Origin of the sequence: Leclercia sp. W17, assembly GCF_003336325.1 — a bacterium.
In the GTDB taxonomy this organism is placed as follows: Bacteria; Pseudomonadota; Gammaproteobacteria; order Enterobacterales; family Enterobacteriaceae; genus Enterobacter.
In genome coordinates, this window is record NZ_CP031101.1 from 3,147,553 (window position 1) to 3,205,223 (window position 57,671).

Here is a 57,671-nt window from a genome sequence, read left to right on the forward strand (position 1 = left end):
ATCTCTTTATCCAGCGCCAGGTTCAGCGCCTTGCGTACGCGCGGATCGTTAAACGGCGGACGGGAGGTATTGAACTGGTAGTAGTAGGTTGCCAGCTGCGGCGAGACATCCACCTCTTTGCCCAGCGTTTTTTGCAGCTGCGCGAACTGGTTGATAGGCAGCGTATAAGCGATATCGATTTCACCCGCCCTGTAGCGGTTCACGTCGGCGGCTTCGGAGGTGATGGGCAGATAAGTCACCTTGTTAATCACCGTATGGGCATTGTCCCAGTAGCGCGGGTTGCGCTCAGCGACAATCCGCTCGTTGACCACCCACTGCTTGAGGATATAGGCCCCGCTGCCAACAAAGTGTTCCGGCCTGGACCATTTATCGCCGTAGCGACCAATCAGGACCTTATCCACCGGCACCAGCGACGGGTGCGCCAGCATGGCAAGAAATGCCGCGTTGGGCTGATCCAGCGTCACTTCCAGGGTGGTGTCGTTCAGCGCCTTCACCCCCAGGGTATCAGGGGCTTTTTTCCCCTCGGCGATATCGGCGGCGTTGACCATATGCATGTTGCCGGGGAAGCTGGCATACGGCGAGACGGTTTTGGGGTCCACCAGCCGCTGCCAGCTCCAGACTACGTCCTGGGCTGTAATCGCTGTACCGTCGCTCCAGGTAATCCCCGGGCGGAGATGGAAGGTCCAGACGGTGTTGTCTTTGTTCTCCCATTTCTCGGCCAGCCGCGGCTGGATCTCACCCTGCGGCGAGACGCTCACCAGCCCGTCGAATATATCGCTGATAATATTGAATTCGACATCGCTTTCAACTTTATGCGGATCGAGCGATGCCGGCTCATTGCCATTATTCCTGACCAGTTCCTGCTTCTCTGCCAGCTCTGTTCCTGCCGGTACACTGGCGGCGAACGCCGTTGTGCTTGCGCACAGGATGCCTGCCGTCAGTAAAGAGAGCGTAAATGTTGCTTGTGATGAGGGTTTCATGTCCTTCGCCTTATTGTTTCGTTTTGTCGACGCAAAATAACTCTTAGCGTTGAGTCAGGAATAAGGCAATATATTTCAGTGACCTATAAGAGCTTGATCTGATTAATCCTGACAAACCGGGGTTCGTGCTACATTGCGGAGGTTATGGAACATTTCATGCTACCTCAATACCTAAGATGCTGAGTAAAGATGGGTAAAACCATTTTATAACCGGCGCGTCGTTTTCTATTCTTGCCGTCAATTACATCTGTCATAAGAGAGTGACTCATGGATCGTATTATTAGTTCTTCACGCGACCGCACATCGCTACTCAGCACCCACAAGGTGCTGCGCAACACCTATTTTATGCTCAGCCTGACGCTGGCCTTCTCCGCGCTGACGGCCACCGCCAGCACCGTGCTGATGCTGCCATCGCCGGGGCTGATCCTGACTCTGGTCGGTATGTATGGTCTGATGTTCCTGACCTACAAAACGGCTAACAAGCCGGTAGGTATTTTGTCGGCGTTCGCCTTCACCGGTTTCCTGGGCTACATCCTGGGGCCAATGCTTAACACCTACCTGTCTGCCGGTATGGGCGATCTGATCGGCCTGGCGCTGGGCGGTACCGCGCTGGTCTTCTTCTGCTGCTCTGCCTACGTGCTGACCACCCGCAAAGACATGTCCTTCCTCGGCGGTATGCTGATGGCGGGCATCGTGGTGGTGCTGATCGGTATGGTGGCGAATATCTTCCTGCAGTTACCGGCCCTGCATCTGGCTATCAGCGCGGTGTTCATCCTGATCTCCTCCGGGGCGATCCTGATGGAAACCAGCAACATCATTCATGGCGGTGAGACGAACTACATCCGCGCTACCGTGAGCCTGTATGTGTCGCTGTACAACATTTTTGTCAGCCTGTTGAGCATCCTGGGCTTCGCCAGCCGCGATTAACCGACAGTGCTCTATAACAAGCCCCGCTTATGCGGGGCTTTCTTTTTTGGTAAACTGTCGCGGTTTTCGATAATTCCGTGATGATTATGCTGAACTTTGAAGGTAAAGAGATTGATACCGATAGCGAAGGCTATCTGAAAGAGACCAGCCAGTGGAGCGAAGGGCTGGCGGTGATTATCGCCGAAAAAGAGTCTATCGCCCTGACGCCAGAGCACTGGGAAGTGGTGCGCTTTGTGCGCGACTTCTATCTGGAATTTAACACCTCCCCCGCCATCCGCATGCTGGTGAAAGCGATGGCCAATAAATATGGCGAGGAGAAAGGCAACAGCCGCTATCTGTATCGTCTGTTCCCGAAAGGCCCGGCAAAACAGGCGACCAAAATCGCCGGGCTGCCTAAGCCCGTGAAGTGCATTTAATAGCGAATACCGAAGTTCACGTATTCCCGGCCGGGTTGATGCGGTTCTGACAGAACCTTTTCAACCCGAGCAATGCGCGGCCCGCCCGCCTTAAGCCAGGCGAGCAGTTTATCGACCTGTTCCGCCTCGCCGCAGGCCACCACCTCGACGCTGCCGTCATCCATATTACGCGCGTAACCGGTCAGCCCCAGCTCCGTGGCTTCTCGCTGCGTGCTGTAACGAAAGCCCACACCCTGAACCGTGCCGTGAACCCACGCGATGATGCAGACATTTGCCATACTCCCTCCCCTTATCCATGCCTGACCTGAATCCAAAGAATAGCAAATTATGGCTCCAGGTTTAGCGCAGCGTTTTGGGTAAACAGCCGTAATGCTGGCGGAAACGAGCCGTAAAACGCGAGCTGGACAGGTACCCGCACTGCATGGCGATCTCGCCGATGGGCAGGCGGGTCGACTGTAGCTGCGAGAGCGCTACCGCCATGCGTACCTCCTCCACAATCTGGCGAAAACTTTGCGACTCTTCCCGCAAGCGTCGGCGCAAAGTGGGTACGCTTACGGCAAGACGGCTGGCGATCTCCTGCGCGGTCCATGCCTTACCGGGCGACACCATGATGAAATGCCGTACCTGCTCGGTAAGATTGATATTTCTCTCTATAAGCAGCGGCCCGGCCACCCCATCATGCAGCAGCGCCAGCAAGAGCCCGAAGGCCTGATGCTTTTGCAGCTCTTCCGGAAAACCGTGCCGCACCGCATGCAGCAGATTGCCCCACATAAAGGCCAGCCCTTCGCTGAGCGGAGCACACAGCGAGTCCGTTCTGGCGCGCGGCCAGGATTGCAGGTAGCGTGTTTTAAACTCGGCGATAATGTCGGGGGATAACAGCAGCAGATCGGAATGAAACAGCTCCTGCGCGGGCTGATTAATGATCTCCATTGGGGTGTTCGCCGGAATAATGATTAGCTCATCCGGCGTGGCCACCAAGCGCCGCTCCTCCTGAATAATCACCTTGCTGCCATGTGTAATGTGGCAAATGGCCGGGTAAAAAAGCTTTACGTGGTGCAGGCGATGCATCTTGCTGGCATTGACCTCAGCCGCTGTCAGATGATTATGTTGAAAATGAAAATCCTGCACCGGACCACCTTTTATCGTGCGTATGTTGCGATTAATTGCGCTTTCGCCAGTACGTGGCTGTTGAGCATGAAGCCGACCAGGGCGCCGCTGGCATTACTGTCGATGGGCAGTTTATCCACGTTCAGCGCCCAGACGGTGAACTGATAGGGGTGCGGTTTATCCCCTTCCGGCGGACACGCCCCACCGAAGCCAGCATACCCGAAATCATTCCGCCCCTGCACCGCCCCTGCGGGTAATTTATCGCTGTTCGTTTTTCCGGCGCCAGCGGGCAGGCTCAGCGTTTGCGCAGGAAGATTGACCAGGGTCCAGTGCCACCAGCCGCTGCCGGTGGGGGCGGCAGGATCGTAGGCCGTGATGGCAAAACTTTTTGTGCCCGCAGGGGGATGCTGCCAGGCCAGCTGTGGCGAGGCATTTCCTCCCTTGCAGCCAAACCCGGTAAAAACCTGCTGTTGCGTTAAGGGGTGGCCGTCGGCGATATCCTGACTGCTGAGACTAAACGGCAATGCCGCAGACGCAGTAAAACTGACTGTCGCCAGCGTCATGGCGGCGATGGCAATGTGCTTTTTCATTGTGGTTTCCTTTTGCTGAACCGGAAACCTCACTCTAAAGCTCACGACGAATTCATAATGTGCCTGAGCGATTTTAAAATGTGCCGAAACGCTCAATAGTGTCCGCAGATGATTGCCACTGGCCATCTGTGCTACTCTACGCGCCATTTCCCTGGAATCGACAGAACAGAAAATTATGAGTGTACGTTTAGTGTTAGCCAAAGGGCGCGAGAAATCATTGCTGCGCCGCCATCCTTGGGTCTTCTCCGGCGCGGTTGCCCGTATGGAAGGCAAAGCCAGCCTCGGTGAAACCATCGATATCGTTGACCACCAGGGGAAATGGTTAGCGCGCGGCGCATACTCGCCTGCGTCCCAGATCCGGGCGCGCGTCTGGACGTTTGATAAAGATGAATCCATTGATATCGACTTCTTTGTCCGTCGTCTGCAGCAGGCGCAGCAGTGGCGCGACTGGCTGGCAAAACGCGACGGGCTGGACAGCTACCGCCTGATCGCCGGTGAATCCGACGGTCTGCCAGGCGTGACCATCGACCGTTTTGGCAATTTCCTGGTGCTGCAGCTGCTAAGCGCGGGGGCAGAGTATCAGCGTGCGGCGTTAATCAGCGCGCTGCAGACGCTGTTCCCAGAGTGTGCCATTTACGATCGCAGCGACGTTGCGGTGCGTAAAAAAGAGGGCATGGAACTGACTCAGGGTCCGGTAACGGGCGAACTGCCCCCTGCCCTGCTGCCTATCGAAGAGCACGGCATGAAACTGCTGGTGGATATTCAGGGCGGCCACAAAACCGGTTACTACCTCGATCAGCGCGACAGCCGTCTGGCAACACGCCAGTACGTTGCCGACAAGCGCGTGCTGAACTGCTTCTCCTACACCGGCGGTTTTGCGGTGTCGGCGCTGATGGGCGGATGTCGTCAGGTGGTGAGCGTCGATACGTCCCAGGAAGCGTTGGACGTGGCGAAGCAGAACGTTGAGCTGAACAAGCTGGATCTCAGTAAAGCCGAATTTGTTCGCGACGATGTCTTTAAGCTGCTGCGCAAATACCGCGACCAGGGCGAGAAGTTTGACGTGATCGTGATGGATCCGCCGAAGTTCGTCGAAAATAAAAACCAGCTGATGGGCGCCTGCCGTGGGTACAAAGACATTAACATGCTCGCCATCCAGCTGCTTAACCCGGGCGGCGTGCTGCTGACCTTCTCCTGTTCCGGCCTGATGACCACCGAATTATTCCAGAAAATTATCGCGGATGCCGCTGTAGATGCTGGTCGTGATGTACAATTTATAGAGCAGTTCCGTCAGGCGGCCGATCATCCGGTGATCGCTACCTATCCGGAAGGGCTGTATCTGAAAGGATTTGCCTGTCGCATCATGTAACTTGAAAAGTGAAATGTTGCCCACACCTATAGTGTAAGTAACGTTTCCCGGGAGGTGACTATGAATGCCAGCAAATTCGGTATCGGCCAGCAGGTCCGCCATTCCCTGTTAGGTTATCTGGGCGTGGTCGTGGATATCGACCCGGAATATTCCCTCGACGAACCGTCAGCGGATGAGCTGGCGGTGAATGCAGAACTCCGCGCTGCGCCCTGGTACCACGTGGTGATGGAAGATGACGATGGCCAGGCCGTGCATACCTATCTTGCCGAAGCCCAGTTAAGTAGCGAACAGCAGGATGAACATCCTGAACAGCCATCGATGGATGAACTGGCGCAAACGATCCGTAAACAGTTGCAGGCGCCGCGCCTGCGTAACTAATAAAAACCCGGTAGCCTACGGCTGACCGGGTTTTTTATTACTTCGCCATCCCGAGGCGTGGGATCTCAATCGCCGGACAGCGATCCATCACCACATTCAGGCCTGCGTCCCGTGCGAGTACTGCTGCCTGTTCGTTAATCACCCCGAGCTGTAACCACAACGTTTTCGCCCCGACTGCAATGGCTTCCTGCGCCACCCCCCAGGCTGCCTCAGAGTTGCGGAACACATCCACCATGTCGATTTTTTCCGGTACTTCCGCCAGGGTGCCGTACCCCTGCTGGCCCAGCAATGTTTTACCTGCCACTTTTGGTGATACCGGGATCACGTGGTAGCCCTGGTCGAGCAGGTATTTCATCACCCGATAACTCGGGCGATCGGGCTTATCACTCGCCCCCACCAACGCAATGGTTCGGGTGGTGGTAAGGATGTCAGCTATGTTGTTCTCTTTCATTTATCTCCTCCTGGCTCGTTCAAACCGGGTATCAACGCCGTTAAGCAACTTCTCATCCCATACGTCTGTATGAGGGCAAATTGCCGGGCCCTGTCTATATGTTAGTAAATATGATTAACGAAAAATTTTGATACATTATTCAAGACGCATGTCTTTTAAGAGGGCTCTCTATGAAAACCGGCATTGCCTGGAGTCTGTTTGCGCTGCTCATGCCGGTTTGCGTTTTCGCCACAACGCTGCGGCTCTCTACAGACATCGACCTGCTGGTACTTGATGGCAAAAAAGTCTCCAGTTCCCTGCTGCGCGGCGCTGATAGCATAGAGCTCGACAACGGTCCGCATCAGATTGTCTTCCGGGTAGAGAAAACCATTCGCCTTGGCAATCACGAGGAGCGCATCTATATCTCCCCTCCTCTGGTCGCCAGCTTTAACACCCAGCGGATCAGTCAGGTTAATTTTAGCCTTCCGCGGCTGGAAACAGAAAAAGAGTCACAACTTTTTGATAAATCACCGCAAATTGAGTTGCTGGATGGCGACGCGACCCCGATTCCGGTCAAGCTGGATATTCTGGCGATCACCAATACGCCGAACGGCGTCAATTACGAGTACGACACCGAGCGCTATAACAAAGCCGGGCAGAGCGCCTCGATACCGCAGTTTTCTACCACCATGGCCGATGACAGCACGCTCTTATCCGGCGTGTCTGAACTGGATATGCCGCCACCGCAATCCCAGAGCATGACGGAGCAGCGCCTGAAATACTGGTTTGCCCAGGCCGATCCCGAGACCCGAAGCCGTTTCCTGCAATGGGCGAAGCAACAACCCTCGTCCTGAGCCGCATTTTTTATCCCTTTCTCTTGCAGCGTCAGGTGCTTCCAGTAATCTGTAGCCAGTTAACTAACGGATAGAGACTATGGAACTCACAACCCGCACACTGCCGGAACGCAAACATATTGCCCTTGTCGCGCACGATCACTGCAAACAGATGCTGCTCAACTGGGTCCAGCGTCATAAATCCCTGCTGGGACAACATCAGCTTTCGGCCACCGGAACAACCGGCAACCTGATCCATCGGGAGACCGGGCTGCAGGTAAATGCCATGCTGAGCGGCCCTATGGGGGGCGATCAGCAGGTGGGCGCCCAGATTTCGGAAGGAAAGATTGATGTGCTGATCTTCTTCTGGGACCCGCTCAATGCGGTACCGCACGATCCGGATGTAAAAGCCCTGCTGCGTCTGGCTACGGTATGGAATATTCCGGTCGCCACTAACCTGTCGACGGCGGACTTTATTATCGAATCCCCGCAGTTCAACTCGCCGGTGGAGATCCTGATCCCGGATTATCAGCGCTATCTGGCTGAACGTCTGAAGTAAATGTGTCCTGCCGGGTGGCGGCTTCGCCTTACCCGGCCTACGGTTTACGCGCTACCGGCACATCGATGTTTTTCAGCATCTCCACAAAACGTGACGGCTGCTCTTTATTAAACAGCAGCCAGACGCGATGACGGGCGCGGGTCATCGCCACATATAACAATCGCCGCTCTTCGGCATCAGGAAAGTCTTCCGTCGCAGGCAGCAGAGCCTGCTCCATGACCGATTCACGCGCAGGCGCCGGGAAACCGTCGCTCCCCTCCTGTAACCCCACGACGATGACATAGTCCGCCTGCTGCCCCTTGCTGGCGTGGATGGTCATAAAATCCAGCTGCAATTTTGGCCAGCGGGTCGCGGCTTTCTCCAGGCTGGCAGGCTTGAGATGGTGATAGCGCGCCAGCACCAGAATGCGCTCCTCCGGTCTGGCGTAACCGCTGAGCTTATCCAGCAGGGCATCGAGCTGATCGTCTCCCAGCAGCGTGACCGCTTTTTTGTCCCCAGCCGAGAGGCTGTTCAGCGGTTTTGCCAGCTGATGCGGGTTCTGCTGGATAAAGCGGTTGGCGATCTCACCGATCCGGTTATTGAAGCGGTAGGTGGTATCCAGATCGCAGCGATCGCCTTCGCCAAAGTAATGGTGAAACGCGGTTGTCAGCGACAGCTGGGCGCCGCTAAAGCGGTAGATCGCCTGCCAGTCATCCCCGACGGCAAACAGGGTGGTGTGCTTGTTCTGTGCCCGCAGCGCCGCCAGCAGCGCCGCACGCTGAGGGGAGATGTCCTGAAACTCATCCACCAGAATGTGTTTCCAGGGGCTGATAAAACGGCCTTTCTCCAGAATAATGATCGCCTGATGAATCAGGCCGGAAAAATCGACGGCGTTTTCTGCCTTCAGGGCAGCTTTCCACGCTTTTAGCAGCGGTGCCATTAACTTCACCCGCTTTGAAAACAGCGCCCGCACCTCTTCAGGGGCCCCGGCAATCATCTCTGCCTGAGCGCCGCCGTGCATGCGCATCAGGCTCACCCAGCGATCGAGCCGGGGTGCCAGTCGGCGCGCCAGCTTCTCGTTTTGCCAGAAACTGCCCTCCGGCACATCCCAGTTCAGCTCCTCTTCCAGCCACTGGCGCCAGCCTTTGGCCTGCGCTTTTTTCTCGCTGCACTGCTGCTGCCAGGCATCGATAAATAGCTTCTGCCGCGCCGCGGTGTCGTTTTCAAGCTCGCTGACCACGGGCACTTTTTTACTCCCCTGCTGAATGATGTGCAGGGCCAGGGAGTGGAAGGTCCGGGCGGTAATGTCGCGGGTGTGCAGCCGCGCCTCGATCCGCTCATCCATCTCCTGAGCCGCCTTACGGCCAAAGGCCAGGAGTAAAATCTGATCGGCAGAGGCTTCATTGCGGGTCAGCAGCCAGCCTGCCCGGGCCACCAGCACCGAGGTTTTACCGCTACCGGCACCGGCCAGCACCAGCAGCGGCGACTCGCCGTTGACCACCGCCCGGGCCTGGGCCGAATTGAGGGGGGAAGACTCAATACCGGCAAAAAAGTCGGCATACTGGCTGAGCATGGCGTCGGTCCACGCCTGATTGTGCGCCAGCCTGCTCTGGTCAATGTCCTTCAGCCAGGCCTGACACTGACGCCAGGCTTCCCGGCAGTTATCAAACTCGTCGAGCCGTGAGACGGACAATGGCAAGGCCTGTAACGCCTGGCGAATTTTTTGCTGTAGACCGAGCGTTTTTTCCCGCGTCAGCCAGCTGTTTTGCTCATTTGTTGCGGCAATGTCTTTCAGCGCGTTTTGCAGGACCTGCGCCGCCACCTCACTCATTTCAGCACTCCACTGCTGCCAGAGCGTGTTCAGATGACGGTGAAAACGCTGGGTTTCCGCCCATTCGGTGCCATGCAGGCGGACCACTTTTTCATCGGGCAGAACAAACTCCAGCTCCCCCCAGACCAGGCCGCGTTTGCAGTGAATGGCCAATAGCTGATTGAAAGGGATGAGATATTCATGACGTTCGCCTGAGACCTTGACCCCGGCGTTGAGCAGAACGACTTTGTCGTACGGATGTTGTGCCAGGCGCTTGCCTAACGAGGTTGCTTTCAGTTCCATGTCCAGCCTGATCCACGACGTGAATAATTGCATAACAGTTTAACTGCCAGTTTTCAGGTGCTCCAGCGCAAAAAAACGTTACAATCATCAGGGCTTCACCATTCCGGTAAGAATTGAGGTTTTATGCGTACCGTTCTGAATATTTTGAATTTTGTGCTGGGTGGTTTTGTCACTACCCTCTCCTGGCTGCTGGCGACGCTGGTCAGCGTGGTGCTGATCTTCACCCTGCCGCTGACGCGCTCCTGCTGGGAAATCACCAAACTCTCGCTGGTGCCTTACGGTAACGAAGCGGTTCATGTGGATGAACTGGAGCCTGACAGTAAAAGCACGCTGATGAACACCGGCGGAACGCTGCTCAATATTCTGTGGCTGATCTTTTTCGGCTGGTGGCTGTGTGTGATGCATATTGCGGCGGGGATCGCCCAGTGCCTGACCCTGATTGGCATCCCCGTCGGGATCGCCAATTTCAAAATTGCCGCCATCGCTTTATGGCCGGTCGGACGCCGGGTTGTGCCGGTGGAAGTGGCCCGCGCCGCGCGGGAAGCCAACGCCCGCCGCCGTTTTCCGTAACAAGGACCTCGCGCGCACATGCTAAGCCCCCTGCTTCGCCGCTACACCCTGAACAGCGCCTGGCTCTACAATGCCCGGATCTTTATTGCCCTGTGTGGCAGTACCGCCCTGCCCTGGTGGCTGGGAGAAGTAAAGCTGACCATCCCGCTGACGCTGGGGGTGGTTGCCGGCGCGCTGGCCGACCTGGACGATCGCCTTACCGGTCGGCTGCGCAATCTGGTTATCACCCTGATCTGCTTTTTTATCGCCTCTGCATCGGTTGAGCTGCTCTTCCCGTGGCCGTGGTTTTTCGCGATTGGGCTGACGCTCTCCACCAGCGTTTTTATCCTGTTGGGTGGGCTGGGCCAGCGCTACGCCACCATCGCCTTTGGCGCGCTGCTTATTGCCATCTATACCATGCTGGGGGTGTCGCTGTATGACCAGTGGTATCAACAGCCGGTGCTGCTGTTGCTGGGCGCGGTCTGGTATAACCTGCTGACGCTCGCCGGGCATCTTATTTTCCCCATTCGCCCGTTACAGGATAATCTGGCCCGCAGCTACGAGCATCTGGCCCACTATCTGGAATTAAAGTCCCGGCTCTTCGATCCGGATATCGAAGATGACGGCCAGGCACCGCTGTACGATCTCGCCCTGGCGAACGGGCAACTGGTGACCACGCTAAACCAGACCAAAGCATCGTTACTGACCCGTTTACGCGGCGATCGTGGTCAGCGCGGAACCCGCCGAACCCTACACTATTACTTTGTGGCGCAGGATATCCACGAGCGCGCCAGCTCATCGCATATTCAGTACGCCGAACTGCGCGAAAAGTTTCGCTACAGCGACGTGATGTTCCGCTTCCAGCGCCTGTTGTCCATGCAGTCGCAAGCCTGCCAGCAGCTGTCGCGCTCCATTCTGCTGCGCACCCCTTATCAACACGATCCGCGATTTGAACGCGCATTTACCCACCTGGATGCGGCGCTCGACCGTGTTCAGGCCAGCGGCACCTCTGCTGAGCAGATGAAAGCGCTGGGGTTTCTGTTAAATAACTTACGCGCCATTGATGCCCAGCTCGCCACCATCGAATCTGAACAGGCGCTGGCAACACCCGGTAATGATGTGAATAACCAGCTTGCGGATGACAGCCTGCATGGGTTTAGCGATATCTGGCTGCGTTTAAGTCGTCATTTTTCCCCGGAATCGGCGCTGTTTCGCCATGCGGTGAGGATGTCGCTGGTGCTCTGTATTGGTTATGCTTTTATACAGATAACCGGGCTTAATCACGGCTACTGGATTTTGCTCACCAGCCTCTTTGTCTGTCAGCCCAACTACAACGCCACCCGCCATCGACTGGCGCTGCGTATTCTCGGCACCCTGGTTGGGGTCGCTGTCGGGTTACCTATCCTTTACTTTGTTCCTTCGCTGGAAGGCCAGCTGATCTTAATTGTGATCACCGGCGTGCTGTTTTTTGCGTTTCGTAATGTGCAATATGCCCACGCCACCATGTTTATCACTCTGCTGGTGCTGCTCTGCTTCAACCTGCTCGGGGAAGGTTTTGAGGTGGCCCTGCCGCGCGTCGTTGATACGTTAATTGGCTGCGCCATTGCCTGGGCTGCGGTGAGTTTCATCTGGCCGGACTGGCGGTTCCGTAATCTGCCTCGGGTGCTGGATCAGGCGATGAACGCCAACTGCCGTTATCTTGATGCCATTCTTGAGCAGTATCATCAGGGGCGCGATAACCGCCTGGCGTACCGTATCGCCCGGCGTGACGCCTATAACCGCGACGCGGAGCTGGCGTCTGTGGTGTCGAATATGTCCACGGAGCCGCGGGCAACCGCAGAAACCCGTGAAGTCGCATTCCGTTTGCTGTGCCTGAACCATACTTTTACCAGCTATATCGCCGCGTTGGGCGCGCACCGTGAGCGGCTCACCAGCCCCGCAATCCTGGGATTGCTCGACGATGCGGTCTGCTACGTTGATGATGCACTTCATCAACGTCCGGCGGATGAGCCTCGTGTTCAGCAGGCATTAAGCGAACTGGCGCAACGCATTTCACATATTGAGCCGGGAGCCGAGAGCAAAGCGCCTCTGGTTCTGCAGCAAATTGGTCTGCTCATCGCGTTGCTGCCAGAAATTTGTCGCCTACAGCAGCACGTTAATCAGCTGCCGGAGTGAGGGGAGTCTCTACCGGCAGCTTTTTGTACCACTCCACAAGCTCCTGGCGTCTGACTTCCGGGAGTGCAGCGACGTGCAGCCCGGTGATTGCCCCTTCCAGTGCAAACAGCACCTTATAACTGAGGTGCTTGTTCAGCGCTTTGATCTTCAGCCAGGACTGTTCCGCCCCCAGCGCGCGTAATGCCTCTTCGGTGGTGATGCCCGCTTCATAAAGCAGGATCTCCAGTTGAAAGGTGAGATTGGGTAAATCTTTCAGCCTTTCGCGCTTATAGCGTGCGCTGCGCTCCCGCCGCGCCGCGCCGCTTCCAGCGCAAACGAGGAGAGCTGCAGAAGTTTTTCGCGATCCTGCCAGAGACCTTCATCAACGCGATAATAGTTCAACAACACAGGCCGCCCCCGCTTTACCAGCGACAGGAAAGTCGAGGCATGTTTTACACAGTAAGGTGCGCTCTCCTCACAGGCCCGCAGGTATAACTCCCCTTCCGACACCATGGCAAATACCGTGTCATCTACCGCCAGAGTGTAACCGCCAAACAGGGCGCGATAGTGCACCTCGCCGAGAGGAGACAGGTATTCTGCTGATTGATAGATCCGTTCATACGATAACTTTTTCATGATATTTCCCTTTTAAATCATGGAGTAATGGTGAGTTCGTTTGTTAACGGATCCGTTAGCCAAAAAATAGGTAACTTATAATCGAACGGCAAGATGATTTTTCAATACGACTGAATTACAAACCAAATTTGCGAGGAGCTTTCCGAAAATGAGGTTGATCTTTAGTCGTACAGGGGTTACTGTATATCCATACAGTAACTACAGGGCTGGATTGATTATGTACTCTTCAGGCTATGCAAACCGTTCAACTACTTTCTATTCAACCGCAGGTAAAAGCGCGCTGAATTCCACTGCGCCTGTTTCCACCGGGCTGATTAGTGAAGTGCTCTACCGTGAAGACCAGCCCATGATGACGCAGCTGTTATTGCTGCCCCTGTTACAGCAGCTTGGTCAGCAGTCTCGCTGGCAGCTGTGGCTTACGCCGCAGCAGAAATTGAGCCGGGAGTGGGTGCAGTCCGCCGGCTTGCCGCTCACAAAAGTGATGCAGATAAGTCAGATGGATCCATGCCATACTGTAGATTCAATGGTGAGGGCGTTGCGTACCGGGAATTACAGCGTCGTGATCGGCTGGTTTACGCACGAGTTGACGGAAACGGAACAACATCGTCTGGCTGAAGCCGCCGAAGAAGGTAATGCGCTCGGCTTCATAATGCGTCCCATTCGAATGAATGCTCTGGGCAACGGACACCTTTCTGGGCTAAAAATTCACTCCAATTTGTATCATTAAGTAAAAATAAGAGTATTCCTGGAATTTTTTTTGCGCCCTCTGTACACCGTTGGTTCTCTATATATAAAGCCGCGAAAAGTCTTGTCTGCCGCGGCTTTCTTCATTTTAGCACGCCTTAAATTGCGCAATAAATGTTAAATATTGTGTATACAAAACTTTTTTTTTCATATGCCTGACAGAGTTCACACTTGTAAGTTTTCAGGTACGTTGTAGACTTTACATCGCCAGGGGTGCTCGGCCTAAGCCGAAGATATCGGTAGGTTTACTCTTTGTCCCCGCCCCCCGGTGAAGGATTTAACCGTGACTCTCATTGAGATTCTCATGGCGATTTTTGGATGATAACGAGGCGCAAAAAATGAAAAAGACAGCTATCGCGATTGCAGTGGCACTGGCTGGTTTCGCTACCGTAGCGCAGGCCGCTCCGAAAGATAATACCTGGTACGCTGGTGCTAAACTGGGCTGGTCTCAGTTCCATGACACTGGTTGGTATGACAGTGCAAACAACAATAATGGCCCAACTCATGAAAGCCAGCTGGGCGCAGGCGCGTTCGGTGGTTATCAGGTTAACCCGTACGTTGGCTTCGAAATGGGTTACGACTGGCTGGGCCGTATGCCTTACAAAGGCGACGATATTAACGGCGCATTCAAAGCTCAGGGCGTTCAGCTGACTGCTAAACTGGGCTACCCAGTAAATGACGCTGTAGACATCTACACCCGTCTGGGCGGTATGGTATGGCGTGCAGACTCCAGCAACAGCCGCGCTGGCGACGACCATGACACCGGCGTATCCCCAGTATTCGCTGGTGGCGTTGAGTGGGCTATGACCCGTGACGTTGCTACCCGTCTGGAATACCAGTGGGTTAACAACATCGGCGACGGCAACACCGTTGGTGTTCGTCCAGACAACGGCATGCTGAGCGTGGGTGTTTCCTACCGTTTCGGCCAGCAGGAAGAAGCAGCGCCAATCGTTGCTCCAGCTCCAGCTCCAGCTCCAGAAGTACAGACCAAGCACTTTACTCTGAAGTCTGACGTTCTGTTCAACTTCAACAAAGCAACCCTGAAACCAGAAGGTCAGCAGGCACTGGATCAGCTGTACACCCAGCTGAGCAACCTGGATCCTAAAGATGGTTCCGTAGTGGTTCTGGGCTTCACCGACCGTATCGGTTCTGACGCTTACAACCAGGGTCTGTCTGAGAAACGTGCTCAGTCCGTTGTTGATTACCTGATCTCTAAAGGTATCCCGGCTAACAAGATCTCCCCACGTGGTATGGGCGAATCTAACCCAGTTACCGGTTCTACCTGTGACAACGTGAAAGCTCGCGCTGCGCTGATCGACTGCCTGGCTCCAGATCGTCGCGTAGAGATCGAAGTTAAAGGCATCAAAGACGTTGTAACTCAGCCAGCGGCATAAGTTATCGTCTTACAAAAAACCCCGCCATGGTGCGGGGTTTTTTATTACCTGAAGTAAACTAAAACGCTACTTTTTACCGGCCAGCAGCGCCTGAAGATCGGTTTTCAGGGTCGACATCTGACTGGCGTACTTCTCTTTATGTTCCGCATCTTCAATCAGCTGCACGATGGTTTCTGACAAGGTTTTCCCACGTCTCTGGGCAAGCCCGGCCAGACGCTGCCAGACCATAAACTCCAGATCGATCGACTTTTTACGGGTGTGCTGGTGCTCAGCATTAAAGTGCCGTTTGCGCCGCGCACGGATAGTCTGCTTCATTCGGTTCAGTAAGGCGGGATTAATATGCTTTTCAATCCAGCCATTGACCAGAATGGGTTCATTTTCGAGGGTCAGCAATAAATCTACAGCTTCTTTTGCGGCACTGGCTTCGAGGTAGCAGGTGATCAACTCCCCTTCACGGTGTTTTTTGACCAGATACTTCCATTTCCAGCCGCTTTCGAGATTTTCCAGTTGTTGATATTTCATTGCGATCTCAGTGTGACCGTGTAACTGTGTTCAGAATATCAGTTTTTTAGCAATCTGCTGAAAAGAAATCATATCCTGTGACACGCGGTGACGCATTCCTGCCCGGAAACCCCCATTCCCTCATGTGCAGAGCCTGCGCCTTACGGTATACTCCATCGTTTTACTTCTGACTAAAAAACATCAACTTTGACCATTACGAAACTTGCATGGCGTGACCTTGTTCCGGATACCGACAGTTATCAGGAACTGTTTGCACAGCCAGATCTCGCGAAAGAAGACGAATACATCCTCAGCGACACTCAGCCCCGTTTGCATTACGCGCTGGAGCAGGTGTTAAGCCCATGGGCCACCTCGCCATTCATGTTGTTGAAAGCGCCAGACGAAGCGGAGTATCTGAATCTTCTGGCAGATGCCATGCGGCAGCTGCAGCCAGAAGCCGGAACGGTCTTTGGTGGTGAGTACCGCATCGATGGGCATACCGTTACCTTTGAACCCGCCACCGTACCCGATGGTCGTTTTGCAGTCACCGGCAACATCGTCCAGGCGGGCTGGACAGAAGCAGAACAGCTGTTTGGCTGTCTGCGCCAGTTTAACGGTGAACTTACCCTGCATCCCGGTCTGGTCCATCAGGCAAACGGCGGCGTGTTGCTTATCTCCCTGCGCACGCTGCTTGCTCAGCCACTTCTGTGGATGCGCCTGAAAAACAGCGTTAGCCAGCAGCGCTTCGACTGGGTGGCCTACGACGAGTCGCGCCCTCTTCCTGTCGCTGTGCCCTCTATGCCGCTCACCCTGAAAGTGGTGCTCATCGGCGATCGCGAAGCGCTGGCGGATTTCCAGGAGATGGAACCCGAACTGGCCGACCAGGTGGTCTACAGCGAATTTGAAGAGAGCACCCAGATTGCCGATGCCGAAGATATGCAGCAATGGCTGCAGTGGGTTTACGCCGTCTGCCAGCGTGCGCAGCTGCCAACGCCAGCAGCCGATGCCTGGCCGGTGCTGATCCGCGAAGCGGTCCGCTATACCGGCGATCAGGAGACACTGCCGCTTTGTCCTCTCTGGCTTGGCAAACAGCTGCGTGAAGCCGCAGCCATGACCGAAGAGGATACGGTCACCGGCGAACAGCTCTCCCAGATGCTGGTGCAGCGCGAATGGCGTGAAGGCTATCTTGCCGATCGCATGCAGGATGAGATCCTGCTTGAGCAGATCTTGGTTGAAACCGAAGGCGAACGCGTCGGGCAGATCAACGCTCTGTCGGTAATTGAATTCCCTGGCCACCCGCGCGCCTTTGGCGAGCCGTCGCGTATCAGCTGCGTCGTGCATATCGGCGACGGTGAGTTTATCGATGTCGAACGCAAAGCCGAGCTGGGCGGGAATATTCACGCCAAGGGCATGATGATCATGCAGGCCTTCCTGATGTCGGAACTGCAACTCGAGCAGCAGATCCCCTTCACCGCCTCGCTGACTTTCGAACAGTCCTACAGCGAAGTGGATGGCGACAGCGCCTCAATGGCAGAGCTGTGCGCGCTCATCAGCGCCCTGGCCGATGTGCCGGTGAATCAGAGCATTGCCATTACCGGTTCCGTGGACCAGTTTGGTCGCGCGCAGCCGGTCGGCGGTCTGAATGAGAAGATCGAAGGCTTCTTTACCGTCTGCCAGCAGCGTGGGCTGAGCGGTAAACAGGGTGTGATCATTCCTCTGCCGAACGTGCGTCATCTCAGCCTCAGTCAGGAACTGCTGAAGGCGGTAGAAGAGGAACAATTCAGCCTCTGGGCCATCGAAGACATTACAGATGCGCTACCCTTACTGACAAACCTGGAGTGGGACGCCGAGGGGCAAACCACGTTGATGCAGACTATCCAGGAACGTATTGCGCAGGCAACGCAACAGGAAGCGCGCCACCGTTATCCCTGGCCGTTACGCTGGTTGAACTGGTTCACACCAAACTGATCGGACTTGTTCAGCGTACACGTGTTAGCTATCCTGCGTCCTTCACTAAAATAAGGCATACTGAGAACATGGTAGATAAACGCGAATCCTATACAAAAGAAGATCTTCTTGCCTCTGGTCGCGGTGAACTGTTTGGCGCGAAAGGCCCGCAGTTACCGGCCCCGAACATGCTGATGATGGACCGTGTCGTGAAGATGACGGAAACCGGCGGCAACTTCGATAAGGGTTACGTAGAAGCAGAGCTCGATATCAATCCGGACCTGTGGTTCTTTGGTTGCCACTTTATTGGCGATCCGGTGATGCCAGGCTGCCTGGGTCTGGACGCGATGTGGCAGCTGGTTGGCTTCTACCTCGGCTGGCTGGGTGGCGAAGGTAAAGGCCGCGCGCTGGGCGTGGGTGAAGTGAAATTCACTGGTCAGGTTCTGCCGACCGCGAAAAAAGTTACCTACCGTATTCACTTCAAACGCATTGTTAACCGTCGCCTGATTATGGGCCTGGCGGATGGCGAAGTGCTGGTCGACGGTCGTCTGATCTATACCGCGAACGACCTGAAAGTGGGTCTGTTCCAGGACACCTCCGCATTCTGATTGTTGCTTTTACCAGAGCATATAAAGGCGAAACCTCCGCAGTGCGGAGGTTTCTTTTTAAAGAGACGTTATCAAGCAAGTACTGCCCTGTCTCCGATGGCTTCTCGCCAGCCCCCTAACCATTGTGACCTCTGATTCAAGGTCTGATAGGGACACATTTCTTTTGAACGTCCGGCGATGCCAGCCTGATAACCACGTTGATGAGCCCTTTCAAGGCGATCTCGTTTCTGTCTCTTCATGCCTCGTTTCCCTCATTATTTGATCTGGTGGAAAAGAAAACAGTGATTACAAAATGTGCAATCACAGATAACGAATACCCTGATTACCGCCGAGCGTCAATGCGCAAAATTCACGCCAGTGTCATAAATGTGAGCTACACAAAAGTTCATTTGTACAAAAATTGTGACACGGCACAAGTAACCGCCTGAGGGACAAACGAAAAAAAAGCCGCAATTAGCATCAAGCTAAGTGCGGCCCCGTGCGATGAATTTTACTTATGGCAGTCGGGAGATCTCTCTCGCAATGCTGGCAGACTCCTGCGCCCAGCCCTGGGCCAGCACTTTTACCATCTCATCGTAACCATCTTTTCGCTGGATCAGCTCCAGATGGAAAGGTCGTTTGATCAGCTGACCCTGATGGTTCAGCAGCCACTCCCCGCTGACGATCACCCTGCCATCATAGCGCCCGTGGAAGTTGGTCACGTTGACGTTGAGCGTATCCTGGTCGCTACCCAGCGGCTGCGAGGCAACCACCCATCCCGGCAGTTGGCTGCCAAGGTTAGCGACCAGCGTGTTGCGCAGCTGCTGATCCAGCGGGCTGGCCCACAGGTTGTTGTTAGCGATGACATACTGCACATCGCTGGTCTGATAAACCACGCCATTTCCGGCGAGGTAATCCGGCACTGCCACCTGCTCTACCCACAGCAGGCGGTTCCCCTGGCTGGCCGTCGTTTGCCCGCCCACCTGCGCTGCCAGCGGCAGCTGATAATAGCTCTTGTTCTCTGATGAGCTACAGGCGGTCAGAAGCGCCACTGCGGTGATGATTAGCCATTTTTTCATTATTTAGCCCCCTTCGGCTCAGGGTCCTTTTTGTCTTTTGCTTCGAATACCAGCGCATTACTCTTCGTATTCAGCGTTTTCAGTACCGGCTGGAGCTCACGCAGAACCTGATCGAGGCGCTGCATATCCGCCACCATCTTGTTATATGCCGCGGAGCCCGGCTGGAAGCCCTGCATACTGCGGTTCAGTTCACGCAGCGTCTTCTGCATGTCCTGCGGCAGCTGCTGCATCGACTGGCTGGCGGTCAGCTTGTTCAGATTATCCAGCGTAGCCTGCAGTCGGCGCATCGTCGCCTGGCTTTCACTAAGCGTGTTGGTAGCCTGCTGAATCATCGGATTAAGCGGCAGGTTGTTGATCTTATCCAACGTTTCCATCAGACGCTGTTGGATCTGCGCCAGGCCACCGCTGACGGTCGGGATAATTTTATAGCCCCCAAACTCGCGGATCTCTTTTAACGGCGGCTCTTTCGGGAAGAAGTCCATATCCACATACAGCGCCCCGGTCACCAGATTACCGGTTTTGAGCGAGCCGCGCAGGCCGCGCTTCATCAACCCGTCGATATGCTGAGCAATGTCCGGCGTATCGCCAACCTGATTGATCAGACGCTCCGGCTCGATGCGGATCAGCACCGGAATACGGTAGTCATCATCCAGCACCTGGCGCATACCCGGCGCAAAGAACGGCACCTTTCCGACGGTTCCGAGACGGATACCGCGGAATTCAACCGGCGCGCCCGGCTGCAGGCCGCGGACAGAATCTTTGAAGAACATCAGGTAGTCGATATGGTCGGTATAGAGCGAATCCTGAATGCTTCTTTGGTCGTCATAGAGCTTGAACGCTGTGTGCTGCGCCACCGGCTGGCCCTGATCCAGCCCTTCCGGCACGTCAAAGCTAACGCCACCGCCGAAGAGCGTAGAGAGTGAACCCATTTCGACGCGCATACCGGCTGAGGTTAAGTCCACGGCGATACCGCTGTCTTTCCAGAAGCGAACGTTGCCGGTCACCAGGCGATCGTTAGGCGCATTGATAAACAGCTGGTAACTGATGGTGCGTTTTTGGGTGTCAAACGTGCTGGTTTCAACGGAACCCACGCGATAACCGCGGAACAATACCGGATCGCCCGGACTCAGCTGGCCCGCTTTTTTACTGTCGAGGATAACGCGGATCCCCTTCGCATCGGGTGGCGCCAGCGGCGGTGAGTCCAGCAGTTGATATTCCGCTGGCTGGACGCCCTTTTTGCCCGGTTGCAGTTCAATATATGCCCCGGATAACAACGTGCCCAGACCGCTGATGCCTTCACGGCCCACCTGCGGTTTCACCACCCAGAACACCGAGTCGCCGTGTAGCAGCTTCTCCATGCCAGCATTAAGGCGGGCTTTGATCTCTACGTGTGTCAGATCGTCAGTCAGGGTGGCGCTTTCAACGACCCCCACATCCACGCTGCGGCTTTTGATGGTGGTTTTACCACCCTCAATCCCCTCGGCATTAGTGGTGATTAACGTCACTTCCGGACCCTGATGGCTGTAATGATAAAACAGGATCCAGGCACCGATCAGGGCAGTCACGATGGGGAAAATCCACACCGGCGACCAGTTTCTGACCTTCTGCACTTTCGCCTCTCCGCTTTTCTTTTCCATGCTTTTATTCATCCTCATGGCTCGACGCTGACTCACGATCCCAGGATAACCGAGGGTCGAAAGTCATGGCCGCAAACATGGTCATAATCACGACCAATGCAAACATCACCGCTCCGATGGCGGGATAGATACTCATTAATCCGCCTATACGCACCAGCGCAGAGAGGACGGCAATAACAAAGACGTCAATCATTGACCAGCGCCCGACAAACTCCACGACTTCATAGATCAGATGCATCCGCTCGCTGTCACGCTTGCCGTGCCCTTTGGCATCCCAGCAGAGCCAGGCAATCGCAATCATTTTGAGCGTGGGAACCATAATACTGGCGATAAAGATCACCAGCGCAACCGGATAGGAGCCTTCACTCCATAACAGTACAACCCCGGCCATAATGGTCGATGGCATTCTATCGCCCAGCAGGTCGGTAATCATAATCGGCAGAATATTGGCCGGGAGATAGAGGATCATGGACGTAATAAGCAGCGCCATGGTCCACTGAAGGCTGTTTTTACGCCGCACATGCCCTTTTGTTGCGCAACGCGGGCAGACATACTGGTCGGCAGGGAGGATCGCTGTGCAGCAGGCGCATAAGCGCAAATTTTGATTGATTCCCGGCACGCCGGGTTGCAGCGTTTGCGGCAACGCGGGCGCAGGGGCGATATCGTCCCATGCCCAACGGCGATCCACGCACTGAAACGCGCGTAGTTGCAGGATACAGAACAGGCACCAGGGAATAAAGCTGCTGCCAATGCCGATATCGCCGTAGGCCATCAGCTTAACAAAGCTCACCAGAATACCGGCTAAGAAAATCTCCGCCATCCCCCAGCTTTTCAACTGGAACAGGATCCGCGCCAGCCTGATCTTCAGTGCCCCGGGCATATGCGCCCGGTTCACGAGCAGTAAGATAACCACCAGGCAAAACGCCGGTACGATCTGGACGAAAAGTAAAAAGAATGTTCCCAGACTGGCGTAATTCTCTGAGAACATCACGCGGGGTATCTCCAGCAAATGGACTTCGCTGGTGATGCCCCCCACCTTCATATTAATAAAGGGGAACAGATTGGAGAGAAAGAGCATAAACAACGCAGCAATGGCATAAGCAGTAGGACGCTGCCGCGGCGCGTCCCACTCTGTTGTCAGCGTTGTCCCGCAGCGCGGGCATGCCGCTTTGTGGCCATGCTCGAGCACGGGAAGCGCCACGAGCATATCGCACTGTGAGCATAAAATATGCCGGTCGGCATGGTGATGTTCACACATACTGGCTCCATGTTTAACTTATGCGCCGTTTTTCAGAGCCTCAAGATATTCCCAGCGTTCAAATGCCTCTTCCAGCGCCTGCTCAGCCAGGGCCATATCGGCCAGAACTTTTTGAGTATAGTCATGCGGCTGGCTGAAGAATGACGCGTCTGCCACCTGAGCCTGCAAACTTTCCAGACTGGCTTCGAGCTCTTCCAGACGCTGCGGCAAGCCTTCCAGTTCGCGCTGAAGGTTATAGCTTAATTTGGCCGTGGTGCGTTTGCTATTTTCTGCTTTTGGAACAGCAACTTCCGCTTCCACCTTCACTTTTGACTGTTTTGTCGCCTGCGATTGCGCCTGCTGCCCACGGGCATCGTGATAACCGCCCACATACTGGCCAATTCGGCCCTGGCCTTCGAAGATCCAGCATTCGGTAACGGTGTTATCCACGAACTGACGATCGTGGCTGACCAGCATCACAGTTCCCTGATAACTATCAATCAGTTCTTCCAGAAGTTCCAGCGTTTCAACGTCAAGATCGTTGGTCGGTTCGTCAAGAATAAGCAGGTTGCTGGGTTTCAGGAACAGACGCGCCAGTAACAGGCGGTTACGCTCCCCACCAGAGAGTGCACGCACCGGGGTCATCGCCCGTTTTGGATGGAACAGGAAGTCCTGCAGATAGCCCAGCACGTGGCGCGGCTTACCGTTCACCATCACTTCCTGCTTGCCTTCGGCGAGGTTGTCCATCACCGTTTTATCCGGATCCAGCTCAGCGCGGTGCTGGTCGAAGTACGCCACTTCGAGCTTGGTACCGCAGTGGATGCGGCCGCTGTCGGCCTTAAGTTGATCCAGCATCAGCTTCAGCAGCGTGGTCTTACCGCAGCCGTTCGGGCCGATAAGGGCGATTTTGTCGCCGCGCTGTACCTGGGCGGAGAAGTCCTTCACCAGCACCTTGCCGTCGACCTGGTAGTTGACGTTCTCCATCTCAAAGACGATTTTGCCTGAACGGCTCGCCTCTTCGACCTGCATCTTCGCGCTGCCCATCACCTCGCGGCGTTCGCTGCGCTCGCGGCGCATCGCTTTCAGGGCACGGACGCGGCCTTCGTTACGGGTACGACGCGCTTTAATGCCCTGACGGATCCACACCTCTTCCTGCGCCAGCTTGCGGTCGAACTCTGCGTTTTGCAGCTCCTCTACCCGCAGGTTTTCCTCTTTTTCCAGCAGATAGGTATCGTAACCGCCAGGATAGGTCACCAGCTTGCCGCGATCGAGATCGACAATACGGGTCGCCATATTGCGGATAAACGAACGGTCGTGCGAGATAAAGATAATGGTGCCGTTGAAGGTTTTCAGGAACCCTTCCAGCCAGTCGATGGTTTCGATATCCAGGTGGTTGGTCGGCTCATCAAGCAGCAGCACTTTCGGCCCGCTGACCAGCGCCCGGCCCAGCGCCGCCTTACGCAGCCAGCCGCCAGAAAGCGAGGCCAGCGGCATGTCCGCTTCCAGACCTAACTGCGCCAGCACTTCGTTGATACGGTTTTCAAGCTGCCACAGGCCATGATGATCCAGCAACTCCTGCAGGCGCGCCATCTCATTCAGGTTTTTGGTGCTGGGGTCGGTCATCACCAGATGCGAGATCTCGTGGTAGCGCTTCAGATATTCGGCCTGCTCTTCGATGCCTTCGGCAACAAAATCGTAAACGCTGCCCTGAACGTTGCGCGGCGGGTCCTGTTGCAGACGCGCCACGACCAGATCCTGTTCGTAAATAATACGCCCGTCATCCAGCCCCTGCTCGCGGTTGAGGATCTTCATTAGCGTCGATTTTCCGGCACCATTACGCCCCACCAGACAGACGCGTTCGTTATCTTCGATATGCAGCTCAGCATTATCGAGAAGCGGCGCGTCGCTGAACGACAGCCACGCTCCATGCATACTAATTAATGACATTTACTTTTCCTTTCAGACCGCGGTAATCAGCCAGCAGTTATGGATCTGACGGTTACGGGCAAAATCCTGGGACAGAGTTTTTTGACTGATCTCTTGTGCTTTCAGCCCCAGTTTTTCCAGCCCTTCATGATCCATGCGGAAACCGCGTTTGTTGTTCGAGAACATGATCGTGCCGCCTTTACGCAGCATACGTTTAAGATCTTTCATCAGCGCAATATGGTCGCGCTGGACATCGAAAGACTCTTCCATGCGTTTGGAGTTCGAGAAGGTCGGCGGATCGATAAAGATCAGATCGAACTGCTCTTCAGTTTCTCGCAGCCAGCCCAGCACGTCAGCCTGCAGCAGGCGGTGCGCGCGGCCGGTCAGGCCGTTAAGGCGCAGGTTGCGCTCCGCCCACTCCAGATAGGTGCGGGACATATCCACGGTGGTAGTGGTACGCGCACCGCCCAGGCCGGCATGTACGCTGGCGCTGCCGGTATAGGAGAAGAGGTTCAGGAAGTCTTTACCTTTACTCATCTGGCCCAGCATGCGGCGGGCAATGCGGTGGTCGAGGAACAGCCCGGTATCGAGATAGTCGGTGAGGTTCACCCACAGGCGCGCGTTATATTCGCCCACTTCGATAAACTCGCCCTTGCTGTTCATCTTCTCATACTGGTTTTTACCCTTCTGACGCTCACGGGTTTTGAGGATCAGCTTGTTCGGGGCGATATTCAGCACGCTGATGGTCGCGGCAATAATATCGAGCATACGCTGACGGGCTTTCTGCGGATCGACGGTTTTAGGCGGAGCATACTCCTGCACGACCACCCAGTCGGCGTAGCGATCGACCGCCACGTTGTATTCCGGCAGATCGGCGTCATACAGGCGATAGCATTCAATCCCCTCCTGCTTCGCCCATTTTTCAAATTTCTTCAGGTTCTTGCGCAGGCGGTTGGCGTAATCTTCCGCGATGGTGGCAGGTTTGCTGTCCGCCTCTTTCTCGGCCAGATGGTAATTTTTCTGCACGCAGTCCAGCGGGCCGTTTTTGGCCTTGAACTGGCGCTCGGCGCGCAGTTGCAGGCAGCTCAGCAGCTCAGGGGAGGCGCTGAACAACGAGAGATTCCAGCCGCCAAACAGATCCTTCATGGTGCGCCCAAGCAGGCTGTGCAGGGCAATCAGCGCAGGCTCGCTGTCCAGACGTTCGCCGTAAGGCGGGTTGCTGATTACCGTGCCGTACGGGCCTTTTGGCAGCGGATTGGTGAGCTGGGAAACATCTTTAACCTCAAAGGCGATCAGCTCGCCGATCCCGGCGCGGCGGGCGTTGCTGCGCGCGCGTTCAATTACGCGGGCGTCGCTGTCAGAACCATAGAAACGGGATTCATAGGCTGCCAGCCCGGCACGTGCGCGCGTCTGGGCTTCGGCTTTGACCTCCTGCCAGATGGCCTCGTCGTGCTGAGCCCAGCCCTTAAAGCCCCACGCGCCGCGATGCAGGCCCGGCGCGCGGTCGGTTGCCAGCATCGCCGCTTCGATAAGCAGGGTACCGGAACCACACATCGGATCGAGCAGCGGCGTACCCGGCAGCCAGCCGGAACGCATCACGATGGCGGCCGCAAGGTTCTCTTTGATCGGCGCAATACCGGCACGATCGCGGTAGCCGCGCTGGTGCAGGCCTTCGCCACACAGATCCAGCGCAATGCTGGCGACTTCTTTATTCAGGCGAACGTTGATGCGCAGATCCGGATTTTCACGATCGACGTTCGGACGCTCCAGATTTTTGCGCGTGAAACAGTCGACGATGGCATCTTTGACCTTCAGCGCCCCGTACTGGCTGTTACGGATCTCATCGTTCAGGCCGCTGAAGTGCACGGCAAAAGTGGCGCCTGGGGCAAAAATCTCTGTCCAGTCGATAGTCTGCACGCCAATATAAAGATCGAGATCGCTATAAACCTTGCACTCTCTCATCGGCAACATGATGCGTGAGGCCAGGCGGCTCCACATCAGGCTCTGGTAAATAAGCCGCGTGTCGCCCTGAAAATGGACACCACCCTGAACCACCTGGCACTCTTGCGCGCCCAGGTTTTCCAGTTCAGTTTTTAACAGCTCTTCCAGCCCACGGGCCGTACTGGCAAACAGAGAATTCATATCGTCACTTTTACTCTAAGAAAATTGCTGCGCATTATAGCCAATCTGGGCTCTATGTCATAAAGTTGAGGGCTTATTTTCATTTGAGGGCTGCGCCGTGGCGACGTTATCCAGGCTTTTCATTCATCCGGTTAAATCCATGCGGGGTATTGGGCTCACCCATGCCCTTGCCGATGTCAGCGGTTTTGCCTTTGATCGCATTTTTATGGTCACAGAGCTGGATGGCACATTTATTACCGCACGCCAGTTCCCGCAAATGGTTCGCTTCATCCCGGCGCCGGTTCAGGATGGTCTCCATCTGACTGCGCCGGATGGTTCCAGTAGTATCGTCCGTTTCAGCGATTTTGCGCCAGCGGATGCGCCCACCGAAGTCTGGGGCAACCACTTTACCGCCCGTATCGCCCCGGATGCGATCAACCGCTGGCTGAGCGAATTCTTTTCCCGCCCGGTTCAGCTGCGCTGGGTTGGGCCGGAGCTGACGCGACGCGTGGCTAAGTTTGCCGCGGTGCCGCTCTCTTTTGCCGACGGGTTCCCGTATCTGCTCACTAACGAAGCCTCGCTGCGCGACCTGCAACAGCGCTGCCCGGCCAGCGTGCAGATGGAGCAGTTCCGCCCGAACCTGGTGGTGACCGGCGCTGCCGCCTGGGAAGAGGACACCTGGAAAGTGATCCGCATCGGCGAGGTCATTTTTGACGTGGTGAAACCCTGCAGCCGCTGCATCTTTACCACCGTCAGCCCGGAAAAGGGGCAGAAACATCCGGCTGGCGAACCGCTGAAAACTCTGCAATCTTTCCGCACCGCGCAGGATAATGGTGATGTCGATTTCGGTCAGAACCTGATCCCGCGCTCCAGCGGAGTGATCCGCGTGGGCGACGAGGTGGAGATCCTCTCGACCGCCCCGGGCCGCATCTACGGCGCAGGTGCCGAAGAAGAGGCCAGCGACATGGAAGTGCAGCCTGCAACGGCGGTGACCATCCAGTGGCAGGGACAGACCATTCGCGGTAACAATCAGCAGGTGTTACTGGAGCAGCTTGAACAGGCTGGGATTCGCGTGCCCTACTCCTGCCGTGCGGGGATTTGCGGATGCTGTCGCATCACGCTGGTTGAGGGGGAAGTGAGCGCGCTGAAGAAATCGGCCATTGGCAGCGATGGCACAATCCTGTGCTGTAGCTGTGTGCCGAAAACGTCGTTACAGCTCGAGGCTTAAACAGCCTGTTCCAGGCTGAAGCTGACCGGTTGCGGTTTCAGCCTGTCATTCATCACTTTAATCGGGTCGCCCAACTGCATGGTGCGCCCGGCAATGGTCACCGCGGGCTGCGCCAGTAAACAGAGCGCAGCGTTGTCGCCCGGCTCCACCACCAGCAAATTCACCTGCTCACCATTTTCGCTCAGGCTGACACAGGCGGCGTCGCCGATTGTCGGTGTCCAGCGTTCACCGTGGGCAAGAAAGTGCCAGCTTTTTGGCATCTGGGGTTTGAGGAAGCGGATCGCCACCAGCGCATTGAGCACCAGTTCAGCGCGTTGCTCTTTCGACAGTTCCAGGTCACGGCACTTCTCTTCAAAAGAGAAATAGAGTGCGGCATCATCGACGCAAAAACCGGTATCGGCAAAGGCGTCCGGGGTTAACATCCGGCGGGCAAAACGCGAACGAAACAACATACCATTGGCCAGATCGAGCATCATACGATCGTGCTCTTCGCAGAAATACCAGCGCCAGTTATCGTCAGGTTTAATTCGCATCTGTCTCTCCCGTTCCCGAAACGTCCTGTCGTAAGAAAGTCCTTATTGCCGCTTCGTTTTTTTAACCTCAGTAATCAAAGACTACTATGTCTAATAAAGCAACAGTCCGGGAATATAAAACAACCAGAGCTGGAAATAAAGCCCTGGTTGTCAGTCATGCTAAAAGGTTAGAGGTGATTAACGATTTCTTTAATCAGCGGCGGACCTTTAAAAATAAAGCCGGAATATATCTGAACAAGCGAAGCGCCAGCAGCCATTTTTTCACGGGCGGCGATGACTGAATCAATCCCGCCAACCCCAATAATCGGTAAGCGGCCATTTAATTCCTGCGACAGACGACGAATTATTTCGGTGCTTTTTAACTGCACCGGGCGTCCGCTCAAGCCACCCATTTCATCGCAGTGCTTCATCCCCTGAACTAAAGCGCGGTCGAGCGTGGTATTGGTAGCGATAACACCATCAATATTATGACGAACTAAACTGTCGGCCACCTGAATCAGCTCTTCTTCAGTCAGATCCGGCGCAATTTTAACGGCGACCGGCACATATTTATGGTGCGTCGCCTGGAGTTCATTTTGCTTATTTTTGATGGCGGTTAATAAGTCATCCAGCGCTTCGCCGTATTGCAGGGTACGCAGACCTGGCGTGTTAGGCGAGGAGATATTCACCGCAATATATCCAGCGTAAGCGTAGACTTTCTCCATGCAGATCAGGTAGTCATCTTTGCCCTGCTCGACCGGCGTGTCTTTATTTTTGCCGATATTAATGCCTAATACGCCGTCGAAATGGGCCTTTTTCACATTCTCAACGAGGTGATCGACACCGAGATTATTAAACCCCATGCGGTTAATCAGCCCTTCGGCTTCTACCAGGCGGAACAGGCGTGGCTTGTCGTTGCCCGGCTGCGGACGCGGTGTGACGGTACCAATTTCGATGGAGCCGAAGCCCATCGCACCCAGTGCATCAATGCACTCGCCATTTTTATCCAGCCCTGCCGCCAGACCCAGTGGGTTTTTAAAGGTTAACCCCATACAGGTGACCGGCTTATCCAACACTTTCTGGCGCACCAGCGCTTCGAGCGGGGTTCCCGTAATACGGCGTAACTGCTGGAACGTTAATTCATGAGCGCGCTCAGGATCGAGCTGGAAAAGGGCTTTACGAACGAAGGGGTAGTACATGAACTCTCCTGGATTCCCGGTGTGCAAACCGGGGGCGTATTATCTGCGATCGCAGCGGGAAAGGGAATTGACCTGAGGCAAAAAAAGCCCCGTGCTGCGCAATCGTTTACTTTTCACCTCTCCTTTATTCAATTTTCGGCATTTATCTTGCGGATAAATCATTTAGCGGAATAAGCCAGCGGTGCCACACTGCCAACAAATGTTATCAATGTTAGGTAAAAGCAAATAATTGGTTATAAGGAGCATCTATGCGCGTCATTACGTTGGCCGGCAGTCCGCGATTCCCTTCCCGCTCCAGCGCACTGCTGGAGTACGCCCGGGAGCAGCTTACCTCTCTGGATGTGGAGGTATTCCACTGGAATCTGCAAAATTTTGCCCCGGAAGATCTGCTCTATGCCCGCTTCGACAGCCCTGCGCTGAAGGCGCTGAATGAACAGTTAAAAGAGGCCGATGGGCTGATCGTCGCCACGCCGATCTATAAAGCCTCGTTCTCCGGCGCCCTGAAAACCCTGCTCGATCTGCTGCCGGAGCGCGCGTTAGAGGGCAAAGTCGTCCTGCCGCTGGCGACGGGCGGCACCGTGGCCCATCTGCTGGCGGTGGATTACGCCCTGAAACCGGTGCTCAACGTCCTGAAAGCCCAGGAGATCCTGCACGGCGTGTTTGCCGATGATTCTCAGGTCATCGACTACCAGCACAAACCGCACTTTACCCCGAACCTGCAAACCCGCCTCGACAGCGCGCTGGAGACCTTCTGGCAGGCGCTGCATCGCCGCGACGTGCAGGTTCCAGCCTTTGGTCTTCAGAAAGGGGTCGCCCATGTTTAAATCCCTCGCACGCCTGAGTCTGGCAGGTCTGGTGGCTCTCTCCGCACTGGCGCATGGCGCAGAGCCCGCGCCCGACAATCTGCGTATTGGCTATCAGAAAGGCAGCGTCAGTATGGTGCTGGCGAAGAGCCATCAGCTGCTGGAAAAACGCTACCCGGACACCAAATTCTCCTGGGTTGAGTTCCCGGCTGGCCCGCAGATGCTGGAGGCGCTGAACGTCGGCAGTATCGATCTTGGCAGTACCGGCGATATCCCGCCGATCTTCGCCCAGGCCGCCGGCGCGGATCTGGTTTACGTCGGCGTTGAGCCGCCAAAACCGAAAGCCGAAGTGATTCTGGTGCCTGAAAACAGCCCGATTAAGAGCGTGGTGGATCTGAAAGGCCACAAAGTGGCTTTCCAGAAAGGTTCCAGTTCGCACAACCTTTTACTGCGCGCGCTCCAGCAGGCGGGCCTGACCTTTAAGGATATTCAGCCGGTCTATCTCTCCCCGTCGGATGCCCGCGCCGCTTTCCAGCAAAAGAATGTCGATGCCTGGGCTATCTGGGACCCTTACTACTCTGCGGTGCTGCTGCAGGGGGGCGTGAGAGTACTGAAAGATGGCGAAACCCTGAAACAGACCGGCTCTTTCTACCTTGCCGCACGCCCCTATGCCGAGAAGAACGGTGCCTTTATTCAGGGTGTGCTGGATACCTTTAGCGAAGCGGACGCCCTCACCCAGAGCCAGCGCCAGGCCAGTATCGCCCTGCTGGCAAAATCGATGGGTCTGCCGGAGCCGGTCATTGCTACCTACCTTGACCATCGCCCGCCAACCGTCATCAAACCGGTGGATGCGAAAATCGCCGTGTTACAGCAGCAAACCGCCGACCTGTTTTACGACAACCATCTGGTACCGAAAAAAATCGTTATTCGCGACCGCATCTGGCAGCCCACTGCCTCGAAAGGAGATAAATCATGAGTCTGAATCTGTTCTGGTTTTTACCTACCCACGGCGACGGTCATTATCTGGGCACCGACGAGGGCGCACGCCCGGTGGATCATGCTTATCTTCAGCAGATCGCCCAGGCCGCCGACCGGATTGGTTTTACCGGGGTGCTGATCCCGACAGGTCGTTCCTGCGAAGATGCGTGGTTGGTGGCGGCGTCGATGATCCCGGTGACCCAACGCCTGAAGTTTCTGGTGGCCCTGCGTCCCAGCGTGACCTCCCCGACGGTAGCCGCACGCCAGGCCGCGACCCTCGACCGTCTGTCGAATGGCCGCTCCCTGTTTAACCTGGTGACCGGCAGCGATCCACAGGAGCTGGCGGGAGATGGCGTCTTTTTGGATCACACCGCGCGGTACGAAGCCTCCGCGGAATTCACTCAGGTCTGGCGTCGTCTGCTGGAGGGTGAGAGCGTCACCTTCGAGGGCAAGCATATCCACGTGCGTGACGCGAAACTCTACTTCCCGCCGATCCAGCAGCCGCGTCCGCCGCTCTATTTTGGCGGTTCATCGGACGTTGCCCAGGATCTGGCCGCCGAACAGGTGGATCTCTACCTCACCTGGGGCGAACCGCCGACGCTGGTAAAAGAGAAAATCGAACAGGTGCGCGCCAAAGCCGCGGCGCGGGGTCGTAAAGTCCGCTTCGGCATTCGTCTGCATGTGATTGTGCGCGAAACCACTGAAGAGGCGTGGCAGGCCGCCGATCGCCTGATTTCGCATCTGGACGAAGACACCATTGCCAAAGCGCAGGCCGCGTTTGCCCGCACCGATTCCGTGGGGCAACACCGAATGGCCTCCCTGCACAACGGTAAAAGAGAAAATCTGGAGATCAGTCCGAACCTGTGGGCCGGCGTGGGGCTGGTGCGCGGCGGTGCGGGTACCGCCTTAGTGGGGGATGGCCCAACCGTGGCGGCGCGTATTAATGAGTACGCTGACCTCGGTATCGACAGCTTTATTCTCTCGGGATATCCGCATCTGGAGGAGGCCTACAAGGTGGGCGAACTGCTGTTCCCCCATCTGGATGTCGCCATTCCGGAGATCCCGCAGCCGCAACAGCTCCTGCAGCAGGGCGAAGCGGTCGCCAACGAATTTATTCCGCGTAAAGTCGCCCAGAGCTAAGGAGAGCGCATGGCTCATTCTTCCCGAAAATGGCTGCTGCGCATTGCCCCCTGGCTGCTTCCCGCAGGCATTGTGCTTATCTGGCAGCTGGCCTCCTCCGTGGGCTGGCTCTCAAGCCGCATCCTGCCGTCGCCGGAGGGGGTTGTGGAGGCCTTCTGGTCCCTGAGCGCCAGCGGCGAGCTGTGGCAGCATCTGGCGATCAGCGCCTGGCGCGCGGTGATTGGTTTTTCCATCGGCGGGACGATTGGCCTGACGCTGGGGCTGATCAGCGGTCTCTCCCGCTGGGGCGAGCGTCTGCTGGACACCTCGATCCAGATGCTGCGCAACGTGCCACATCTGGCGCTGATCCCGCTGGTGATCCTCTGGTTTGGTATCGATGAAACGGCGAAGATTTTTCTCGTCGCCCTCGGCACCCTCTTCCCGGTCTATATCAACACCTGGCACGGCATTCGTAATATCGATCGCGGGCTGGTGGAGATGGCGCGCAGCTACGGTTTGTCCGGCTTCGCCCTGTTTATCCACGTTATCCTGCCGGGCGCCCTCCCCTCCATTATGGTCGGCGTGCGCTTCGCCCTCGGTCTGATGTGGCTGACGTTAATTGTGGCGGAAACCATCTCCGCCAACTCGGGTATCGGCTACCTGGCGATGAACGCCCGCGAATTCCTGCAGACCGACGTGGTCGTGGTGGCCATCGTTCTCTACGCCCTGCTCGGTAAACTGGCGGATGTCAGCGCCCAGTGGCTGGAACGCCGCTGGCTGCGCTGGAATCCGGCCTACGCGATAAAGGAGGCACACGCATGAATACGGCTCGCTTAAACCAGGGGACGCCGCTGTTGCTTAACGGCGTCACCAAACGCTACGGTGAAAACACCATTCTGAACGAACTGGAGCTGCATATTCCCGCCGGGCAATTCGTGGCGGTGGTAGGCCGCAGCGGCGGCGGCAAAAGCACCCTGCTGCGCCTGCTGGCCGGGCTAGAGGCGCCGAACAGCGGCGAACTGCTGGCCGGGAACACCCCGCTGGCGGAGATCCAGGACGATACCCGGATGATGTTCCAGGATGCGCGACTGCTGCCGTGGAAATCGGTCATTGATAACGTGGGGCTGGGGCTGAAAGGCGACTGGAAAGCGCAGGCATTACAGGCGCTGGCCGCCGTCGGGCTGGACAATCGCGCCGGGGAGTGGCCTGCCGCCCTGTCAGGGGGTCAGAAACAGCGCGTAGCGCTGGCCAGGGCGCTGATCCATCGCCCGGGGCTGTTGCTGCTGGATGAGCCGCTGGGGGCGCTGGATGCGCTGACGCGGATTGAGATGCAGGATCTTATCGTCTCGTTATGGCAGGAGCACGGCTTTACGGTACTGCTGGTGACCCATGATGTGAGCGAAGCCGTTGCCATGGCGGACCGCGTACTGCTCATTGAGGAGGGCAAGATTGGGCTGGATCTGACAATTGACCTTCCTCGCCCTCGCCGGGTGGGTTCGGCGCGGCTGGCGGAGCTGGAAGCGGAGGTCCTGGAGCGGGTGATGAAGCGCGGTGCCAGTGAGGTGCCCATCAGAAAGCACGGATAAAAAAAGCCGGGCGGCACTTACGCCTGCCCGGTCTAGGTAGGCCCGGTAAGCGTAGCGCCACCGGGCATCAGGCCGCACAGCATTGCCGGGTGGCGGCTTCGCCTTACCCGGCTTTCTGTCAGGCCAGCGCCTTGCTGATCTTCTCGTACAGATCGCCAGACAGATTTTCCAGCCCTTTCAGCTGCTCCAGCGCGGCACGCATCTTCGCCTGACGCTTTTCATCGTAACGTTTCAGACGGATCAGCGGCTCAATCAGACGCGACGCCACCTGCGGGTTGCGGCTGTTGAGCTCGGTCAGCATCTCCACCATAAACTGGTAGCCGCTGCCATCTTCCGCATGGAAGGCGGCCGGGTTGCTGCTGGCAAAGGCGCCAATCAGGGAGCGGACGCGGTTCGGGTTGCTCAGAGTGAACGAACGGTGATTGAGCAGGCTGCGCACCTTGTTCACCACATCCGCCGCCGGGCTGGTGGATTGCAGGATGAACCACTTATCCATTACCAGACCATCCTGGTGCCATTTGTCGTCATACTCCTGCATCAGGGCATCACGGCACGGCAGCTCTGCGGCAACGCTGGCAGCCAGCGCAGCCAGCGCATCGGTCATGTTGTCGGCCGTGTGATACTGCTTGCTGACCAGTTCGTCGGCGAGCGCCGTCTCCCCAAACGCCAGGTAGCGCAGACAGGTGTTACGCAGTGAGCGCTTGCCAATATCGGCATGCTCAACCCGATAGGCGTCCAGTTTATGGTGGTTGTAGACCGCCAGGAACTCATCCGCCAGCTCGGTTGCCAGAGTACGGGTCAGGGCCTCACGCACCGTCGCGATAGCGATCGGATCGATAATCTCAAACAGCTCGGCGATTTCATTTACCGACGGCAGGGTAAGGATTTCAGCCGCCAGCGCCGGATCGATCTTCTCATCTAACAGAATTGCGCGGAAGGCGTCGGCAACATGCGCTGGTACCGACAGCGGCTGCCCCTGCTGATGACGATTGACGTTCAGCTTGATATAGGTCGCCAGCAGGCTCTGCGCCGCATCCCAGCGGGAGAAGTCGTTGCGCGCATGACGCATCAGGAAGGTCAGCTGCTGATCGCTCCACTTGTACTCCAGCTTAACCGGCGCGGAGAATTCGCACAGCAGCGCAGGTACCGGCTGGAAGTAGACGTTATCAAAGATGAAAGTCTGCTCGGCCTGGGTCACGTTCAACACGTTATGCACCGGATGGCCGCCTTTTTGCAGCGGGATCACCTTACCTTCGTTATCGTACAGCTCAATGGCGAACGGAATATGCAGCGGGTGCTTCTCTTCCTGCTCGGCAGTCGGCGGCGTGCGCTGGCTGATGGTCAGGGTGTACTGCTCGGTTTCCGGGTTGTAGTCGTCTTTAACGGTTACAACCGGCGTACCGGCCTGGCTGTACCAGCGGCGGAAATGGGAGAGATCGATGTTAGAGGCATCTTCCATTGCCTGCACGAAATCGTCGCAGGTGGCGGCGCTGCCGTCATGGCGCTCGAAATAGAGCTGCATCCCTTTCTGGAAATTCTCTTCGCCCAGCAGGGTGTGGATCATACGAATAATTTCAGAACCCTTTTCATACACCGTCAGGGTGTAGAAGTTGTTCATCTCGATCACTTTGTCCGGACGGATCGGGTGCGCCATCGGGCTGGCGTCTTCGGCAAACTGCAGGCCGCGCATGGTGCGCACGTTATTGATGCGGTTCACCGCCCGCGAGCCGAGGTCGGAGCTGAACTCCTGATCGCGGAAGACGGTTAAGCCCTCTTTCAGGCTCAGCTGGAACCAGTCGCGGCAGGTGACGCGGTTGCCGGTCCAGTTATGGAAATACTCGTGGCCAATGACGCGCTCGATATCGAGGTAATCTTTATCGGTGGCGGTATCGGTACGCGCCAGTACATATTTGGAGTTAAAGACGTTAAGGCCCTTGTTCTCCATCGCGCCCATATTGAAGAAGTCGACGGCGACGATCATATAGATGTCGAGGTCATACTCGAGACCGAAACGCTCTTCATCCCACTTCATGGAGTTGATAAGCGAGGTCATCGCCCACGGGGCGCGGTCGAGGTTGCCGCGATCGACAAACAGCTCCAGCGCCACTTCACGCCCTGAACGGGTGGTGAAGGTGTCGCGCAGAACGTCAAAATCACCCGCCACCAGCGCAAACAGGTAGCACGGTTTCGGGAACGGATCCTGCCACTGTACCCAGTGACGGCCATTTTCCAGCTCGCCCTCGCCTACGCGGTTACCGTTGGAGAGCAGGAACGGATAGGTGGCTTTATCGGCGATGATTTTGGTGGTAAAGCGGGCCAGTACATCCGGGCGGTCGAGATACCAGGTGATGTGACGGAAACCTTCGGCTTCACACTGGGTGCAGAGCGCCACGCCCGACTGGTATAACCCCTCCAGTGCGGTGTTAGACGCCGGGCTAATCTCGTTAACGATGCGTAATGTAAAACGTTCCGGCAGGTTATCCAGCACCAGCTGGTTATTTTCTTCTTTATAGTCGGTCCATGGGGTGTCGTTCACCTGCACCGACACTAAGGTCAGGTCCTCGCCATCAAGACGCAGCGGCACCGCCGTGGCGTTGTGGCGCGTCACCTGGCTTACCGCCGTCACAACGGTTTTTGTGGCATCCAGGTCAAAAGTCAGATCGATATCGCTAATCAGGTAATCCGGCGCACGGTAGTCGTGGCGGTATTTGGCTTGAGGCTGTTGTGTCATAGAAAACCTTTTGCATCGTTTGTCGAATAACGAACCAGTCTATTCCTGTTGTCTAAATCGCGCTATGCAGAATGTTCATCTTTTCAGTCACAAACACTCTATTTGCTACATTTTTATAACACGCGGCACGAAATGCTCTCGACCCTGGTCCAGGCTTATGGTGTGATCGGGGTTCAATAAATCGCTAAACAAGGTATACTCCAGCGGTTTCATTAGTCGTTTATTGTACTAAACGCTCCCGTGAGAGGATGCTACTGCGCACCTATGACTCAATTCGCTTCTCCTGTTCTGCATACGCTGCTGGATACCGACGCGTACAAACTGCATATGCAGCAAGCCGTTTTCCACCAATACCACGACGTACAGGTCGCGGCTGAATTCCGCTGCCGTGGTGACGATTTGCTGGGGATCTATGCTGACGCCATCCGTGAGCAAGTCGACGCAATGCAGCATCTTCGTCTGCAGGATGATGAATTCCAGTGGCTTTCCAGCCTGCCCTTCTTTAAAGAAGATTACCTTCAGTGGCTGCGCCATTTCCGCTATGACCCGTCCCAGGTAAAAATCAGCAATGATAACGGCAAGCTGCACATCCGCCTTGAAGGCCCGTGGCGGGAAGTGATCATGTGGGAAGTGCCGCTGCTGGCGGTGATCAGCGAGCTGGTGCACCGCTTCCGTTCCCCGGAGGCGAGCGTTGAGCTGGCGCTGACGACGCTGGAACAGAAGCTGGTGGATTTTGCCCAACTGACCGACTCGCTGGATATGTCGCGTTTCCGTCTGATGGATTTTGGCACCCGCCGCCGTTTCTCCCGCGAGGTGCAGCAGGCCATCGTCGAGCGGCTGCAGCAGGAGCCGTGGTTTGTCGGCACCAGCAATTACGATCTGGCCCGCCGTCTGAACCTGACCCCAATGGGCACCCAGGCGCACGAGTGGTTCCAGGCGCATCAGCAGATCAGTCCGGAGCTGGCGACCAGCCAGCGTGCGGCGCTGGCGGCCTGGCTTGATGAGTACCCGAACCAGCTCGGTATTGCCTTAACCGACTGTATTACCATGGACGCCTTCCTGCGCGATTTCGGGCCTGAGTTCGCCACCGCCTATCAGGGGCTGCGCCATGACTCCGGGGATCCGCTGGAGTGGGGTGAGAAAGCGATTGCCCATTATCAAAAGCTGGGCATCGACCCGATGAGCAAAGTGCTGGTCTTCTCCGATAATCTCGACCTGCCAAAAGCGGTAGGCTTGTACCGGCACTTCTCCTCGCGCGTAAATCTGGCCTTTGGGATCGGCACCCGTCTGACCTGCGATATTCCACAGGTAAAACCGCTGAATATCGTGATTAAACTGGTGGAATGTAACGGCAAGCCGGTAGCGAAACTCTCCGACAGCCCGGGCAAAACCATCTGTCATGACAAAGCCTTCGTGCGGGCGCTGCGTAAAGCGTTCGACCTGCCACAGGTTAAAATAGCCAGTTGATTTCCCGTAAAAAGGATCCCTGCTGCGATGCAGGGACCCTTTTGCTTTTGCTCACTCTACAGCGGCAGACGGGTTCTGACGATCTCAGCAAAATACTCCGCGCCGGTCAGTAAAATCTCATCGTTAAAGTCATAGCAGGCATTGTGTAGCGGCGTATTACCCTGCGGGTCCGACGCATCACCATTACCTAAAAAGACAAAGCAGCCAGGCACTTGCTGCAGGAAAGCGCCGAAATCTTCAGAGATCATCATCGGAGCGACGTTACCTTCAACGTTCTGCGCACCCACCACATTGATCGCCGCGTTCACGGCCACATTTACACATTCCTGCCAGTTCACCGTCGGCGCGAACTCATGGGTGTAAATGAATTCGCACTGCGCCCCGTGCATAGCACAAATCGCTTCGCTGATGGTGCGCATCCGCTCCTCCAGCAGAGCCTGCACCTGCGGAGAATCGCTACGGGTGTCGCCTTTGATTTCGACATGGGTCGGAATGGCATTGCGGATGCCGTCGGTGTGCAGTTCCGTACAGGAGATCACTGCCGGCACGTTAGGATCGACGTTGCGCGATACGATGGTTTGCAGTGCAAGAATAATTTCCGCCGCAATCACCAGCGGGTCTTTGGCCATATGCGGACGCGCGGCATGCGCCCCCTGGCCGGTAATGCGAATAATAAAGTTATCTTCGCTGGCCATAATGCCACCAACCCGGGTGGCTATCGTCCCCGCCCTCATGCCCGGCATATTATGCAGGCCATATATCTCTTCAATGCCAAAGCGCCCGATTAACCCGTCCGCCATCATTGCTTTCGCACCGTAACCCGGTTCCTCGGCTGGCTGGAAGACAAAGCAGACAGTGCCATTGAAGTTCTGGCGCTGTAACAACAGCTGCGCTGCCCCCAGCGCAATACAAGTATGACCGTCGTGACCGCAGCCATGCATGCGTTCTGGCGTGTCCGAGCGATAAGAGATTTCGCTCTTTTCGGTCAGTTGAATCGCGTCGATATCGGCGCGGATCGCGATGACACCTTTACCCTCCCCGCATTTCAGCACCCCCACCAGCCCGGTTTTGCCAATGTCCCGATGCACCTCAATCCCCATACTCAGGAGTTTTTCGGCAATAAACTGCGCGGTTTTTACCTCTTCAAAGGCGCTTTCCGGGTTGGCGTGCAGATGGTGACGCCATGCGATAAGCTGCTGTTTGAGCTGTTCCTGATTCATCATAATCTCCAGTTAAGGTTAAGCCGGACGCTGGGCACGCTGTAAAACCACCTGTAGCAGCACGTTGGCGCCGGCAATCAGGTCTTCAGGGTCGCTATGTTCGTTGACGTTATGGCTGATGCCGTCGAGGCAGGGGACAAAGATCATCCCGGCCGGACACACCGAGGCCATAAACTGCGCATCGTGACCTGCGCCACTCGGTAGTCGTCGTGTGCTCAGGCCCTGACGTCTGGCCTCATCCTCCACGACGTTGACAATATCATCGGCAAAAATGACTGGATTAAAACGTACCAGCGAACGGCTGGATATTTTCACCCCTTCGTCCTGTGCCGTTGTGGCGATAAAATCCGCCAGCCGCTGTTCGGCCAGTTTTAAAACTGCGTTATCGGTATTGCGTAGATCTACCGACATCACGACCTGGTTGGGTATGACGTTAATCAGATTGGGTTTGACGCTGATGTGCCCCACCGTGGCGACCTGATCGCCGCCAAGATCCAGCGCCAGTTCACCGGCAAAGACGGCGATTTTTGCTGCCGCCAGACCGGCGTCGTGACGCATCGACATCGGTGTAGTGCCAGCATGGTTAGAGACGCCGGTCAGGGTCAGCTCCTGCCATGAGATCCCCTGCACTCCGGTAACCACACCGATATCGGTTCCCTCTTTGTCGAGAATTGGCCCTTGTTCAATGTGCAGTTCGACGTAGCTATCCACCAACATATCGCCAGGCCTGCCTTCGCCTTTGTAACCAATCGCCTGCAGCGCCTCGTCAAGAGTAATGCCCTCGCGATCTTTTGCCGCCAGCGCCGCCTCCAGGGGATATTCTCCGGCAAACACTACGCTGCCCATCATATCGGGCTGGAAGCGCACCCCCTCTTCGTTGGTAAAGAAGGTAACCGCCAGCGGACGCCGGGCACGGATCCCTGCCTCCTGCAGCGTGGCAATCACCTCAAGCCCGGCCATGACGCCGTAGTTGCCGTCATACAGACCGCCGGTGCCGACGGTATCAATATGCGATCCCATCATGACCATAGGCAGAGCCTCTTCGCCGGCATACACGCCGGTGACGTTACCGATAGCATCAATACTGACATCCAGCCCCAGAGCCTTCATTCTGGCGACAACAAAATCCCTGCCAGCTTTATCCTCTGCGGTGGCCGCGAGGCGGCAGACACCCCCACTCTCTAGTGCACCGTACTCGCCGAGCGCGAACAAAGAATCGATAAGACGCTGGCCGTTAATCTGTAAATAGTGACGCATAACAATCTCGCTAGTGATCGTGGTTATTTGAACATGCCGTAAAAAATGGCGGAGACGGTAATCAACCCAATCAGGGTGACAAAAACGTTGCTGGTTTTGCCGCGGTACGGTGCCAGCGCAGGTAATTTATGGATGGCGTACATGGGTAACAGCAGCAGGATCACCGCCCCGGTGGGGCCGCTGATATATTCAATAATTCCGAGGATGCTGGGATTTTTGTAGGCGGCGAACCAGCAGGTCAAAACCATAAAAACCAGGATCACGATGTCGACCGAGCGGATAGCCGGTTTTTTCCCGCGCGCGGCGGCGGCTTCAACGATCAGATCGCGCAGCGATTCATAGGCACCGATATAGTGACCCAGAAAGGATTTGGTAATAGCAACAAAAGCGATAATCGGTGACAGCCAGGCGATAACCGGCGTACCAAACTGGTTGGCAAGATATGAGAGGATGGAGAGATTCTGCTCCTTCGCCTCCGCCAACTGCTGCGCCGACAGGCTTAAGACGCAGCTAAGTACAAAAAACAGCACCACCAAGGTCATCAACAGGATCCCGTAGCGCTGGATCTGTCCGCATTTACGCTCGGCCAGTGCCTGGCCGTAACGCTGCTTCTGGCGCACCACCATTGGGGAGATAATTGGGTAATGGTTAAAGGACATCACCAGTACCGGAAATGTCATCCACAGCGTCAATAACATGCCGTGTCCGCCACCTGTCGTACTGACATTTAAGGTATGCAGGATCGCCCCGTTCCAGTGTGGAATTAGAAACAGCGCCATAAAAATAAGCGAGAGGATAAAGGGGTAAACCAGCGCGCTCATCACCCGCATAATCAACCGTTGCCCCAGTCGGACGATAAACATCAGCCCGAGGATTAGCACAATCGCCACCAGCGCCCGCGGCGGCTCGGCCATCCCCAGTTGATGGGTGATAAAACTCTGTGCGGTATTGGTTATTGCTACCGCGTACATAATCAGAATGGTATAGACGGCAAAGAAATAGATAACGGTAAACACTTTACCCGCCAGCATGCCGAAATGTTCACCAATCGCATCGGTAATGGTGCTTTCCGGGGTATTAGACGAGTAAATAAATCGCGCCAGCCCACGGTGCGCCAGATAGGTAATGGGAAACGCGAGGACGAAAACGATAAGTAACGGTCATATGCCTCCAATCCCGGCGTTTATCGGTAGAAACAGTACTCCGGCGCCAATCGCTGTCCCGAACAGGCCAAGCACCCAGACGGTATCTTCGCTATGCCATTTTGCGGGATTGCAATATCCTCTTTCTGTAACAGCAATTTCACTATTCATTGGTCATGTTCTCTCTGTGCATTACGCGATAACGCGTATGTTTTATTGTCAGAACGCGTGCCATACCGAGGGCCTGTAGGGTAGGTAAAATGGCCCTCTTGCTAATGCCGTGGGCGATTAACCGTTACGGCCAAACCAGACGATCTCTTCATAGATATCCGGGGAGGTGTCCCCTTCTGTGCTGATTAACAGGACATGGGCGTCGGCATTGAGGCGCAGTGATTCAGCGATTTCGCGATGCTCCGGTTGGGTCATCAGGGCATGCAGCACCCCGGCGCCGATAGCGCCAGACTCACCAGAAACAAAGGGCTCATCGGTACCGGGACGCGGCGCGGCAAGGAGGCGCATGCCGTTGGCGGCAAGGTGATCATCGGCGGAGATAAAACAGGTTGCGTGGTCACGCAGCATCGGCCAGCTAATAATATTCGGTTCGCCACAGGCCAGTCCGGCCATCAGGGTGGCCATATCGCCCCCCACGCTGTGGGGTTGCCCGTCATTGATAACTGCAGAGCGGTACAGGCAGTTCGCCTGATGCGGTTCCACAATGACGATCGTCGGCGCAAGGTACTGCATTTTCTCGACAAAATAGCCCATGATGCTGCCCGCGAAAGACCCCACCCCGGCCTGTAAAAAGAGATGTGTCGGTAACGGCGTGCCGCTTTGCCGCAGCTGTTCCCAGGCTTCAACGGCAAGGGTCATATAGCCCTGCATAATCCAGGTGGGGATCTGCTCATAGCCCTGCCATGCCGTATCCTGCAGCAACACCCAGCCCTGCTCTCTGGCCGCTTTATCGGCCAGACGCACGGTATCGTCGTAGTTGAGCTCGGTGATGGTGCACTCGGCACCGTGTTGGCGAATATTTTGCGCCCGCACCGGCGAAGAGCCTTTTGGCATATAAACCACTGCCCGCAGGCCGAGCTGCTCCGCCGCCCAGGCAACACCGCGTCCGTGATTACCATCGGTGGCGGTAACAAAGACAATATCTTTAATCCGGGCTTTTATTTCCGCTGAATTAAGGTCGGCGAAACTCAGGGTATTAATGTCGCGTCCCAGCAGGCCGGCGAGATATTTCCCCATGGCATAAGATCCCCCGAGCCCTTTAAAGGCGTTCAGGCCAAATCTTTGGGCCTCATCTTTAATATGTATCGATCCCAGCCCCAGACGCTGGCTTAGGTGGTCCAGCCGGCGCAGCGGCGTTACCTGGTAAGCGGGAAATTTTTGATGGAAAGCCAGCACTTCGTCGCCGACCTGCTCACTGAGCAGGCTGAGGCTCCCCCCCTGGCCATAGGCTTTGCGTCGCGCGTTAAAATGAAAATTAATCCTGTCCGTCATAAGTGCACCTTAAAATGTGAAACAGCGTGGGCTGACTCTTCGAAGCGATTTAACGCTTTACGGGTAAAGTGATGGTACACTTCGCCCGATGGTAAAATGGCGCAAAATTGCCCACTACCGCGCAACTTTCACCCTCCTTTACCGCTGTAATGCAACAAAATTGCGTTAGTGAGGTCGATCACACTGTTTTGAGGTTGCTAACACGATGAAACTGGATACATGGGATAAAAAAATTCTCACGCTTTTACAGCAGACGAATCGTCTGTCGCAGCGGGAAATTGCCGATCGCGTCAGCCTGTCCGCTTCAGCGGTCAACAGGCGGATCGCCGCACTGGAGGAGGCCGGCATCATCAAGGGCAGCGTCAGCGTGGTCAATGCCAGTAAGGTGGGTCGCCCAATCACCATCATGGTTCAGGTCACCATTGAGAACGAACGTCTCGACCTGCTTGAGGAAGATAAGCAACGATTCGTGAATTGTCCGCAGGTACAGCAGGTCTATTACGTCACGGGCGATTTCGATTTCCTGCTGGTGATAAACGTGCGGGATATGGCGGAATACGAGGTGCTGACCCGCGAGCTGTTCTTCGCTTCGGGAAATATTAAATCGTTTCGCACCATCGTATCGATGCAAAATGCCAAGCAGGAAATGACGGTAGTGATTGAGTAGCTTGCGCGAAAGGTGATGGTGGCAGGCAAGGAATCTGCCTGCACCATTATTATTTCCGAAATCCGCCCTTTCATATGCGAATTCTACTTGTCTGATGGAAGATGACAGGTAACATAGATATCCCCCCATTGAAGGGGATACAGATTTTATTTTTGGACTACATAGAGAGACTATTATGAGCGTTGTGCCTGTAGCCGACGTACTCCAGGGCCGCGTAGCCGTTGACAGCGAAGTCACCGTGCGCGGATGGGTGCGTACCCGCCGAGATTCAAAAGCTGGCTTTTCATTCCTCGCCGTCTATGACGGTTCCTGCTTTGATCCTGTACAGGCCGTAATTAATAATTCTCTGCCCAATTACAATCAGGAAGTGCTGCGTCTGACCACGGGTTGCTCCGTTGTCGTCACCGGTAAAATCGTGGCCTCTCAGGGCCAGGGTCAGAGCTACGAACTGCAGACCACCTCCATTGAAGTGACCGGCTGGGTTGAAGATCCAGATACCTATCCGATGGCGGCAAAACGCCACAGCATCGAGTATCTGCGCGAAGTGGCTCACCTGCGCCCGCGTACCAACATGATTGGTGCCGTGGCCCGTGTCCGTCATACGCTTGCACAGGCGCTGCACCGCTTCTTCGACGAGCAGGGTTTCTTCTGGGTCTCCACGCCGCTTATCACCGCTTCTGATACCGAAGGCGCAGGCGAGATGTTCCGCGTCTCCACACTGGATATGGAAAACCTGCCGCGCACGCCAGAAGGTAAAGTGGACTACGACAAAGATTTCTTTGGTAAAGAGGCCTTCCTGACCGTTTCTGGCCAGCTGAACGGCGAAACCTACGCCTGTGCGCTGTCTAAAATCTACACCTTCGGCCCGACCTTCCGTGCTGAAAACTCCAACACCAGCCGTCACCTGGCAGAATTCTGGATGCTGGAGCCAGAAGTGGCCTTCGCCGATCTCAATGATGTTGCGGGCCTGGCAGAAGCGATGCTGAAGTATGTCTTCAAGGCCGTGCTTACCGAGCGTGCAGACGACATGAAATTCTTCGCCGAGCGCGTCGACAGCGATGCGATTGCCCGTCTGGAGCGTTTCGTCTCTGCTGACTTTGCGCAGGTGGATTACACCGATGCCGTCGCGATCCTTGAGAAATGCGGTGAGAAGTTCGAGAACCCGGTTTACTGGGGCGTTGATCTGGCTTCCGAGCATGAACGTTACCTGGCCGAGAAACACTTCAAGGCGCCAGTGGTTGTTAAAAACTATCCGAAAGACATTAAGGCGTTCTATATGCGCCTTAACGAAGATGGCAAAACCGTTGCCGCGATGGACGTGCTGGCGCCGGGCATCGGTGAAATCATCGGGGGTTCTCAGCGTGAAGAGCGTCTGGATGTGCTGGATGCGCGTATGGCTGAAATGGGTCTCAACAAAGAGGACTACTGGTGGTATCGCGATTTACGTCGCTATGGCACCGTGCCGCACTCCGGTTTCGGGCTCGGCTTTGAGCGTCTGATTGCCTATGTCACCGGCGTTCAGAACGTGCGTGATGTCATTCCTTTCCCGCGTACCCCGCGCAGCGCAACGTTCTAATCTCGTATTACTCAATGGCCAGCTATGCTGGCCATTATTTTATCCTGCCGTGTCAACTTGTGTCAGTTGAAAGTCAGCATCTTTAAAGCGCAACCCCGCAAAATCCTCTTCAGTGTTACGCTTTATTTCCACGAAACATCTTTGAACAAAAAATAAACCCTATTCTTATTGCGCCTAATCTCTTTCTTAAGCATTAGCACATTTTTCGCACAAACTCCCAGCTATCCAGACGTCCATCTTTAGAAATAAGAAAAATTGTTCGCTAATGCTTCGGATCATAAAAAAAGTCGTTATCTAAAATTAAGATAAGCAATTCATATAGATAGAATATGTGAAGCTTTAAATTTAGCCATTCAACTCTGAACTTTGAGGTGCCTCACAAAGTTCCTTAAAATTCACATTTAGTTACACATATTTTCTTATTGTAACCGATTCTTTATGTTTGTAGCACTTTCAGGCTAGCGAAACCGCTATTTGAATGGAAAGATGCCTGTCAGACACATAAAGACACCAAACTCTCATCAATAGTTCCGGAAATATTTATTGACAGAATTTATTGACGGCAGTGGCGAGTGTCATAAAAAAACCAATGAGGGTAATAAATAATGATGAAGCGCAATATCCTGGCAGTGGTTATCCCTGCCCTGCTGGCAGCCGGTGCAGCTAACGCAGCAGAAATCTATAACAAAAACGCTAACAAGCTGGACTTCTACGGTAAAGCTGTAGGTGAGCACATCTGGACCACCAACGGTGACACCAACAACGGTGATACCACCTATGCGCGTATCGGCTTCAAAGGTGAAACTCAGATTAATGACCAGCTGGCCGGTTACGGTCAGTGGGAATACAACATGGACGCTTCTTCCCAGGAAGGCGCTCAGGGTACCAAGACCCGTCTGGCATTCGCAGGCCTGAAAGCTGGTGATTACGGTTCATTCGACTACGGTCGTAACTACGGCGTGTTCTACGATGCGCTGGCTTCTACCGATATGTTCGTCATCTGGGGCGGCGACTCCCTGGCGGCAACCGACAACTTCATGACCGGACGTAGCACCGGTCTGGCTACCTACCGTAACTCTGACTTCTTCGGTCTGGTTGACGGCCTGGCAGTGGGTCTGCAGTACCAGGGCAAAAACGAATCTGGCCACACCACCGGCCGTCAGAACGGCGACGGCGGCAGCTACTCTCTGGGTTATGACTTCGCTGAAGGCTTCAACGTAACTGCAGCTTACTCTAACTCTGACCGTTCTACCGCTCAGAGTGTTGACGGTAAAGGCGAACGTGCTGAAGGCTGGGCAACCTCCCTGAAATATGACGCAAACAACCTGTACGCAGCGGTAATGTACGGCGAATCTCAGAACATGACCCGTGAAAACGACGGCGAGTTCGCGAACAAGACTCAGAACGTTGAAGCTGTGGTTCAGTACCAGTTCGACTTCGGTCTGCGTCCATCCGTGGGTTACGTGCAGTCCAAAGGTAAAGATCTGACCGGTCGTAACGGTTTCTCCGGCGGCGATGCTGACCTGGTGAAATACGTAGAAGTGGGTACCTGGTACTACTTCAACAAAAACATGAACGTGTACGCTGCGTACCGCTTCAACCTGCTGGACGACAACAACTACACCGAAGCAACTGGCCTGTCTACCGACGACCAGGCGGGTGTAGGTATCGTTTACCAGTTCTAATCAGTACACCACTTTGTTATATGTCTAAAAAACAGGGCTTCGGCCCTGTTTTTTTATGCCTGAAAGCAAAAAATGGCGACTTTTGAAAAGCCGCACGCTTTTTGTAGCAAACGGTTGGCATTTTGTAGAACTATCGTTAACCTGATAGCGGATTTCACTTCCGTAACCACAATGGAACTTCGTCATGTTTGAGAACATTACCGCCGCCCCTGCCGACCCTATTCTGGGCCTGGCCGATCTGTTTCGTGCCGATGACCGCCCTGGGAAAATTAACCTGGGTATTGGTGTCTATAAAGATGAGACCGGCAAGACCCCGGTACTGACCAGCGTTAAAAAAGCTGAGCAGTATCTGCTGGAAAATGAAAATACCAAAAACTACCTCGGCATCGACGGTATTCCGGAATTTGGTCGTTGCACCCAGGAACTGCTGTTCGGCAAAGGCAGCGCGATTGTCAGCGATAAACGTGCCCGCACGGCGCAGACCCCTGGCGGTACTGGCGCCCTGCGCGTGGCAGCGGATTTCCTCGCCAAAAACACCAGCGTAAAAACCGTCTGGGTGAGCAATCCGAGCTGGCCGAACCATAAGAGTGTCTTTAACTCTGCGGGTCTGGAAGTGCGTGAATATGCTTACTACGACGCGGCCCACCACTCTCTGGACTTCGACGGCCTGCTGGCAAGCCTGAGCGAAGCGCAGGCGGGCGATGTGGTGCTGTTCCACGGCTGCTGCCATAACCCAACCGGTATTGATCCAACGCTTGAGCAGTGGGAACAGCTGGCAAAACTCTCCGTAGAAAAAGGCTGGCTGCCACTGTTCGACTTCGCGTATCAGGGCTTTGCTCGTGGTCTGGAAGAAGATGCCGAAGGTCTGCGCGCCTTCGCAGCAGTCCACAAAGAGCTGATTGTTGCCAGCTCCTATTCCAAGAACTTCGGCCTCTACAATGAGCGCGTTGGTGCCTGTACGCTGGTGGCGTCTGATGAGCAGACCGTTGACCGTGCGTTCAGCCAGATGAAATCTGTTATTCGCGCTAACTACTCTAACCCGCCAGCTCACGGTGCGTCTGTAGTGGCGACTATCCTCAGCAATGACGCCCTGCGCGCTATCTGGGAGCAGGAACTGAACGACATGCGTCAGCGTATTCAGCGCATGCGTCAGCTGTTTGTGAACACCCTGGCGGAAAAAGGGGCGGATCGCGACTTCAGCTTTATCATCAAGCAGAACGGCATGTTCTCATTCAGCGGCCTGACCAAAGAACAGGTTCTGCGTCTGCGTGAAGAGTTTGGCGTGTACGCGGTGGCTTCCGGTCGTGTTAACGTGGCGGGTATGACGCCGGATAACATGGCGCCGCTGTGCGAAGCGATTGTAGCGGTACTGTAATGCTTTAAGCCGGGCGGCACTGCGTTTGCCCGGCCTACGTGTAGGCCCGGTAAGCGTAGCGCCACCGGGCAATTAAAAAAGCCTGCTTAAAGCAGGCTTTTTTAATGGTGATTACCAGACCGGCTGTTCATCCTGCAGGAACGGATTGTGCAGCCGTTCGTAGCCCAGGGTAGACATCGGGCCATGACCTGAAATAAAAGTCACATCGTCACCCAGCGGTAATAACTTCTCTTTGATCGAACGGATCAGCTGACCATGATCCCCACGCGGGAAATCACTGCGCCCTACGCCGCCTTTAAAGATCACATCGCCGGAAATCAGCAGGCGCGACTGGTCATCAAAGAAAACAATATGGCCTGGAGTGTGCCCTGGACAATGCAAGACCTGTAATGTCACATTGCCCACGTTGACGCTCTCGCCCTCATTCAGCCAGCGATCTGGCGTCAGAGGAAGACATTCATCAAGACCAAACATGCGGCTCTGCGCCGGTAATCCCTGCAGCCAGAACTCATCTTCTTTTTCCGGGCCAATCACCGGCACGCCATAATGCTGTGCCAGTTCAGCCGCCGCCCCCACGTGATCGAGATGGCCGTGGGTCAGCAGGATCTGCATTAAGGTCACGCCAGCGGCAGCGACTTCCTGTTTGATCTTCTCTGCATCGCCACCGGGATCGACCAGGGCTGCCAGTTTGGTTTGTTCACACCAGATAAGCGAACAGTTCTGGGAGAAGGCGGTGACCGGAATAATACGATAGTTCATACTGCTCCTGATTTGTTATTACCAGTGCCGCAATGGCCCGGTATCAATATGCACAAAGTTGCTACGTGGGTAATATCCTACACCACCTGCGCGCATAGATAACGCAGCTTTGCGAACATTGGCTAACGAAACGCCTTCAATATGAAAATCCATCGCCTGCCCTTTGGTGTGATAGCTCTTTTTAGCTACACCGCGGCTGTGGGCGCGCAATTCATTATTGGTATCAAGAGAGCGGTAGCCGGAAATGAGCTGTACCGGTTTGCGGGTGCCAAGCAAACCCTGCAAGCGGTAAAGCTGGTCAAATAATCCCGGATCGATGGCCTTTACTTTATTGGCGCGGAAATCACGGAAAAAGTGATTCAGCTTGGCTAATTCATCCTGAATATAGCCCCGACCATCAAAAAACTCCGCTTTTATTGACTCACCTGTGTGCAGGTTATTAAGCGTCAAAATACGTGGTCGAGGGGTAGAGAGCGTGGCAAATGATGGCGTAGGTAAGATGGCCGCGCCCAGCGCAATGCCACCTAACGCCAACAACTTACGGCGATTAGCGTCGAATTTGTCCATGGTAATCAGGTCTACAGGTCAATGTTATCGTATAGATGCTTTACAGCGCACGAAGGGCACATTACCGGGCAAACCTGTCATCGTCAAGGCACCACAACCCAGGAAAGACGGGGCTTGCAACCGCAAGACCCCGTTTATTTTTCCATTTAGACTACCGGAATTTTCCGAACTTCTTCATTTATCTGATCAATTGCTCTGCCTTGGGCAGAATTTGTGTGTTGGACCGGGCAGTCTCATCATAATTGTAAATATCTGTACGATACTGCGTCCGGCCATCCTTACCGACGAAGGCGGTGAGATAGTACAGATTAACCGGAATATTCTGGCGGATATTCACATACCGCGTGTCGCCATGCTTCAGCGCATCCGAGATACGTGTGTCGTTCCAGCCAGCATCCTGTAACAACATATTTGCCAGTTCTGACGCCTTATTGACGCGTACGCACCCAGAACTGAGCGCACGGGCATCTTTCTGGAACAGGTTGTGGTTCGGCGTATCGTGCAGATAGATGGCATCCGAGCTTGGCATATTGAATTTATACCGACCCAGCGAGTTGTGCGCACCTGGTGCCTGCTGGAAACGGAAAGGTAAATTCGCCGGCGTGATGGTCGCCCAGTCGACTTGCCACGGATCTATCGCCTCTTTACTGTTCCAGCCGCGCAGCACGGTATAGTTATGGCGTTCAAGATAACCCGGGTCGTTCCACACCTTCGGCAGAATATCTTTGCGCGCCAGCGTCGGCGGCACGTTCCACGGCGGATTGACCACCACGTTGTTCAGCGCGCTGCTCATCATCGGTGTTTTACGATCCGGGCGGCCCACAATCACGCGGGAGGCCAGCACTTCACTGCCGTTCTGGTAATAGACCAGCGAAAAGGCCGGGATATTCACCATGATGCCCGTCGAGAGCGTTCCCGGCAGCAAACGCAGGCGCTGGATATTCAACGCCAGCACCCCGGCACGCTGTGCGGGGGTCATGTTTAGCGCCTCACGCGTCGCCTGGCCGATAACGCCATCCGCGCCCAACCCCTGGCTGGCCTGGAACGCTTTTACCGCCTCAACAAGGCTGCGGTCATAGGAGGCCGGCTTGCTGGAAACAGGCCTGGTTTTCTTTTCGACAGAGGGAGCCGACGGGCTGACCACCACGCTTTGCGGATCGTCACCCGGCAGGGCAATTTTTGGCCCGCCGTCAATCACGCCGGAGCGCTTCAGGATTTCTCGCAACGCGGGTACGTCGCGACTCCACTGCCCCGGGCTCAGCTTAGCGGTGCCCTGAATCTGTGGCCAGGGCTGCGTGTCAGCCACCAGCTGCAGCAGCGACTGGTGCATCACAGCATATTGCGGATGGGTCGGGGCCAGCCCGGCAATGAAGTGCGGCACCGTGCCGTTATCCAGCGCCAGTTGCCACTGGTTAATCACCGACAGCGGCGGTGTCGCCAGCTTGTAAGGCTTATTGCTGTAGAGCCAGCGGTTGCCGTTGACCGGGATCCCCGCCACAAACTGCAGGTAGCCCATCATCGCATCGGACAGAACGACGTCGCGCGCCATTCCGGTGACGGCAGGCTGGGTCAGCAACTCGACCCAGGCAGTAAATTGCGGCTGAAAACCGGCGATGGCGACTTCAGCCAGTTGCTGCTGGAACGCGCGCACGGCTTCACGATCGTCCCACATGGGCTTCATGTCACGCGCGGCATACAGCAGCGTAAGTTGATTGAGATAGGCCGGGGTGTAGCCGGCAGGCAGCGCCGCAAGCAATTCCTGACGGCGTTGCTCTGCATTGACATCCGCAGGCAGCGGCCGGATACCGGCCATTATGGCGGTGGCAGGCGATTGTTCAAGCGGTTGGGACAGCGCAGTCGGTTGCGCGCCCACCGTGGCGGAGCTATCGACAGGAACCAGCTCGGGCTCATCCGCCCGCGCACTAAACAGCGGAGCAACTATCACCGTCAGACACAAACTGAGTGCCGAAAGCTGACGACCATACATATTATTCAGCAACATCCCTTGCCCCCTGTTTGCTATACGTCACGCCCTCATCACCGGGGCTTCACTTCATTATAGAAAGGCAGACCGGCACCAGCCTTACCTTATGTAAAGAAGTTTAAAGTTAACGCAGCCGCCAGTACAAGCTCAAGGAATAAAAAAAGGCGGCCCGGGGGCCGCCATCGCTAATTTTCAGATTCCTCAGGAGGCGTCAGCCGTTCCGGGCAAGGACTCTGGCGGCTGCGGGGCAAAGCCGCGCAGACCCACAACATGAACGTGCTCGCTGTTCTGATAGACCTTACGCACCAGTTTATAGGTGGTGCCTTTCTCCGGACTGATATTTTCCGGCGCCGCGATAATCAGCTGCATATCCAGACGGTCGCAGAGCTCAAACAGCGTGGCGATCGAACGGGCATCCAGACGCGCCGCCTCATCAAGGAACAGCAGACGACATGGGGAGATATCCTTACCGCGCAGACGGCGGGATTCATCTTCCCAGCTCTGGACCACCATCACCAGAATCGACATCCCGGTACCGATCGCTTCCCCCGTTGACAGCGCACCCGATTCCGCGCGCAGCCAGCCGTCAGAGCCACGGTTAACTTCCACTTCCATCTCGAGATAGTTGCGGTAGTCCAGCAGCTCCTCACCGATGGTCTGCGGCGTACGCTGGCCCATGTCGATCTGCGGGTTAAGACGCTGATACAGCTTCGCCAGCGCTTCGGAGAAGGTGAGGCGGTTGCTGTTGAACAGATCCTGATGCTGCTCGTGCTGCTCGGCCAGCACGTCAAGCAGCGTGGCGTGGGCTTCACGCACGTTGACGTTCAGTCGCACACTGTTAACCTGGCCGAAGGAGACGCTCTGCAGGCCCTGGTTCAGCTGACGAATACGGTTCTGCTCACGCTGGATCGTCTTACGGATGATATTGGCCACGCTGCGGGAGCTGATCGCCAGCTTCTGCTCACGTGAGGTCAGCTCTTCCGTCAGACGCCCCAGTTCAATCTCCATCTGTTCAATGGCTTCAACCGGGTCATCGGTGCGAATGATATCCTGGCGAATACGCTCGCGCAGATGCTGATAGACCGCCACGAAGAACTGAATTTTGCGCTCAGGGCGCTTCGGATCTTCCGACATGCGCAGCACATCGCGCAGGTGTTCGTTATCCGCCACCGCCAGACGCAGCGCACCCAGCGCTTTATCCGACATTGAACGCAGCTCATCGCCGGAGAGATAGGCCAGCTCGCGGCGGTGCAGACGGCGTTCAACACCATTGTCTTTCACCATCCGCATCACGGCGCACCAGCCCGCTTTGGCGGTCACCACCTGCTCGCGCTTCTCATGGTAGTCACGTTCCAGCTTGCGCAGACGGCGGGTCAGGTTATCCATCTCCGCTTCACAGAAGGTGAGCGCTTTTTCCAGCTGGTTACGGCGGGCGCGGTTATTGCTGAGCTGGGCATGGAGTTCGTCGCGACGAATGCGCGCCCGCTCCTCTGCCCCGCTGTCGGCCCGCACGCCGATATCCTGCAGCTCTTTATGCAGGTCGGTCAGCAGCTCTTTCTTGGTATCAAACGAACTTTTCAGCGACGCCAGCACCTGATTGTACTGGCTCAGCTGCGCGGCATGGCTACGCATCGCCTCACGGGCACGGGTACGTTCCGTTTCCGCCTGCTCCAGACGCTGGCGCAGTTTTTCGTTCAGATCGCTGTTGCCGTTCAGCATCTCCGCCGAGTCGGAGTAGCTGAAGTGCGCCCGGCGCTGGGAAACTTCGGTCAGGGCAAACGCCTGCTGGCGCGCTTCGCGCTGGACCTGCTGCGACCAGGCATAATCTTCTTTCAGCTGTTCGAACTGTTCCGGGTCGCTCTGCAGCACAGAGACCATCGGCTCCAGCTTCGCCAGCTGGTTGCCGTACTGTTGCACAAAGCGCGCGGCTTCCTGCGCTTCGTCGAGACGCTCCTGGATCTCATCCACGCGATCGGCGAGGGTGTCGTCCGCCAGAAGGTTCAGGCGCGGCAGAATGCGGTTAAGGGCAGCGACGCCCTCTTTAGCCTGCTCGAACTGGACGCGGCTCTGCTGGTTATCATTTTCGTGGGCTGAAATCGCGCGTTCAAGCTCGGTACGACGGGTGGTGAACTTACGGATCTCAGCTTCCGGATCGGCCTCAAAGGCCACGGCCAGATGGCTGCCGATAAAGCGGCTGAACGCCTGGTGCAGACGCTGGGTTTTTTGCACGTCGAACGAGAGCGTCGCAAAACGTTCCGACAGCGCTTCGCGCTCGGTATGCAGGCTCTCAATACGACTTTCACGGGCCGCGCGGCCAAACAGCGGCAACGCCGGGAAGCGCGAATAGCGCCACTGGCGATCGGCGATTTTCACCACCACCGCTTTTTCCAGCTCGTCGACGCCAAAGACGCTGTCATCGAACGACTGCGGATCCCCTTCGATCAGATAGAGATCTTCCGGGCAATCTTCCAGCCCTTCGAGCTGGTCCGCGATCAGCGACAGATCCGGCACCACAATCGCGTGGCGTGATGGACCATACAGCGCCGAGTAGTACGGCGCGTCTTCCAGGCTGACGTCGTCATAAATTTCTGACAGCAGCACGCCGCCAAAACGCTCTGCAAGGGTGTTCAGACGGGCGTCTTCTGCCCCGCCCGGCTGGCTTAAACGTTCGATCTCGTCATCGACAGCGCGCTTACGCGCCCCCACTTCGTCACGTTCAACAATTGCTTCGCGTTCACGCTCCAGCAGCTGCTGCAGATACTCCGTGACCTCCTGGCTGGATTCGAAGGTTTCGCCACACTGCTCGCTGAGCTGGCTGAGGCTGCTCTGGGCTGCCAGCCAGATCGGGGCGCGCTGCATCAGCGTCTGAATACGCGACTGTAGCTGCTCCATCTCCTGACGCAGCGCCATGCGCTGTTCGCTGGCACTGGATACGCTGTCGGACAGCGACGCGATACGGGCTTCCAGCTCCTGATGCAGGCTTTCCAGATCGTCAATATCGACCCGTTTACCCTGACGCTTGCAGAACTCAGCCAGCAGGCGTTCCGCCTCCTGCTGTTCACGCAGGCGCTGCTCCAGCTCGTTCAGGCGCATACGCAGCGGCTGAACCTGTTCCGCCAGGTGGCGCTGGTTAACGCCATCACGCAGCAGCTCGCGGGCCACTTCCCACGCTTCGGCGCGCGCCAGCGGGCCGTTAATCGCGGCCACCAGCTGATATGCCTGTTCAAACTGACTGTGCGCAGTTTGCGCCACGCTCATTTTCTGCTCAAGATTCAGCAGTTTTTCTGTGGCTTCCTGCTCTTTGGCCTGGAAGGTCTCCAGCCACTGATCCGCGCTCTCTGGCGTCAGGTCCGGCAGATGGCAAAGCGCTTTTGCACGTTCCAGCGCCTGCAACGCCTGATTGTACTGAATGGCGCGGGTTTGCTGGACGTCGAGCGCCTGCTGATAGTCGGCAAGCTGGCTTTTCAGCTCATCCACTTCCAGCTCGGCGGCTTCGGCCCGGGCTTCGTTCTCTTCCTGCTTATCGGCAGCTTCCGCCACCACTTCGTTCTGCTCTTCCAGACGAATTTGCAGTTCATCGAGATCCGCTTCGTAGCGCTCGATTTTTTCCTGCTGACGCAGCGCGGTTTGTACCAGGTTCAGGTGATCGCTGGCGGCCTGATAGTCTGCCTCCAGATCCCCTTCTGCTCCGTTATGCTCGGACAGCTCGCGGGCCATCTCGACGTGCTTGTACTGTTCAGAGGCCAGCTGCTGGCGGGAGGTGAAGAGCTCACGGCGATACTCGAGAGCCTGATCGAGATGAATGCGGCGCTCGTTGGCGTGGCGCATGTAGTCCGCCGCCACATAGTTGGTGGCTTCGCTGATCAGGTGCTTGAACAGGTCGCGGTCAGACTGCGTGACGCGAATGGCTTCCAGCGTCATACGGTTTTCACGCAGCGCCGCTTCCATGTCCTGGAACGCCTTACGCACACCGCTGTTTTCCGGTAACAGGTAATCACGCAGAGAGCGGGTAATGGCGCTGGAGATCCCGCCGTAGAGCGAGGCTTCGATCAGACGATAATATTTACTGCGGTCCGAGGCGGAGCGCAGACGACGGGCGACGATGCCCAGATCGAACATCAGCGAGTGGTATTCGGTGATGGAGTTAAACTGCTTAAACTGCACGCCTTCGATAGCTTCCAGTTTGTCTTTCAGCTCCTGCAGCGTCAGCACGCGCGCCTGGCGTTCGTTGAGGGTTTCCGTCAATAGCGCGGTGGGCTGAACGGAGGTTGGCAGCCCCTGAATGGCGAACGGTTTGATATCCACTTTACGGTCGCGACCGGCGACCTGCTGTAAGCGGACGCCAACCACCACGCGCTGATGGCGGGAGTTGATCACGTCCAGCACAGAGTAACAGACACCTGCCTTCAGCTTACCGTGCAGACCCTTATCACGGGAACCGCTGGTCGCGCCGGCTTCGGTGGTGTTACGGAAGTGCAGCAGGGTTAAGTCCGGGATCAGCGCCGTGACGAAGGCCGCCATGGTGGTGGATTTCCCTGCCCCGTTACCGCCCGAGAGCGTGGTCACCAACTCATCGAGATCAAAGGTGCGGGCAAAGAAACCGTTCCAGTTAACCAGCGTCAGTGAGCGAAATTTACCGCGTTCAATCATTACTCTTCCTCCCCGCTATCCGGCTGATTGTCTTCATGCTCGTCATTGAGCTGCAGATGGTTTTCCACCGGCATCGCTTCGCCATCACGGATCATGCGCAGCTGCGCTTCGCGGGCGTCATCACCCACGCGCACGTCGGCACCGAAGCGGAACACAGATTCAGTGATGCGGAATTTGCTGCTGTCATGGCCCATAAACCACACCATCCCCAGACGGCGCAGACGGTTCAGGGAGGAGCGCACTTTTTCCTGTAACTTCTGACGGTCTACGTCCGAGCCGGTGGAGCGGTTGTTGACCAGCTTCAGCAGCTTGCCTTCGTCCGCCAGGGTCATCAGCTCGTCATAGAGCTCCTGCTGGGTGAAGATGCCTTCGTTCGCCAGACGCTCCGGGCTGAGGTAGAGATAGCAGAGAATCTTGCCGACCAGCATGTCCAGCTCGGAGAGCACCGAGCGCGGGATGAGCGTGGTGGAGCGCGGACGCAGATAGAAGAACCCCTCCGGCGCACGGATCAGCTCCACGTTATAGCGGGCGTAAAACTCTTCCAGGTACTCCTGAAAATCCATTAAAAAAGCGTGATTATCCAGCTCGTCGAGACCAATGTGACGACCGGCACGCAGCTGGCTGTCCAGCGCCGGAAAGATCGGATTTGCCAGCGCCTGGGCCAGCTTAACTGGCATCACGTGTTCAATATTTGTCAATGACATGCGCCTGTACCTTGGCTCCGTAATCGTTGATCGGCTGCCACTTCGGCGGCAGGCCGGTGAAATCTGCTTGCGCGACGCCCAGGCGTACCGCCTGATCGACCACGATGCGGGCGATATCGAAATGGCGGGCACGCGGGTATTGTGCGAGGTAGTCGCGCACCACCAGACCGAGATCGAGTGGTTTGTTTTTGGTTTTGAAGATCGCCAGTTGCTCCTCGATCATCGCCGCAAGCTGTTCCCGTATTTCGTTAAACTCTTCATATTCCAGATCGGCTGGCAGCTCGCCGGTGACCTCTTCGTCGCGCAGGCTCATCTCTTCGTCACGCATATCGAGCAGGCGGTCAGCGCTGGCGTAGGTCAGCGCCCACGGCGCATCGAAATAGGTCTGTACCGACTGGCGCAGGCGCTGGGCAAACACGCGGTTTTTATCCATGTCGATAGCGGTACGGATAAATTTATGCACGTGGCGGTCATAGCCGATCCACAGGTCAATCGCCTGCTGGCCCCAGCTGATAATGCGGTCCAGCTTGCTCTGCAGGTCGAAGACCAGGCGATCGACAAAATGCAGGTTGTCCTGGGCCAGGGTGGCATCCTGAATGCGCAGCAGGTTAGCCTGCAGCTTGTCCCCCGCAGCCTCCAGCGTATCCTGCAGTTCACGCAGGGTGCCGGAGGTTTCTGACAGCAGCATTTCACAGCTGGAGATTGCCGCCCGCCAGTCTTTGTTCAGAAGCTGGGCGATGTCCTCTTTCACCAGCTGCTGCTGCTCATC

The 57,671-nt window shown here is 56.0% G+C and carries 47 protein-coding genes and 3 pseudogenes (2 of these 50 only partly in view); 23 read left to right on the plus strand and 27 right to left on the minus strand.

Translation table 11 applies throughout. The annotated features are described in order from the left end of the window. Positions 1 to 980, minus strand: the 5' portion of a protein-coding gene (locus DVA44_RS15705; protein WP_114387498.1) for an ABC transporter substrate-binding protein. It extends 649 nt beyond the left edge of the window; 980 of the gene's 1,629 nt are visible here — the first part of the coding sequence; the start codon lies at positions 978 to 980; its stop codon lies off the left edge, out of view. A gap of 267 nt (positions 981 to 1,247) precedes the next feature. Here DVA44_RS15705 and yccA point away from each other — a divergent pair, with 267 nt between their 5' ends. Further along, positions 1,248 to 1,907, plus strand: coding sequence for an FtsH protease modulator YccA (yccA, locus tag DVA44_RS15710; protein ID WP_103823337.1), 660 nt, complete (start codon positions 1,248 to 1,250; stop codon positions 1,905 to 1,907). A gap of 86 nt (positions 1,908 to 1,993) precedes the next feature. Next, positions 1,994 to 2,323 carry a sulfurtransferase TusE gene (tusE, locus tag DVA44_RS15715; protein ID WP_114388438.1) on the plus strand — a complete coding sequence of 110 codons (330 nt, stop codon included), beginning with the start codon at positions 1,994 to 1,996 and terminating at the stop codon, positions 2,321 to 2,323. On the opposite strand, the gene yccX is transcribed toward tusE, so the two are convergent. From yccX to DVA44_RS15730, 3 genes are all read right to left on the minus strand, one after another. Further along, on the minus strand, positions 2,320 to 2,601 hold the full coding sequence (gene yccX, locus DVA44_RS15720; RefSeq protein WP_103823338.1) for an acylphosphatase: 282 nt from the start codon (positions 2,599 to 2,601) through the stop codon (positions 2,320 to 2,322). The two genes, tusE and yccX, sit on opposite strands and share 4 nt — an antisense overlap. 61 nt (positions 2,602 to 2,662) lie before the next feature. After that, complete coding sequence (locus DVA44_RS15725) at positions 2,663 to 3,391, minus strand: helix-turn-helix transcriptional regulator (protein WP_371413869.1); 729 nt, start codon at positions 3,389 to 3,391, stop codon at positions 2,663 to 2,665. Positions 3,392 to 3,462: 71 nt separating this feature from the next. Continuing rightward, positions 3,463 to 4,020 carry a kinase inhibitor gene (locus DVA44_RS15730; RefSeq protein ID WP_114387499.1) on the minus strand — a complete coding sequence of 186 codons (558 nt, stop codon included), beginning with the start codon at positions 4,018 to 4,020 and terminating at the stop codon, positions 3,463 to 3,465. 175 nt (positions 4,021 to 4,195) lie between these two features. Here DVA44_RS15730 and rlmI point away from each other — a divergent pair, with 175 nt between their 5' ends. Together rlmI and hspQ are read left to right on the plus strand one after the other, a co-directional pair. Beyond that, a complete protein-coding gene (gene rlmI / locus DVA44_RS15735; RefSeq protein WP_114387500.1) occupies positions 4,196 to 5,386 on the plus strand; it encodes a 23S rRNA (cytosine(1962)-C(5))-methyltransferase RlmI in 1,191 nt (396 codons plus the stop codon). A gap of 60 nt (positions 5,387 to 5,446) precedes the next feature. After that, positions 5,447 to 5,764: a heat shock protein HspQ gene (gene hspQ, locus DVA44_RS15740; protein ID WP_103823342.1), complete on the plus strand. Its 318-nt coding sequence runs from the start codon at positions 5,447 to 5,449 to the stop codon at positions 5,762 to 5,764. Between the two features lie 37 nt (positions 5,765 to 5,801). Here hspQ and DVA44_RS15745 read toward each other — a convergent pair whose 3' ends face one another. Next, positions 5,802 to 6,215, minus strand: a complete 414-nt coding sequence (locus DVA44_RS15745) for a CoA-binding protein (RefSeq protein WP_103178964.1) — start codon at positions 6,213 to 6,215, stop codon at positions 5,802 to 5,804. Between the two features lie 170 nt (positions 6,216 to 6,385). Here DVA44_RS15745 and DVA44_RS15750 point away from each other — a divergent pair, with 170 nt between their 5' ends. Together DVA44_RS15750 and mgsA are read left to right on the plus strand one after the other, a co-directional pair. After that, on the plus strand, positions 6,386 to 7,048 hold the full coding sequence (locus DVA44_RS15750) for a DUF2057 family protein (RefSeq protein ID WP_103178963.1): 663 nt from the start codon (positions 6,386 to 6,388) through the stop codon (positions 7,046 to 7,048). A gap of 79 nt (positions 7,049 to 7,127) precedes the next feature. Then, positions 7,128 to 7,586, plus strand: coding sequence for a methylglyoxal synthase (gene mgsA, locus DVA44_RS15755; protein ID WP_103178962.1), 459 nt, complete (start codon positions 7,128 to 7,130; stop codon positions 7,584 to 7,586). A 37-nt stretch (positions 7,587 to 7,623) separates the two neighbouring features. Here the strand turns inward: mgsA and helD are convergent, their stop codons facing one another. Next, the gene (helD, locus tag DVA44_RS15760; protein ID WP_114387501.1) at positions 7,624 to 9,678 is read right to left on the minus strand and encodes a DNA helicase IV; all 2,055 of its coding nucleotides are present in this window, start codon (positions 9,676 to 9,678) and stop codon (positions 7,624 to 7,626) included. 123 nt (positions 9,679 to 9,801) lie between these two features. Here helD and DVA44_RS15765 point away from each other — a divergent pair, with 123 nt between their 5' ends. After that, positions 9,802 to 10,248 carry a YccF domain-containing protein gene (locus tag DVA44_RS15765; protein ID WP_103178960.1) on the plus strand — a complete coding sequence of 149 codons (447 nt, stop codon included), beginning with the start codon at positions 9,802 to 9,804 and terminating at the stop codon, positions 10,246 to 10,248. Positions 10,249 to 10,266: 18 nt separating this feature from the next. Then, positions 10,267 to 12,402: a YccS family putative transporter gene (gene yccS, locus DVA44_RS15770; protein WP_114387502.1), complete on the plus strand. Its 2,136-nt coding sequence runs from the start codon at positions 10,267 to 10,269 to the stop codon at positions 12,400 to 12,402. On the opposite strand, the pseudogene DVA44_RS15775 reads toward yccS, so the two are convergent. Then, positions 12,383 to 13,017 (minus strand): annotated as a pseudogene (locus tag DVA44_RS15775) (TfoX/Sxy family DNA transformation protein). The gene yccS and the pseudogene DVA44_RS15775 sit on opposite strands and share 20 nt — an antisense overlap. Before the next feature lie 217 nt (positions 13,018 to 13,234). Here DVA44_RS15775 and sulA point away from each other — a divergent pair. Together sulA and ompA are read left to right on the plus strand one after the other, a co-directional pair. Next, positions 13,235 to 13,744 (plus strand): SOS-induced cell division inhibitor SulA, encoded by a 510-nt coding sequence (gene sulA / locus DVA44_RS15780; protein ID WP_114387503.1) that lies wholly within the window; start codon positions 13,235 to 13,237, stop codon positions 13,742 to 13,744. Between the two features lie 355 nt (positions 13,745 to 14,099). Next, positions 14,100 to 15,155 (plus strand): porin OmpA, encoded by a 1,056-nt coding sequence (gene ompA / locus DVA44_RS15785; protein WP_114317116.1) that lies wholly within the window; start codon positions 14,100 to 14,102, stop codon positions 15,153 to 15,155. Positions 15,156 to 15,221: 66 nt separating this feature from the next. Here ompA and matP read toward each other — a convergent pair whose 3' ends face one another. Next, on the minus strand, positions 15,222 to 15,677 hold the full coding sequence (gene matP, locus DVA44_RS15790; protein ID WP_103178956.1) for a macrodomain Ter protein MatP: 456 nt from the start codon (positions 15,675 to 15,677) through the stop codon (positions 15,222 to 15,224). A 186-nt stretch (positions 15,678 to 15,863) separates the two neighbouring features. Here matP and DVA44_RS15795 point away from each other — a divergent pair, with 186 nt between their 5' ends. Further along, positions 15,864 to 17,624 carry a Lon protease family protein gene (locus tag DVA44_RS15795; protein WP_114387504.1) on the plus strand — a complete coding sequence of 587 codons (1,761 nt, stop codon included), beginning with the start codon at positions 15,864 to 15,866 and terminating at the stop codon, positions 17,622 to 17,624. A 68-nt stretch (positions 17,625 to 17,692) separates the two neighbouring features. Next, complete coding sequence (fabA, locus tag DVA44_RS15800) at positions 17,693 to 18,211, plus strand: bifunctional 3-hydroxydecanoyl-ACP dehydratase/trans-2-decenoyl-ACP isomerase (RefSeq protein WP_000227926.1); 519 nt, start codon at positions 17,693 to 17,695, stop codon at positions 18,209 to 18,211. A gap of 71 nt (positions 18,212 to 18,282) precedes the next feature. Here fabA and rmf read toward each other — a convergent pair whose 3' ends face one another. From rmf to rlmKL, 6 genes are all read right to left on the minus strand, one after another. Continuing rightward, complete coding sequence (gene rmf / locus DVA44_RS15805; protein WP_010429337.1) at positions 18,283 to 18,450, minus strand: ribosome modulation factor; 168 nt, start codon at positions 18,448 to 18,450, stop codon at positions 18,283 to 18,285. A 255-nt stretch (positions 18,451 to 18,705) separates the two neighbouring features. Further along, a complete protein-coding gene (gene pqiC / locus DVA44_RS15815) occupies positions 18,706 to 19,269 on the minus strand; it encodes a membrane integrity-associated transporter subunit PqiC (protein ID WP_114315422.1) in 564 nt (187 codons plus the stop codon). Further along, positions 19,269 to 20,906, minus strand: coding sequence for an intermembrane transport protein PqiB (gene pqiB, locus DVA44_RS15820; RefSeq protein WP_114388439.1), 1,638 nt, complete (start codon positions 20,904 to 20,906; stop codon positions 19,269 to 19,271). The genes pqiC and pqiB overlap by 1 nt, the downstream gene beginning before the upstream one ends. Positions 20,907 to 20,910: 4 nt before the next feature. Beyond that, positions 20,911 to 22,164, minus strand: a complete 1,254-nt coding sequence (pqiA, locus tag DVA44_RS15825) for a membrane integrity-associated transporter subunit PqiA (protein WP_103823352.1) — start codon at positions 22,162 to 22,164, stop codon at positions 20,911 to 20,913. An 18-nt stretch (positions 22,165 to 22,182) separates the two neighbouring features. Further along, on the minus strand, positions 22,183 to 24,090 hold the full coding sequence (locus DVA44_RS15830) for an ABC transporter ATP-binding protein (RefSeq protein WP_114387505.1): 1,908 nt from the start codon (positions 24,088 to 24,090) through the stop codon (positions 22,183 to 22,185). Positions 24,091 to 24,102: 12 nt separating this feature from the next. After that, entirely contained in the window at positions 24,103 to 26,211 is a 2,109-nt protein-coding gene (gene rlmKL, locus DVA44_RS15835; protein WP_103178950.1) for a bifunctional 23S rRNA (guanine(2069)-N(7))-methyltransferase RlmK/23S rRNA (guanine(2445)-N(2))-methyltransferase RlmL, read from the minus strand. 97 nt (positions 26,212 to 26,308) lie between these two features. Here rlmKL and DVA44_RS15840 point away from each other — a divergent pair, with 97 nt between their 5' ends. Continuing rightward, positions 26,309 to 27,418, plus strand: a complete 1,110-nt coding sequence (locus DVA44_RS15840) for a YcbX family protein (protein WP_114387506.1) — start codon at positions 26,309 to 26,311, stop codon at positions 27,416 to 27,418. Here DVA44_RS15840 and zapC read toward each other — a convergent pair. Further along, complete coding sequence (gene zapC / locus DVA44_RS15845) at positions 27,415 to 27,951, minus strand: cell division protein ZapC (RefSeq protein WP_103823355.1); 537 nt, start codon at positions 27,949 to 27,951, stop codon at positions 27,415 to 27,417. The two genes, DVA44_RS15840 and zapC, sit on opposite strands and share 4 nt — an antisense overlap. 167 nt (positions 27,952 to 28,118) lie before the next feature. Continuing rightward, positions 28,119 to 29,129 carry a quinone-dependent dihydroorotate dehydrogenase gene (gene pyrD / locus DVA44_RS15850; protein ID WP_103823356.1) on the minus strand — a complete coding sequence of 337 codons (1,011 nt, stop codon included), beginning with the start codon at positions 29,127 to 29,129 and terminating at the stop codon, positions 28,119 to 28,121. 248 nt (positions 29,130 to 29,377) lie between these two features. On the opposite strand from pyrD, the gene ssuE reads away from it, so the two are divergent. The 5 genes and pseudogenes from ssuE to ssuB all read left to right on the plus strand — a co-directional run bounded on the left by ssuE (position 29,378) and on the right by ssuB (position 33,615). Next, positions 29,378 to 29,953, plus strand: coding sequence for an NADPH-dependent FMN reductase (ssuE, locus tag DVA44_RS15855; protein ID WP_114387507.1), 576 nt, complete (start codon positions 29,378 to 29,380; stop codon positions 29,951 to 29,953). Continuing rightward, positions 29,946 to 30,939, plus strand: a pseudogene (locus DVA44_RS15860) (sulfonate ABC transporter substrate-binding protein); the annotation flags it as partial. The gene ssuE and the pseudogene DVA44_RS15860, both read left to right, overlap by 8 nt. Next, positions 30,905 to 32,050, plus strand: a complete 1,146-nt coding sequence (gene ssuD / locus DVA44_RS15865; RefSeq protein WP_114387509.1) for an FMNH2-dependent alkanesulfonate monooxygenase — start codon at positions 30,905 to 30,907, stop codon at positions 32,048 to 32,050. The pseudogene DVA44_RS15860 and the gene ssuD, both read left to right, overlap by 35 nt. 9 nt (positions 32,051 to 32,059) lie before the next feature. After that, positions 32,060 to 32,851, plus strand: a complete 792-nt coding sequence (gene ssuC / locus DVA44_RS15870; RefSeq protein ID WP_114387510.1) for an aliphatic sulfonate ABC transporter permease SsuC — start codon at positions 32,060 to 32,062, stop codon at positions 32,849 to 32,851. Next, entirely contained in the window at positions 32,848 to 33,615 is a 768-nt protein-coding gene (gene ssuB / locus DVA44_RS15875) for an aliphatic sulfonates ABC transporter ATP-binding protein (RefSeq protein ID WP_114387511.1), read from the plus strand. Before ssuC ends, ssuB begins: the two co-directional genes overlap by 4 nt. A gap of 118 nt (positions 33,616 to 33,733) precedes the next feature. Here ssuB and pepN read toward each other — a convergent pair whose 3' ends face one another. Next, on the minus strand, positions 33,734 to 36,346 hold the full coding sequence (pepN, locus tag DVA44_RS15880) for an aminopeptidase N (RefSeq protein WP_114387512.1): 2,613 nt from the start codon (positions 36,344 to 36,346) through the stop codon (positions 33,734 to 33,736). 264 nt (positions 36,347 to 36,610) lie between these two features. On the opposite strand from pepN, the gene pncB reads away from it, so the two are divergent. Continuing rightward, a complete protein-coding gene (gene pncB / locus DVA44_RS15885) occupies positions 36,611 to 37,813 on the plus strand; it encodes a nicotinate phosphoribosyltransferase (protein ID WP_103823362.1) in 1,203 nt (400 codons plus the stop codon). Between the two features lie 56 nt (positions 37,814 to 37,869). Here the strand turns inward: pncB and DVA44_RS15890 are convergent, their stop codons facing one another. The 4 genes and pseudogenes from DVA44_RS15890 to dpaL form a co-directional block, all read right to left on the minus strand. Beyond that, positions 37,870 to 39,033, minus strand: coding sequence for a M20 aminoacylase family protein (locus DVA44_RS15890; protein ID WP_114315433.1), 1,164 nt, complete (start codon positions 39,031 to 39,033; stop codon positions 37,870 to 37,872). Positions 39,034 to 39,051: 18 nt separating this feature from the next. Further along, a complete protein-coding gene (locus tag DVA44_RS15895) occupies positions 39,052 to 40,290 on the minus strand; it encodes a Zn-dependent hydrolase (protein WP_114387513.1) in 1,239 nt (412 codons plus the stop codon). A 23-nt stretch (positions 40,291 to 40,313) separates the two neighbouring features. Beyond that, positions 40,314 to 41,603: pseudogene (locus tag DVA44_RS15900) on the minus strand (septum formation initiator). Between the two features lie 117 nt (positions 41,604 to 41,720). Continuing rightward, a complete protein-coding gene (gene dpaL / locus DVA44_RS15905) occupies positions 41,721 to 42,935 on the minus strand; it encodes a diaminopropionate ammonia-lyase (protein WP_114315436.1) in 1,215 nt (404 codons plus the stop codon). Between the two features lie 205 nt (positions 42,936 to 43,140). On the opposite strand from dpaL, the gene DVA44_RS15910 reads away from it, so the two are divergent. The 4 genes from DVA44_RS15910 to DVA44_RS15930 all read left to right on the plus strand — a co-directional run bounded on the left by DVA44_RS15910 (position 43,141) and on the right by DVA44_RS15930 (position 48,238). Beyond that, on the plus strand, positions 43,141 to 43,602 hold the full coding sequence (locus DVA44_RS15910) for an Lrp/AsnC family transcriptional regulator (protein WP_114387514.1): 462 nt from the start codon (positions 43,141 to 43,143) through the stop codon (positions 43,600 to 43,602). Positions 43,603 to 43,777: 175 nt separating this feature from the next. Next, on the plus strand, positions 43,778 to 45,178 hold the full coding sequence (asnS, locus tag DVA44_RS15915) for an asparagine--tRNA ligase (protein ID WP_114387515.1): 1,401 nt from the start codon (positions 43,778 to 43,780) through the stop codon (positions 45,176 to 45,178). 605 nt (positions 45,179 to 45,783) lie between these two features. After that, entirely contained in the window at positions 45,784 to 46,863 is a 1,080-nt protein-coding gene (locus DVA44_RS15925) for a porin (RefSeq protein WP_114315438.1), read from the plus strand. Positions 46,864 to 47,047: 184 nt separating this feature from the next. Next, positions 47,048 to 48,238: an amino acid aminotransferase gene (locus DVA44_RS15930; RefSeq protein WP_114387516.1), complete on the plus strand. Its 1,191-nt coding sequence runs from the start codon at positions 47,048 to 47,050 to the stop codon at positions 48,236 to 48,238. A gap of 111 nt (positions 48,239 to 48,349) precedes the next feature. Here the strand turns inward: DVA44_RS15930 and DVA44_RS15935 are convergent, their stop codons facing one another. The 6 genes from DVA44_RS15935 to mukF form a co-directional block, all read right to left on the minus strand. Then, positions 48,350 to 48,997 carry an MBL fold metallo-hydrolase gene (locus tag DVA44_RS15935; RefSeq protein ID WP_114387517.1) on the minus strand — a complete coding sequence of 216 codons (648 nt, stop codon included), beginning with the start codon at positions 48,995 to 48,997 and terminating at the stop codon, positions 48,350 to 48,352. Positions 48,998 to 49,015: 18 nt separating this feature from the next. Then, a complete protein-coding gene (locus tag DVA44_RS15940) occupies positions 49,016 to 49,564 on the minus strand; it encodes a YcbK family protein (protein ID WP_103823365.1) in 549 nt (182 codons plus the stop codon). Positions 49,565 to 49,742: 178 nt separating this feature from the next. Then, positions 49,743 to 51,566: a L,D-transpeptidase gene (gene ldtD / locus DVA44_RS15950; RefSeq protein ID WP_114387518.1), complete on the minus strand. Its 1,824-nt coding sequence runs from the start codon at positions 51,564 to 51,566 to the stop codon at positions 49,743 to 49,745. A gap of 183 nt (positions 51,567 to 51,749) precedes the next feature. After that, complete coding sequence (gene mukB, locus DVA44_RS15955) at positions 51,750 to 56,198, minus strand: chromosome partition protein MukB (RefSeq protein ID WP_114387519.1); 4,449 nt, start codon at positions 56,196 to 56,198, stop codon at positions 51,750 to 51,752. Continuing rightward, positions 56,198 to 56,902 (minus strand): chromosome partition protein MukE, encoded by a 705-nt coding sequence (gene mukE / locus DVA44_RS15960; RefSeq protein ID WP_114387520.1) that lies wholly within the window; start codon positions 56,900 to 56,902, stop codon positions 56,198 to 56,200. The genes mukB and mukE overlap by 1 nt, the downstream gene beginning before the upstream one ends. After that, a protein-coding gene (gene mukF, locus DVA44_RS15965; protein WP_103823368.1) for a chromosome partition protein MukF crosses the window boundary here: on the minus strand, positions 56,883 to 57,671 show its 3' portion. 534 nt of this gene lie beyond the right edge of the window; 789 of the gene's 1,323 nt are visible here — the last part of the coding sequence; the start codon falls outside the window, past its right edge; it ends in the stop codon at positions 56,883 to 56,885. Before mukF ends, mukE begins: the two co-directional genes overlap by 20 nt.

What these genes read in the sequence shown, in the direction of transcription:
- ssuD (WP_114387509.1), top strand. Translation starts at nt 30,905, where the DNA reads ATGAGTCTGAATCTGTTCTGGTTTTTACCTACCCACGGCGACGGTCAT.
- ssuE (WP_114387507.1), top strand. Translation starts at nt 29,378, where the DNA reads ATGCGCGTCATTACGTTGGCCGGCAGTCCGCGATTCCCTTCCCGCTCC.
- DVA44_RS15935 (WP_114387517.1), bottom strand. Translation starts at nt 48,997, where the DNA reads ATGAACTATCGTATTATTCCGGTCACCGCCTTCTCCCAGAACTGTTCG.
- matP (WP_103178956.1), bottom strand. Translation starts at nt 15,677, where the DNA reads ATGAAATATCAACAACTGGAAAATCTCGAAAGCGGCTGGAAATGGAAG.
- DVA44_RS15725 (WP_371413869.1), bottom strand. Translation starts at nt 3,391, where the DNA reads ATGCATCGCCTGCACCACGTAAAGCTTTTTTACCCGGCCATTTGCCAC.
- pepN (WP_114387512.1), bottom strand. Translation starts at nt 36,346, where the DNA reads ATGACACAACAGCCTCAAGCCAAATACCGCCACGACTACCGTGCGCCG.
- yccS (WP_114387502.1), top strand. Translation starts at nt 10,267, where the DNA reads ATGCTAAGCCCCCTGCTTCGCCGCTACACCCTGAACAGCGCCTGGCTC.
- DVA44_RS15925 (WP_114315438.1), top strand. Translation starts at nt 45,784, where the DNA reads ATGATGAAGCGCAATATCCTGGCAGTGGTTATCCCTGCCCTGCTGGCA.
- sulA (WP_114387503.1), top strand. Translation starts at nt 13,235, where the DNA reads ATGTACTCTTCAGGCTATGCAAACCGTTCAACTACTTTCTATTCAACC.
- mukB (WP_114387519.1), bottom strand. Translation starts at nt 56,198, where the DNA reads ATGATTGAACGCGGTAAATTTCGCTCACTGACGCTGGTTAACTGGAAC.
- dpaL (WP_114315436.1), bottom strand. Translation starts at nt 42,935, where the DNA reads ATGACGGACAGGATTAATTTTCATTTTAACGCGCGACGCAAAGCCTAT.
- fabA (WP_000227926.1), top strand. Translation starts at nt 17,693, where the DNA reads ATGGTAGATAAACGCGAATCCTATACAAAAGAAGATCTTCTTGCCTCT.
- rmf (WP_010429337.1), bottom strand. Translation starts at nt 18,450, where the DNA reads ATGAAGAGACAGAAACGAGATCGCCTTGAAAGGGCTCATCAACGTGGT.
- hspQ (WP_103823342.1), top strand. Translation starts at nt 5,447, where the DNA reads ATGAATGCCAGCAAATTCGGTATCGGCCAGCAGGTCCGCCATTCCCTG.
- DVA44_RS15895 (WP_114387513.1), bottom strand. Translation starts at nt 40,290, where the DNA reads ATGCGTCACTATTTACAGATTAACGGCCAGCGTCTTATCGATTCTTTG.
- rlmKL (WP_103178950.1), bottom strand. Translation starts at nt 26,211, where the DNA reads ATGAATTCTCTGTTTGCCAGTACGGCCCGTGGGCTGGAAGAGCTGTTA.
- DVA44_RS15765 (WP_103178960.1), top strand. Translation starts at nt 9,802, where the DNA reads ATGCGTACCGTTCTGAATATTTTGAATTTTGTGCTGGGTGGTTTTGTC.
- yccA (WP_103823337.1), top strand. Translation starts at nt 1,248, where the DNA reads ATGGATCGTATTATTAGTTCTTCACGCGACCGCACATCGCTACTCAGC.
- mukE (WP_114387520.1), bottom strand. Translation starts at nt 56,902, where the DNA reads ATGTCATTGACAAATATTGAACACGTGATGCCAGTTAAGCTGGCCCAG.
- pqiC (WP_114315422.1), bottom strand. Translation starts at nt 19,269, where the DNA reads ATGAAAAAATGGCTAATCATCACCGCAGTGGCGCTTCTGACCGCCTGT.
- DVA44_RS15745 (WP_103178964.1), bottom strand. Translation starts at nt 6,215, where the DNA reads ATGAAAGAGAACAACATAGCTGACATCCTTACCACCACCCGAACCATT.
- pqiB (WP_114388439.1), bottom strand. Translation starts at nt 20,906, where the DNA reads ATGGAAAAGAAAAGCGGAGAGGCGAAAGTGCAGAAGGTCAGAAACTGG.
- DVA44_RS15890 (WP_114315433.1), bottom strand. Translation starts at nt 39,033, where the DNA reads ATGAATCAGGAACAGCTCAAACAGCAGCTTATCGCATGGCGTCACCAT.
- ssuB (WP_114387511.1), top strand. Translation starts at nt 32,848, where the DNA reads ATGAATACGGCTCGCTTAAACCAGGGGACGCCGCTGTTGCTTAACGGC.
- ldtD (WP_114387518.1), bottom strand. Translation starts at nt 51,566, where the DNA reads ATGTTGCTGAATAATATGTATGGTCGTCAGCTTTCGGCACTCAGTTTG.
- DVA44_RS15910 (WP_114387514.1), top strand. Translation starts at nt 43,141, where the DNA reads ATGAAACTGGATACATGGGATAAAAAAATTCTCACGCTTTTACAGCAG.
- DVA44_RS15940 (WP_103823365.1), bottom strand. Translation starts at nt 49,564, where the DNA reads ATGGACAAATTCGACGCTAATCGCCGTAAGTTGTTGGCGTTAGGTGGC.
- mgsA (WP_103178962.1), top strand. Translation starts at nt 7,128, where the DNA reads ATGGAACTCACAACCCGCACACTGCCGGAACGCAAACATATTGCCCTT.
- ompA (WP_114317116.1), top strand. Translation starts at nt 14,100, where the DNA reads ATGAAAAAGACAGCTATCGCGATTGCAGTGGCACTGGCTGGTTTCGCT.
- asnS (WP_114387515.1), top strand. Translation starts at nt 43,778, where the DNA reads ATGAGCGTTGTGCCTGTAGCCGACGTACTCCAGGGCCGCGTAGCCGTT.
- DVA44_RS15930 (WP_114387516.1), top strand. Translation starts at nt 47,048, where the DNA reads ATGTTTGAGAACATTACCGCCGCCCCTGCCGACCCTATTCTGGGCCTG.
- tusE (WP_114388438.1), top strand. Translation starts at nt 1,994, where the DNA reads ATGCTGAACTTTGAAGGTAAAGAGATTGATACCGATAGCGAAGGCTAT.
- DVA44_RS15730 (WP_114387499.1), bottom strand. Translation starts at nt 4,020, where the DNA reads ATGAAAAAGCACATTGCCATCGCCGCCATGACGCTGGCGACAGTCAGT.
- pyrD (WP_103823356.1), bottom strand. Translation starts at nt 29,129, where the DNA reads ATGTACTACCCCTTCGTTCGTAAAGCCCTTTTCCAGCTCGATCCTGAG.
- rlmI (WP_114387500.1), top strand. Translation starts at nt 4,196, where the DNA reads ATGAGTGTACGTTTAGTGTTAGCCAAAGGGCGCGAGAAATCATTGCTG.
- zapC (WP_103823355.1), bottom strand. Translation starts at nt 27,951, where the DNA reads ATGCGAATTAAACCTGACGATAACTGGCGCTGGTATTTCTGCGAAGAG.
- pqiA (WP_103823352.1), bottom strand. Translation starts at nt 22,164, where the DNA reads ATGTGTGAACATCACCATGCCGACCGGCATATTTTATGCTCACAGTGC.
- yccX (WP_103823338.1), bottom strand. Translation starts at nt 2,601, where the DNA reads ATGGCAAATGTCTGCATCATCGCGTGGGTTCACGGCACGGTTCAGGGT.
- pncB (WP_103823362.1), top strand. Translation starts at nt 36,611, where the DNA reads ATGACTCAATTCGCTTCTCCTGTTCTGCATACGCTGCTGGATACCGAC.
- DVA44_RS15830 (WP_114387505.1), bottom strand. Translation starts at nt 24,090, where the DNA reads ATGTCATTAATTAGTATGCATGGAGCGTGGCTGTCGTTCAGCGACGCG.
- ssuC (WP_114387510.1), top strand. Translation starts at nt 32,060, where the DNA reads ATGGCTCATTCTTCCCGAAAATGGCTGCTGCGCATTGCCCCCTGGCTG.
- DVA44_RS15750 (WP_103178963.1), top strand. Translation starts at nt 6,386, where the DNA reads ATGAAAACCGGCATTGCCTGGAGTCTGTTTGCGCTGCTCATGCCGGTT.
- helD (WP_114387501.1), bottom strand. Translation starts at nt 9,678, where the DNA reads ATGGAACTGAAAGCAACCTCGTTAGGCAAGCGCCTGGCACAACATCCG.